At 74.0% G+C, this 56,859-nt stretch carries 50 protein-coding genes and 2 pseudogenes (2 of these 52 running past the window's edge); 30 read left to right on the top strand and 22 right to left on the bottom strand.

All coding sequences use genetic code 11. The annotated features are described in order from the left end of the window. The 10 genes from ACGFNF_RS22240 to ACGFNF_RS22285 all read left to right on the top strand — a co-directional run. A protein-coding gene (locus ACGFNF_RS22240) for a sugar ABC transporter permease (RefSeq protein WP_151454464.1) crosses the window boundary here: on the top strand, positions 1-243 show its final stretch. Its footprint begins 654 nt before the window's first position; only the last 243 of its 897 coding nucleotides appear in the window; the start codon falls outside the window, past its left edge; it ends in the stop codon at positions 241-243. 142 nt (positions 244-385) lie between these two features. Beyond that, positions 386-2,194: a glycoside hydrolase family 13 protein gene (locus ACGFNF_RS22245; RefSeq protein WP_393170337.1), complete on the top strand. Its 1,809-nt coding sequence runs from the start codon at positions 386-388 to the stop codon at positions 2,192-2,194. A gap of 53 nt (positions 2,195-2,247) precedes the next feature. Continuing rightward, entirely contained in the window at positions 2,248-2,589 is a 342-nt protein-coding gene (locus ACGFNF_RS22250) for a hypothetical protein (RefSeq protein ID WP_132231464.1), read from the top strand. A gap of 277 nt (positions 2,590-2,866) precedes the next feature. Next, on the top strand, positions 2,867-3,931 hold the full coding sequence (locus ACGFNF_RS22255; RefSeq protein WP_393170339.1) for a BMP family protein: 1,065 nt from the start codon (positions 2,867-2,869) through the stop codon (positions 3,929-3,931). A gap of 266 nt (positions 3,932-4,197) precedes the next feature. Further along, positions 4,198-5,736, top strand: coding sequence for an ABC transporter ATP-binding protein (locus tag ACGFNF_RS22260; RefSeq protein ID WP_393170406.1), 1,539 nt, complete (start codon positions 4,198-4,200; stop codon positions 5,734-5,736). After that, entirely contained in the window at positions 5,733-7,094 is a 1,362-nt protein-coding gene (locus ACGFNF_RS22265; RefSeq protein WP_393170341.1) for an ABC transporter permease, read from the top strand. Before ACGFNF_RS22260 ends, ACGFNF_RS22265 begins: the two co-directional genes overlap by 4 nt. Before the next feature lie 3 nt (positions 7,095-7,097). After that, positions 7,098-8,378, top strand: coding sequence for an ABC transporter permease (locus ACGFNF_RS22270; protein ID WP_393170343.1), 1,281 nt, complete (start codon positions 7,098-7,100; stop codon positions 8,376-8,378). 14 nt (positions 8,379-8,392) lie between these two features. Then, positions 8,393-9,094 (top strand): cytidine deaminase, encoded by a 702-nt coding sequence (locus ACGFNF_RS22275; protein ID WP_311413725.1) that lies wholly within the window; start codon positions 8,393-8,395, stop codon positions 9,092-9,094. A 136-nt stretch (positions 9,095-9,230) separates the two neighbouring features. Further along, positions 9,231-10,511 carry a thymidine phosphorylase gene (locus ACGFNF_RS22280; RefSeq protein WP_393170345.1) on the top strand — a complete coding sequence of 427 codons (1,281 nt, stop codon included), beginning with the start codon at positions 9,231-9,233 and terminating at the stop codon, positions 10,509-10,511. Positions 10,512-10,621: 110 nt separating this feature from the next. Beyond that, complete coding sequence (locus tag ACGFNF_RS22285) at positions 10,622-11,302, top strand: DUF4272 domain-containing protein (protein ID WP_132231450.1); 681 nt, start codon at positions 10,622-10,624, stop codon at positions 11,300-11,302. A gap of 12 nt (positions 11,303-11,314) precedes the next feature. On the opposite strand, the gene ACGFNF_RS22290 is transcribed toward ACGFNF_RS22285, so the two are convergent. After that, entirely contained in the window at positions 11,315-12,193 is an 879-nt protein-coding gene (locus ACGFNF_RS22290) for a putative RNA methyltransferase (RefSeq protein WP_393170348.1), read from the bottom strand. A gap of 4 nt (positions 12,194-12,197) precedes the next feature. Next, positions 12,198-12,662, bottom strand: coding sequence for a MarR family transcriptional regulator (locus tag ACGFNF_RS22295; RefSeq protein ID WP_357579972.1), 465 nt, complete (start codon positions 12,660-12,662; stop codon positions 12,198-12,200). Positions 12,663-12,721: 59 nt separating this feature from the next. On the opposite strand from ACGFNF_RS22295, the gene ACGFNF_RS22300 reads away from it, so the two are divergent. The 4 genes from ACGFNF_RS22300 to ACGFNF_RS22315 are packed head-to-tail and all read left to right on the top strand — an operon-like array spanning position 12,722 to position 15,454. After that, on the top strand, positions 12,722-13,351 hold the full coding sequence (locus tag ACGFNF_RS22300; RefSeq protein ID WP_393170350.1) for a YitT family protein: 630 nt from the start codon (positions 12,722-12,724) through the stop codon (positions 13,349-13,351). Further along, positions 13,339-13,908 carry an NADPH-dependent FMN reductase gene (locus tag ACGFNF_RS22305; RefSeq protein WP_393170352.1) on the top strand — a complete coding sequence of 190 codons (570 nt, stop codon included), beginning with the start codon at positions 13,339-13,341 and terminating at the stop codon, positions 13,906-13,908. Before ACGFNF_RS22300 ends, ACGFNF_RS22305 begins: the two co-directional genes overlap by 13 nt. Beyond that, a complete protein-coding gene (locus tag ACGFNF_RS22310; RefSeq protein ID WP_357579975.1) occupies positions 13,905-14,318 on the top strand; it encodes a PPOX class F420-dependent oxidoreductase in 414 nt (137 codons plus the stop codon). The genes ACGFNF_RS22305 and ACGFNF_RS22310 overlap by 4 nt, the downstream gene beginning before the upstream one ends. 56 nt (positions 14,319-14,374) lie before the next feature. After that, on the top strand, positions 14,375-15,454 hold the full coding sequence (locus tag ACGFNF_RS22315; RefSeq protein WP_132231438.1) for an adenosine deaminase: 1,080 nt from the start codon (positions 14,375-14,377) through the stop codon (positions 15,452-15,454). A gap of 32 nt (positions 15,455-15,486) precedes the next feature. Here ACGFNF_RS22315 and ACGFNF_RS22320 read toward each other — a convergent pair whose 3' ends face one another. After that, positions 15,487-15,825, bottom strand: coding sequence for a hypothetical protein (locus ACGFNF_RS22320; RefSeq protein WP_311413734.1), 339 nt, complete (start codon positions 15,823-15,825; stop codon positions 15,487-15,489). Positions 15,826-16,285: 460 nt separating this feature from the next. Here ACGFNF_RS22320 and ACGFNF_RS22325 point away from each other — a divergent pair, with 460 nt between their 5' ends. The 4 genes from ACGFNF_RS22325 to ACGFNF_RS22340 all read left to right on the top strand — a co-directional run bounded on the left by ACGFNF_RS22325 (position 16,286) and on the right by ACGFNF_RS22340 (position 21,279). Further along, the gene (locus tag ACGFNF_RS22325) at positions 16,286-19,810 is read left to right on the top strand and encodes a nitrate- and nitrite sensing domain-containing protein (RefSeq protein ID WP_393170355.1); all 3,525 of its coding nucleotides are present in this window, start codon (positions 16,286-16,288) and stop codon (positions 19,808-19,810) included. Beyond that, entirely contained in the window at positions 19,807-20,211 is a 405-nt protein-coding gene (locus ACGFNF_RS22330) for a roadblock/LC7 domain-containing protein (protein WP_007455462.1), read from the top strand. Before ACGFNF_RS22325 ends, ACGFNF_RS22330 begins: the two co-directional genes overlap by 4 nt. A gap of 95 nt (positions 20,212-20,306) precedes the next feature. Continuing rightward, complete coding sequence (locus tag ACGFNF_RS22335) at positions 20,307-20,684, top strand: DUF742 domain-containing protein (RefSeq protein ID WP_132232372.1); 378 nt, start codon at positions 20,307-20,309, stop codon at positions 20,682-20,684. A 1-nt stretch (position 20,685) separates the two neighbouring features. Beyond that, positions 20,686-21,279, top strand: a complete 594-nt coding sequence (locus tag ACGFNF_RS22340; protein WP_132231432.1) for an ATP/GTP-binding protein — start codon at positions 20,686-20,688, stop codon at positions 21,277-21,279. Positions 21,280-21,354: 75 nt separating this feature from the next. On the opposite strand, the gene ACGFNF_RS22345 is transcribed toward ACGFNF_RS22340, so the two are convergent. The 4 genes and pseudogenes from ACGFNF_RS22345 to ACGFNF_RS22360 all read right to left on the bottom strand — a co-directional run bounded on the left by ACGFNF_RS22345 (position 21,355) and on the right by ACGFNF_RS22360 (position 26,314). Continuing rightward, a complete protein-coding gene (locus ACGFNF_RS22345; RefSeq protein WP_357579977.1) occupies positions 21,355-22,578 on the bottom strand; it encodes an ABC transporter substrate-binding protein in 1,224 nt (407 codons plus the stop codon). Between the two features lie 129 nt (positions 22,579-22,707). Further along, positions 22,708-23,253, bottom strand: a pseudogene (locus tag ACGFNF_RS22350) (transposase); the annotation flags it as partial. A 144-nt stretch (positions 23,254-23,397) separates the two neighbouring features. After that, positions 23,398-25,290: pseudogene (locus ACGFNF_RS22355) on the bottom strand (transposase); the annotation flags it as partial. A 40-nt stretch (positions 25,291-25,330) separates the two neighbouring features. Continuing rightward, positions 25,331-26,314 carry a DNA primase gene (locus ACGFNF_RS22360; RefSeq protein ID WP_393170357.1) on the bottom strand — a complete coding sequence of 328 codons (984 nt, stop codon included), beginning with the start codon at positions 26,312-26,314 and terminating at the stop codon, positions 25,331-25,333. An 81-nt stretch (positions 26,315-26,395) separates the two neighbouring features. On the opposite strand from ACGFNF_RS22360, the gene ACGFNF_RS22365 reads away from it, so the two are divergent. Further along, positions 26,396-26,737 (top strand): PadR family transcriptional regulator, encoded by a 342-nt coding sequence (locus tag ACGFNF_RS22365; protein ID WP_393170359.1) that lies wholly within the window; start codon positions 26,396-26,398, stop codon positions 26,735-26,737. 107 nt (positions 26,738-26,844) lie between these two features. On the opposite strand, the gene ACGFNF_RS22370 is transcribed toward ACGFNF_RS22365, so the two are convergent. From ACGFNF_RS22370 to deoC, 10 genes are all read right to left on the bottom strand, one after another. Beyond that, positions 26,845-27,501 (bottom strand): permease prefix domain 1-containing protein, encoded by a 657-nt coding sequence (locus tag ACGFNF_RS22370; RefSeq protein WP_393170361.1) that lies wholly within the window; start codon positions 27,499-27,501, stop codon positions 26,845-26,847. 92 nt (positions 27,502-27,593) lie between these two features. Further along, positions 27,594-29,462 (bottom strand): thiol reductant ABC exporter subunit CydC, encoded by a 1,869-nt coding sequence (gene cydC / locus ACGFNF_RS22375; protein ID WP_393170363.1) that lies wholly within the window; start codon positions 29,460-29,462, stop codon positions 27,594-27,596. Then, on the bottom strand, positions 29,459-31,135 hold the full coding sequence (gene cydD, locus ACGFNF_RS22380; protein WP_357579982.1) for a thiol reductant ABC exporter subunit CydD: 1,677 nt from the start codon (positions 31,133-31,135) through the stop codon (positions 29,459-29,461). The genes cydC and cydD overlap by 4 nt, the downstream gene beginning before the upstream one ends. Beyond that, a complete protein-coding gene (locus ACGFNF_RS22385; RefSeq protein WP_393170366.1) occupies positions 31,132-32,139 on the bottom strand; it encodes a cytochrome d ubiquinol oxidase subunit II in 1,008 nt (335 codons plus the stop codon). Before ACGFNF_RS22385 ends, cydD begins: the two co-directional genes overlap by 4 nt. Before the next feature lie 10 nt (positions 32,140-32,149). Further along, on the bottom strand, positions 32,150-33,400 hold the full coding sequence (locus ACGFNF_RS22390; protein ID WP_393170368.1) for a cytochrome ubiquinol oxidase subunit I: 1,251 nt from the start codon (positions 33,398-33,400) through the stop codon (positions 32,150-32,152). 278 nt (positions 33,401-33,678) lie between these two features. Further along, the gene (locus ACGFNF_RS22395; protein WP_393170370.1) at positions 33,679-34,584 is read right to left on the bottom strand and encodes a M56 family metallopeptidase; all 906 of its coding nucleotides are present in this window, start codon (positions 34,582-34,584) and stop codon (positions 33,679-33,681) included. A 10-nt stretch (positions 34,585-34,594) separates the two neighbouring features. Further along, entirely contained in the window at positions 34,595-35,053 is a 459-nt protein-coding gene (locus ACGFNF_RS22400; protein ID WP_393170372.1) for a BlaI/MecI/CopY family transcriptional regulator, read from the bottom strand. A 225-nt stretch (positions 35,054-35,278) separates the two neighbouring features. Next, on the bottom strand, positions 35,279-36,103 hold the full coding sequence (locus tag ACGFNF_RS22405) for an aldehyde dehydrogenase family protein (protein ID WP_311413745.1): 825 nt from the start codon (positions 36,101-36,103) through the stop codon (positions 35,279-35,281). Further along, complete coding sequence (locus tag ACGFNF_RS22410) at positions 36,096-37,526, bottom strand: aldehyde dehydrogenase family protein (RefSeq protein ID WP_393170374.1); 1,431 nt, start codon at positions 37,524-37,526, stop codon at positions 36,096-36,098. Before ACGFNF_RS22410 ends, ACGFNF_RS22405 begins: the two co-directional genes overlap by 8 nt. A gap of 6 nt (positions 37,527-37,532) precedes the next feature. Further along, complete coding sequence (deoC, locus tag ACGFNF_RS22415; protein WP_311413747.1) at positions 37,533-38,492, bottom strand: deoxyribose-phosphate aldolase; 960 nt, start codon at positions 38,490-38,492, stop codon at positions 37,533-37,535. A 132-nt stretch (positions 38,493-38,624) separates the two neighbouring features. Here deoC and upp point away from each other — a divergent pair, with 132 nt between their 5' ends. From upp to ACGFNF_RS22435, 4 genes are all read left to right on the top strand, one after another. Further along, positions 38,625-39,257: a uracil phosphoribosyltransferase gene (gene upp / locus ACGFNF_RS22420; RefSeq protein WP_089002050.1), complete on the top strand. Its 633-nt coding sequence runs from the start codon at positions 38,625-38,627 to the stop codon at positions 39,255-39,257. A 189-nt stretch (positions 39,258-39,446) separates the two neighbouring features. Beyond that, positions 39,447-39,986 (top strand): sigma-70 family RNA polymerase sigma factor, encoded by a 540-nt coding sequence (locus tag ACGFNF_RS22425; protein WP_334605382.1) that lies wholly within the window; start codon positions 39,447-39,449, stop codon positions 39,984-39,986. A 10-nt stretch (positions 39,987-39,996) separates the two neighbouring features. Continuing rightward, positions 39,997-41,037: a CU044_5270 family protein gene (locus ACGFNF_RS22430; protein ID WP_357579989.1), complete on the top strand. Its 1,041-nt coding sequence runs from the start codon at positions 39,997-39,999 to the stop codon at positions 41,035-41,037. 148 nt (positions 41,038-41,185) lie between these two features. Further along, on the top strand, positions 41,186-41,863 hold the full coding sequence (locus tag ACGFNF_RS22435) for a GPP34 family phosphoprotein (protein WP_393170378.1): 678 nt from the start codon (positions 41,186-41,188) through the stop codon (positions 41,861-41,863). A 159-nt stretch (positions 41,864-42,022) separates the two neighbouring features. Here ACGFNF_RS22435 and ACGFNF_RS22440 read toward each other — a convergent pair whose 3' ends face one another. Together ACGFNF_RS22440 and ACGFNF_RS22445 are read right to left on the bottom strand one after the other, a co-directional pair. Continuing rightward, a complete protein-coding gene (locus ACGFNF_RS22440; RefSeq protein WP_393170380.1) occupies positions 42,023-43,747 on the bottom strand; it encodes a phospho-sugar mutase in 1,725 nt (574 codons plus the stop codon). Between the two features lie 47 nt (positions 43,748-43,794). Further along, a complete protein-coding gene (locus tag ACGFNF_RS22445; protein WP_393170382.1) occupies positions 43,795-45,963 on the bottom strand; it encodes a serine/threonine-protein kinase in 2,169 nt (722 codons plus the stop codon). Positions 45,964-46,176: 213 nt separating this feature from the next. On the opposite strand from ACGFNF_RS22445, the gene ACGFNF_RS22450 reads away from it, so the two are divergent. Then, positions 46,177-47,760 (top strand): methylmalonyl-CoA mutase family protein, encoded by a 1,584-nt coding sequence (locus ACGFNF_RS22450; protein WP_357577854.1) that lies wholly within the window; start codon positions 46,177-46,179, stop codon positions 47,758-47,760. Between the two features lie 708 nt (positions 47,761-48,468). Then, entirely contained in the window at positions 48,469-49,728 is a 1,260-nt protein-coding gene (locus ACGFNF_RS22455) for an amidohydrolase (protein WP_357577855.1), read from the top strand. Here the strand turns inward: ACGFNF_RS22455 and ACGFNF_RS22460 are convergent. Further along, positions 49,685-50,695: a DUF4349 domain-containing protein gene (locus ACGFNF_RS22460; protein WP_393170384.1), complete on the bottom strand. Its 1,011-nt coding sequence runs from the start codon at positions 50,693-50,695 to the stop codon at positions 49,685-49,687. The genes ACGFNF_RS22455 and ACGFNF_RS22460 overlap by 44 nt on opposite strands. A gap of 117 nt (positions 50,696-50,812) precedes the next feature. Here ACGFNF_RS22460 and ACGFNF_RS22465 point away from each other — a divergent pair, with 117 nt between their 5' ends. The 4 genes from ACGFNF_RS22465 to ACGFNF_RS22480 all read left to right on the top strand — a co-directional run bounded on the left by ACGFNF_RS22465 (position 50,813) and on the right by ACGFNF_RS22480 (position 54,266). After that, a complete protein-coding gene (locus tag ACGFNF_RS22465; protein WP_357577857.1) occupies positions 50,813-51,442 on the top strand; it encodes an MBL fold metallo-hydrolase in 630 nt (209 codons plus the stop codon). Between the two features lie 5 nt (positions 51,443-51,447). Beyond that, on the top strand, positions 51,448-52,398 hold the full coding sequence (locus tag ACGFNF_RS22470) for a hypothetical protein (protein ID WP_393170386.1): 951 nt from the start codon (positions 51,448-51,450) through the stop codon (positions 52,396-52,398). A 28-nt stretch (positions 52,399-52,426) separates the two neighbouring features. Then, complete coding sequence (locus ACGFNF_RS22475) at positions 52,427-53,170, top strand: hypothetical protein (RefSeq protein ID WP_132233287.1); 744 nt, start codon at positions 52,427-52,429, stop codon at positions 53,168-53,170. A gap of 133 nt (positions 53,171-53,303) precedes the next feature. After that, positions 53,304-54,266, top strand: a complete 963-nt coding sequence (locus ACGFNF_RS22480) for a GNAT family N-acetyltransferase (protein ID WP_393170390.1) — start codon at positions 53,304-53,306, stop codon at positions 54,264-54,266. Between the two features lie 91 nt (positions 54,267-54,357). On the opposite strand, the gene ACGFNF_RS22485 is transcribed toward ACGFNF_RS22480, so the two are convergent. After that, entirely contained in the window at positions 54,358-54,813 is a 456-nt protein-coding gene (locus ACGFNF_RS22485) for a gamma-glutamylcyclotransferase (protein ID WP_132233291.1), read from the bottom strand. Between the two features lie 165 nt (positions 54,814-54,978). Between ACGFNF_RS22485 and ACGFNF_RS22490 the strand changes: the two genes are divergently transcribed. Next, positions 54,979-56,382: an NAD(P)H-quinone dehydrogenase gene (locus ACGFNF_RS22490; protein WP_132233293.1), complete on the top strand. Its 1,404-nt coding sequence runs from the start codon at positions 54,979-54,981 to the stop codon at positions 56,380-56,382. On the opposite strand, the gene ACGFNF_RS22495 is transcribed toward ACGFNF_RS22490, so the two are convergent. Continuing rightward, positions 56,360-56,859, bottom strand: partial view of a DUF998 domain-containing protein gene (locus ACGFNF_RS22495; RefSeq protein ID WP_393170392.1) — the 3' portion only. Its footprint extends 121 nt past the window's final position; only the last 500 of its 621 coding nucleotides appear in the window; its start codon lies off the right edge, out of view; it ends in the stop codon at positions 56,360-56,362. The two genes, ACGFNF_RS22490 and ACGFNF_RS22495, sit on opposite strands and share 23 nt — an antisense overlap.

Below are 56,859 nucleotides of genomic sequence, written 5' to 3' on the forward strand. Positions count from 1 at the left end.
ACCGGCCTGCTCGCCTTCATCGGTTCGATCAACGAGTTCGTGATCGCCAACGTGTTCCTCACGAACACCAACTCGAAGACCCTCGCGGTCGGCATGTTCGGGCTGGTGGCCGGCGAACGCAACAACAACTTCGGGATCTTCGCGGCGGGCACCCTGCTCACCGCCATCCCGACGGTGCTGGTGTTCCAACTCCTCCAGCGCTACATCGTCAACGGCCTCACGGCCGGGGCGGTCAAAGGCTGAGCCTCCTCGGCTCACCGCTGCGGCAAGGGCGTCGGCGTCCGACGTACACCGGAGCAGTCACGGATCGACCGCCGCGGTCGGGGAACCGGCCGCGGCGGGAGACCCATTTCTCTCCCGTCCGACCGACGCGAAAGGCGCCACCATGTCCCTGTTGCCGCACCACGACGGCTCCGCCCTGTACGTCCCCGAGCAGGAGCCCGCCCTCGGCGACGTCGTCGACGTCTTCGTCCGGGTGCCGGCCGGCGCCGACGTCCGGCAGGTGCACGTGCGCACCACCGGCGACGGCGAGCCCCGGTTCACCGAGGCGGCCGTCGACCGCACCGACGGCGCCGACGTCTGGTGGCGGGTGCCCGTCGAGGCCCGCAACCCGGTCAGCAACTACCGGTTCATGCTCACCGGCAGCCGCGGCAGCCGCTGGCTGAACGCCGCCGGCGTGGTGGGCCACGACGTGCCCGACAACGGCGACTTCAAGCTGGTCACGCACGCCCCGCCGCCCGCCTGGGCCCGCGACGCGGTGATCTACCAGATCTTCCCGGACCGGTTCGCCCGCTCCGCCGCCGAGGGCCGCGAGGTGCCGGACTGGGCGATCCCCTGCGACTGGGACACCCCCGTCATCGGGCGCGGGCCCGAGACGCCCCGGCAGTTCTACGGCGGCGACCTGGACGGCGTCGCCGAGCGGCTGGACCACCTGGACCGCCTCGGGGTGAACACCGTCTACCTGACCCCGGTCTTCCCGGCCCGCTCCAACCACCGCTACGACGCGGCCAGCTTCGACACCGTCGACCCGCTGCTCGGCGGCGACGCCGCCCTGGCCCGCCTCGCCGACGCCGTACGCGCCCGGGGCTGGCGGCTGCTCGGCGACATCACCAGCAACCACACCGGCGACGCGCACGAGTGGTTCACCAGGGCCGCCTCCGACGTGTCCGCGCCCGAGCGGGAGCTGTACTACTTCGATGAGGTCTCCGGGGACTACGAGTCCTGGAACGGGGTCAAGTCGCTGCCGAAGCTGAACTGGGGCAGCGCCGAGCTGCGCCGGCGCTTCGCCACCGCCGACGACTCGCTGCTGCGCCGCTGGCTACGCCCCCCGTACGGGCTGGACGGCTGGCGGGTGGACGTGGCGAACATGACCGGGCGGCGGGGCGCCGACGCGTACACGCACGAGGTGGCGGCGCTGCTGCGTGAGGTGGTCGCCCGGACCCGGGCCGACGCCCTGCTGATGGCCGAGCACGGTCACGACCACACCGGCGACCTCGACCGCGACGGCTGGCACGGCACGATGAACTACGTCGGCTTCACCGACCCGGTCTGGTCCTGGCTGCGGCACGGCGACCAGCCCGTACCGAACTTCCTCGGCACGCCGGGCGGGGTGGTGCGCCGGGACGCGGACGCGGTGCTCGCCACCATGGACGCCTACCGCTCGCTGGTCTCCTGGCGGTCGTACACCCACTCGTGGCAGCTGCTCGGGTCGCACGACTCCGCCCGGATCCGCACCGTGGTCGGCGACGCCGCGCGGCAGGAGGTCGCCGCCGGCCTGCTCGCCACGATGCCCGGCACCCCGATGATCTTCGCGGGTGACGAGCTGGGCCTGACGGGCAGCAACGGCGAGGGCTCGCGTACGCCGATGCCGTGGCACCGGCCGGAGAGCTGGGACGCCGCGACGTTCGCCGCGTACCGCGCCCTGATCGCGCTGCGCCGCGCGGAGCCGGCGCTGCGCCATGGGGGCCTGCGCTGGCTGCGCGCCGACGCGGACACCCTGGTCTTCCTGCGCGAGGCCCCGACCGGCACGGTGCTGGTGCTGGCCCGCCGCGCCGCCGGGGAGCCGGTGCGCCTGACCGGGCTGGGTCCGGCCGAGAACCTGTACGGCGGCGCCCCCGCCCTGCGCCCCGACGCCGACGGCGCGGTCACCCTCCCGGCGGAGGGCCCCACCTTCCAGGCATGGCGGCTGCCCTGACCCCCTACCGCCCCGCTACTACAATCCGTCGTTGATGGGGGAGGATGGTGGGCGTGGAAGCTCTGAGACTGATACTTCGCTACGTCCATTTGATCGGTTTCGCCCTGCTGCTCGGCGGCGCGATCGTCCAGTACATCAGCGGGAAGCTGCGGATCAACCCGGCCATGCTCTGGGGGTCCGTGATCATGCTGGCGACCGGGATCGGCCTCTCGGCGCCGCTGCGTGACGGCGACGAGCCGGCCCCCGCGAAACTTGTTACCAAGTTGGTGCTCGCCATACTGATCTTTGTCATGGTCTTCTTTTCCCGGAAGCGCGACGTGGTCAACCGTGGGCACTTCCTGGCAATCGTCGGGTTGACCCTGGTCAACGCGGCGGTGGCCGTCTTCTGGCGGTAACGTCACCGGCAGGGGACGACGCGCAGAACCGGACGTTCCGCGACGCCCCGCCGCGCACCTACCAGCACTGAGAGTGATCTGCCCCACCTAAGGGTTACGTAGGGGTAACAGGCGCTCAACAGTCGTGCACGATTGTCGGCCGGTGGGTGGGCGCGGGCGTACGCTCCCGTCCGTAACGTGGGACGCCGGCGGCGCAGCGCAGGCCGGCTCAAAGGGCTGCCACCGTGCAGGACGCGGTGTGCAATGGGAAGGAGACGTCTTGCGCTCTGTGCGTGGGATGCGGATTGCCTCCGTCTTCGCGATGGGTGGGCTCGTGCTGAGTGCCGCCGCGTGTGGCGAGGCTCCCGAAGAGAACAACAACGCCGGCAGTGGCGACAAGAAGTACAGCGCCTGCATGGTGACCGACGTCGGCGGCATCGACGACAAGTCGTTCAACACCTCCGCCTGGAAGGGCCTGGAGGAGGCGAAGAAGGCCAACGACAAGATCGACATCAAGTACGTCGCGTCGAAGGCCGAGGCGGACTACGAGGTCAACCTGACCCAGTACGTCAACCAGAAGTGCGACTTCATCCTGGCCGTCGGCGGCCTGATGGGTGACGCCACCTCCAAGATCGCCAAGGCGAACCCGAACCAGCAGTTCGGCATCGTCGACGCGAAGGTCCCGGAGACCAACGTCTACCCGATGCAGTTCGACACCGCCCAGGCCGGCTTCCTCGCCGGTTACCTGGCCGCCGGCATGACCAAGAGCGGCACGGTGGGCACCTACGGCGGCCTGCCGATCCCGCCGGTCACCATCTTCATGGACGGCTACGCCGACGGCGTCGCGCACTACAACAAGACCAAGAGCAAGAGCGTGAAGGTCGTCGGCTGGGACAAGGCCACCCAGAAGGGCTCCTTCACCAACGACTTCGTCAAGCAGGACGAGGGCAAGAAGGTCAGCGACGCGCTGGTCGCCCAGGGCGCCGACATCGTCATGCCGGTCGCCGGCGGCGCGGGCCTCGGCACCACCGGCGCCGCGAAGGCGTCGGGCGGCAAGTACAACACCATCTGGGTGGACGTCGACGGCTGCGAGAGCACCCAGGACTGCGCGGCGATCATCACCACCGTCGAGAAGAACATCCCGGACGCCGTCAAGGAGGCCGTCGTCAAGGCCGCCGGCGGCGAGAAGCTGTCGGCCACCCCGGGCTACCTCGGCAACCTGTCCAACAACGGCGTCGGGCTCGCCCCGTACCACGAGTTCGACGGCAAGGTCCCGGCCGAGCTGAAGGCCGAGATCGACAAGCTGAAGGCGGACATCGCCGCCGGCACCGTCACCGTCACCTCCGCGGCCCAGCCGAAGTGAGGCTCGGCCGGCCGCCCGTGGTGAGACGATCACCCCGGTAGGCCGGCGGGCGGTACAGCACGACGATCCGGCCGCCCCGGCGTCGTGGGGGAATCCACCCCACGGCGCCGGGGCGGCCGATCCGCTCCACCCGACGACGGCCCCGCGCCGCGAGCGGTCCACCGGCAGCTACGCTGCACCATCGCTTCGCACTCCAGGAGGTTGCGCTGAGACTCGAACTGCGCGGCATCACCAAGCGGTTCGGTGATCTGGTCGCCAACGATCACATCGACCTGACGGTGGAGCCTGGAGAGATCCACGCCCTGCTCGGCGAGAACGGCGCCGGCAAGTCGACCCTGATGAACGTGCTCTACGGGCTCTACCAGCCCGACGAGGGCGAGATCCTGGTCGACGGCGCGCCGCTGAAGCTGCGGGGGCCGTCCGACGCCATCGGTGCCGGGATCGGCATGGTGCACCAGCACTTCATGCTGGTGCCCGTCTTCACCGTCACCGAGAACATCATGCTCGGCGCCGAGCAGGTCCGGGGCGGCATCGCCGGCTTCCTGGACCGGCGGCGGGCCCGGCGCGAGGTCGCCGAGGTCTCCGAGCGGTACAACCTGCGGGTCGACCCGGACGCGGTGATCGAGGACCTGCCGGTCGGCATCCAGCAGCGGGTGGAGATCGTCAAGGCGCTCACCCGCGACGTCGACCTGCTCATCCTCGACGAGCCGACGGCCGTGCTCACGCCGCAGGAGACCGAGGAACTGCTCACCGTGATGCGGTCGCTCAAGGCCGCCGGCAAGTCGATCGTCTTCATCACCCACAAGCTGGGCGAGGTCAAGGCCATCGCCGACCGGATCACCGTGATCCGGCGGGGGAGGACCGTCGGCACCGCCTCTCCCGAGGCGAGCCGCGACGAGCTTGCCGCGCTGATGGTCGGCCGCAGCGTCCGGCTCACCGTGGACAAGGAGACCGCCACCCCCGGCAAGCCGGTCCTGGAGGTCTCCGGCCTGGTCGTCGACGACGACCGGCAGATCCGGGCGGTCGACGGGGTCGACCTGACCGTACGCGCGGGCGAGGTGCTCGGGATCGCGGGCGTGCAGGGCAACGGCCAGACCGAGCTGATCGAGGCGATCATGGGGCTGCGCCCGACGCTCGCCGGCACGGTCACCCTCGACGGGCAGCGGGTCAACGGCTGGTCGACCAAGAAGGTGCTGCGCGCCGGCGTCGGCTACGTGCCGGAGGACCGCAGCGTCGACGGCGTCGTCAAGGAGTTCTCCGTCGCGGAGAACCTGGTGCTCGACATCTACGACCGGCCGCCCTTCGGCAAGGGCCTGGCGCTGAAGCCGGAGGCCATCGCCAAGTCGGCGAAGGAGCGGATCGCGCAGTTCGACGTGCGCACCTCCTCGGCCGACGCCCCCGTCGGCACCCTCTCCGGCGGCAACCAGCAGAAGGTGATCGTGGCGCGGGAGCTGTCCCGGCCGCTGAAGCTCTTCATCGCCGCCCAGCCGACCCGCGGCGTCGACGTCGGGTCGATCGAGTTCATCCACAGCCAGGTCATCCGGGAACGGGACGTCGGCACCGCCGTCATGGTGGTCTCCAGCGAGCTCGACGAGGTGATCGGCCTGGCCGACCGGATCGCGGTCATGTACCGCGGCCGGATCATCGGCATCGTCGGCCCGGACACCCCCCGCGAGGAGATCGGCCTGCTGATGGCCGGCATCACCCCCGACGCGGCGCCCGCCGCCGCGACCGGCACGACCCCGGCCGACGGCGGCGCGGCGGCCCCCGCCGCCGAGGGCCCTGGTAGCAAGGACGAGGCATGACGAACCCGAACCCCGAGTCGGGCTCCCCGGGCAACCCGAACCCCCCGTCGGGCTCCCCGGACAAGGAACCGGCGACCGAGGCGCAGGCCGCGCGGACCGCGCTCGGCAACACCGAGCGCGCCGGGACGGCCACCTCCCCGAAGGGCCCGGCCCCGGAGGCGAAGCCCTCGCTGGGCCGGCTGTTCCTGGACAACCTCTGGGCGGCGAACACCTTCACGGTGACCCTGCTGTCGCTGGTGCTGGCGATGATCGCCGGCGCGATCCTGATGATCGTGTCCGACCCCGAGGTGCTCGCCACCTACAGCTACATCACGGCCCGACCGGCCGACGCGCTCAACGCGAGCTGGACGCTGGTCAGCGAGGCGTACGGCAACCTGTTCAAGGGCGCGGTCTTCGACCCGGACGCGGTCGGCTTCCAGGCGGTGATGAGCCCGATCTCGGAGACGCTCACCTACACCGCGCCGCTGGTCTTCACCGGCCTGTCGGTGGCGCTGGCCTTCCGGGGCGGCCTGTTCAACATCGGCGCCCAGGGCCAGGCCACCATGGGCGTGATCCTGGCCGCGCTGGCGGGCTTCCTGCTGCCGCTGCCGCCCGGCCTGCACCTGCTCGTCGCGGTGCTCGCCGGCGCGCTCGGCGGGGCGATCTGGGGCTTCATCCCGGGCATCCTCAAGGCGCGCACCGGCGCCCACGAGGTGATCAACACGATCATGCTCAACTACGTCGCCACGTACTTCCTGACCTGGATCATCGTGCAGAACGGCGTCCAGGACCCGAACCGTACGGACGCGATCAGCAAGCCGGTCGACGGCTCGGCCCAACTGCCCCGGCTGCTCGGCGACGGGCTGCGGGTGCACGCCGGCATCATCCTGGCGGTGCTGGCCACCTGGGCGGTGTGGTGGCTGCTCAACCGCTCCACGCTCGGCTTCGAGCTGCGCGCCGTCGGCGCCAACCCCGACGCCGCGCGGACCGCCGGCATCAGCGTCACCCGGACGTACGTCCTGATCATGGTCTTCGCCGGGATCCTGGCCGGCCTCGGCGGCTCCAACATGGTGCTCGGCTCCACCGCCAGCGCGCTGACCCCGCTGGTGGTCGCCCAGATCGGCTTCGACGGCATCCTCGTGGCGCTGCTCGGCCGCGTGAAGCCGTGGGGCGTCGCGCTGGCCGCGCTGCTCTTCGGCGCGCTCCAGGCCGGCGGCAACCGGATGCAGTCCTACTCGGGGATCTCGCTGGAGCTGGTCACCGTGCTCCAGGCGCTGATCGTCATCTTCATCGCCGCGCCGGCCCTGGTGAAGGCGATCTTCCAGCTCCGGGCCGCCCGCGCCGCCCGGTTGCAGACGAGCCTGGCGAAGGGCTGGTAACTCATGTCCACCATGGCTGTCGAAGACGTCGCGGTCGCCCCCGTCGACCAGGGCTTCTGGACCCGTACCCGCAAGGTCGGCGCCGTGCTGCTCGCCCTCGGCCTGCTGGCGACGGTGCTGTTCGGGGCGCTCGCCACCGGCGAGCAGGCCCGCTTCACCCTCAGCGAGGACACCGCCGGCGCCGCGCTCGAGATCCACGGCACCCTCGGCGCGATCCTCTTCGGCCTCGTCGCGGTCGCCGCCGGCGTCGCGATGCTCGCCGGGCTGCCGAAGCGCTGGTTCACCCTCGTGCTCGGCGTCGGCCTGGTCGGCTTCGTGCTGTCGTTCCTCTGCTGGCAGGTCTCCGACGCGCCGCCCGGGCAGAACTTCATGCCGCTGGTCAACATCCTCCGGAACACCTTCATCCTGGCCCTGCCGCTGATCTTCGGCGCCCTCGCTGGCGTGCTCTGCGAGCGCTCCGGCGTGGTCAACGTGGCCATCGAGGGACAGCTGCTGATGGGCGCCTTCAGCGGCGCCCTCTTCGGCAGCCTCTCCGGCAACGTCTGGGTCGGCCTGGTCGCCGCGGCGATCGGCGGCGCGTTCATCTCGCTGCTGCTGGCCGTCTTCTCGATCCGCTACCTGGTCGACCAGGTCGTCATCGGCATCGTGCTCAACCTTCTCGCGGTCGGCGTCACCGGCTTCCTCTACGAGCGGCTGATGCAGACCAACGCGCAGAAGTACAACAGCGCCCCCCGGTTCAGCAACTGGGAGATCCCGCTGCTGTCGGACATCCCGCTGCTCGGCCCGGCCCTGTTCCGGGGCAACATCTTCCTCTACCTCGGCCTGCTGCTGGTGCTGGTCATCCACATCGCGCTCTTCCGTACCCGGTGGGGCCTGCGCACCCGCTCGGTCGGCGAACACCCCACCGCCGCCGACACCCTGGGCGTCAAGGTGCTCGGGCTGCGCTACCGCAACGTGCTGCTCGCCGGCGTGGTCGCCGGCATCGGCGGTGCCTCCTACACGCTGGCGCTCTACTCGTTCACCAAGAACATGATCGGCGGCAAGGGCTTCATCGCCCTGGCCGCGCTGATCTTCGGCCGGTGGAGCCCGACGGGGGCGCTGCTCGCGGCGCTCTTCTTCGGCTTCGCCGACCAGCTCGCCACGTACCTGGGCGCCATCAACAGCGTGATCCCGAACCAGTTCCTGGCCATGCTGCCCTACCTGGCAACGATCCTGGCGGTGGCCGGGCTCGTCGGTCGGGTCCGGGCGCCGGCCGCCGACGGCAAGCCGTACATCAAGGGCTGACGGGGGAGTACCACATGGAGATCGACTGGGAGCGGCTGCGGGCCGCCGCCACCGAGGTGATGCGGCACGCGTACGTGCCGTACTCGAAGTTCCCGGTCGGGGCCGCCGCCCTGGTGGACGACGGCCGGGTGGTGGTCGGCTGCAACGTGGAGAACGCCGCGTACGGCGTGGTGCTCTGCGCCGAGTGCGGCGTGGTCTCCTCGCTGCACGCCACCGGCGGCGGCCGGATCGTGGCCCTGTCCTGCGTCGACGCCACCGGCGAGCCGCTGATGCCGTGCGGCCGGTGCCGCCAGCTGCTCTGGGAGCAGGGCGGCCCGGAGTGCCTCATCGAGGCGAGGGGCGGCCCGCTGCGGATGGCCGAGCTGCTGCCGCACGCCTTCGACGTGACCGACCTGGAGGCCGTGACGGGGGAGGCCCCGGTGCCCGTGGTGCCGGAGCGGCTGGCCGCCTGGCGCGGGCGCGGCACGGTCTTCGTGCACCCCGACCTCTCCGCCGGCCAGCAGGTCTGGACCGCCTACTGGGAACGGTCCGCGGGCGACGACGACGGCGCCGAGACCGGCGTGCTGGAGGAGGGCCCGAGCTGGGACGAGCCGGCGGAGGCGATCACCTGGGGCCTCGCCCGTACGCCCCGGGTGGTGGTCGTGGACGCCTCGGGGGCGATCTTCTGGGCCGGCGAGGGTGAGCCGCCGATGGAGATCCCGGTTCGCTGGGGTTGAGCTTTGGGGATCGGGCCGACCGTGCCCGGCTCCGGGCGGTCAGGCTTGATCCCTCCGCCGGGCACGGTCGGCCCGATCCCTCGGTGGTCGCGGTCCGCGTGCCGGTATCTGCATACGACTAGGAAGATCTTTTGTGATGAGTGCTTTCACGGCGGTTGACGTCATTCGGGTCAAGCGGGACGGGGGGGTGCTCTCCGACGCGCAGATCGACTGGGTGGTGGACGCGTACACCCGGGGGGTGGTCGCCGACGAGCAGATGTCGGCGCTGGCCATGGCGATCCTGCTACGCGGCATGACCGGGCCGGAGATCGCCCGGTGGACCGCCGCGATGATCGCCAGCGGGGAGCGGCTCGACCTCTCCGCCGTCGACCGGCCGACCGTCGACAAGCACTCCACCGGCGGCGTCGGTGACAAGATCACCCTGCCGCTCACCCCGCTGGTCGCCGCGTGTGGCGCCGCCGTGCCGCAGCTCAGCGGCCGGGGCCTCGGGCACACCGGCGGCACGCTGGACAAGCTGGAGTCGATCCCGGGCTGGCGGGCCGCGCTGGGCAACGACGAGTTCACCGCCCAGCTCCGGGACGTCGGCGCGGTGATCTGCGCGGCCGGCGCGGGGCTCGCGCCCGCCGACCGCAAGCTGTACGCGCTGCGCGACGTGACCGGGACCGTCGAGGCCATCCCGCTGATCGCCAGCTCGATCATGAGCAAGAAGATCGCGGAGGGCACCGGCGCGCTGGTGCTCGACGTGAAGGTCGGCTCGGGCGCGTTCATGAAGTCCGTCGAGCAGGCCCGCGAGCTGGCCCGGACGATGGTCGAGCTGGGCGGCGCGCACGGCGTACGGACCGTCGCCCTGCTCACCGACATGTCCACCCCGCTGGGCCTGGCCATCGGCAATGCCGTCGAGGTGACCGAGTCCGTCGAGGTGCTCGCCGGGGGCGGTCCCGCCGACGTGGTCGAGCTGACCCTGGCGCTGGCCCGCGAGATGCTCGACGCGGCCGGGCTGCCGGACGTCGACCCGGCGGCGGCCCTGCGCGACGGCCGGGCGATGGATTCCTGGCGGGCGATGATCCGCGCCCAGGGCGGCGACCCGGACGCCCCGATGCCGACCGCGAACGAGGTCGAGGTGGTGCGCGCGGACACGGACGGCTTCGTCGCGGCGATCGACGCGTACGACATGGGGGTGGCGGCCTGGCGGCTCGGCGCCGGGCGGGCCCGCAAGGAGGACCCGGTCAGCGTGCCGGCGGGGGTCGTGCTGCACCGGCGTCCGGGCGACCCGGTGCGGGCGGGCGACGTCCTCTTCGAACTGCGGGCGGAGGACGCCGCCCGGATCCCGGCGGCCCGGGACGACGCCGCGCGGGCGGTACGGATCGCGCCGACCGCGCCCGCCGCGACGCCGCTGGTCATCGAGCGGATCGGCTGAGCGCGGCGGTCCCCGGGGCGGCATGGTGCCGGCCCGCTCGGACCGCTATCCTCCCTGGCCAGGGGGGACAACCGGCGCCGAGTCGTCGCGAGCAGACAGGAACTTTCGCCGTGACCGTACCTGCCCCCGATCCACGGGAGGTGCGTGAGGCGAGCCTGGACGAGCTGTCCCGGCTGGGCCTCCCGCTGCCGCCCGCCCAGTTCCCGCTCGTGTGGGAGCCCGGCGACCAGATCGAGCTCCGTCCCACCGTGGAGATCGAGGCCCGCATCGCGGTGCTGCACCTGATCCTGGCCCGCTGCTTCGGGATGCCGCCGCAGTCGGCGATGAGCTGGCTGCTCGCCTCGCACCTGGTCGAGATGGTCACGCCGCCGGAGTTCCAGTTCGTGACCGGTGGCAAGGGCGACCACCGGTCGTTCGTGCTGCACCACGACGCGCTCTTCGCGCTGGCCTGGGTGCTCGGCCTGACCAAGCAGCTCGACCCGACGCTGCCGGTCGACGAGCGGCTGGTCGAGCGGATGCCGCACATCCACGACGGGGAGACCTTCGGCCACTGGCGGGCCCGGATCCTCACCGCCCCGCAGCACCCCGCCGACGCGGCCGCCCTGCTGGACCTGCACTACTGCCTGGACTGGGCCTACCTGGAGACGGAACGGGCCGGCCGTACGCCGCCGGGGCTGGTGGACGCGAACGCCATCGGCCAGCGCCGGTGGGCCCTGGAGTGGGCGGTGATGCTGCGCGGGCCGTACCACGACGAGCCCCCCGGCTGGGAAGAGGTCGACCTCTCCACCTGACGCGGGCCTGCCTTACACCTGAGTCGGGTGCCAGGTGGTGAGGCGTACCGCGACGGTCACCCGGACCGGCTCGGTGAGGGCGGCGACCCGGGCGGCGAGCCCGGCCGGGTCGGTGTGCCAGGCGCTGGGGCCCATCCCGACCAGCGTCGCGACCTCCGGGCCGGTCAGCGCCAGCTCCCGCCGGTGCAGGGTGGACGCCCCCGGGGTGAAGTGCCCGCCCAGGCTCTCGGCGACCCGGTCGGCCTTGGCCGGGTCCACCCGCAGCAGGCCGAGGGCGCCGACCAGTTCGGTGAGGTGGTCCTCGGCCGGCGTGACCACCAGCAGCGCGCCGGCCGGGTCGAGGACCCGGTGGAACTCCGCGCCGTTGCGCGGCGCGAAGACGTTCAGCAGCACGGCCGTGCCGGCGTCGGCCAGGGGCAGTCGCTGCCAGGTGTCGGCGAGCGCCGCCGCCGCGCGCGGGTGCGCCCGGGCGGCCCGGCGCAGCGCCGGCTTCGACACGTCGAGGGCGAGACCCGCCGCGTCCGGCAGCGCCGCCAGCACCGCCGCGAGGTGCCGGCCCGTCCCCGCCCCGGCGTCCACCACCAGGGGGTACGCCACGTCGGCGCGCGCCTCGGCGACGTGCCGTACGGCCTGGGCCGCGGCGGCGGCGAGGGCGGCCGAGATGGGGTCGTAGTGGCCGGCGGCGAGGAAGTCGGCGCGGGCGGCCACCATCTCGGCGGTGTCCCCGGCGTGCGGGGCGCGGCCGGCGAGCAGGTTGACGTAGCCCTGGCGGGCCAGGTCGAAGCTGTGCCGGCGCGGGCAGCGCAGCGCGCGGGCGCCGCCGGTGGCGATTTCGGTCAGCGGCTCGGCGCAGACCGGGCAGCGGAGCCGGTCCACGATGCGGGGGTCCACCGGCTCATTCTCCGGGTCGGGTGAGGTGGTCGACCACCCGGTGGGTGAGCGCGTCCAGCGCGGCGACCTCGTCGGGGGTCAGCAGGTCGATGAGGTGCCGACGGACGGCCGCCACGTGGCCGGGGGCGGCTGCCTCGATGGCGCGCCGGCCCTCGGCGGTGAGTACGACGACCGCGCCGCGCCCGTCCGAGGCGCACTCCTCGCGGGCGACGAGGCCGCGCTGCTGCATGCGGGTGAGGTGGTGGGAGAGCCGGCTGCGCGACCAGAGCATCCGGTCGGCCAGCTCGCTGAGCCGCAGCCGCTGGTCGGGTGTCTCCGAGAGGTCGGAGAGCACGTCGTAGTCGGGCTCGGAGAGCCCGGCGTCGCGCATCAGCTCGCGGGCCAGCTCCAGGTCGAGCAGGCGGCGCATCCGCCGATAGCCCCGCCAGGCGCTCTGCTCGCGCTCGTCCAGCCAGCGTGGTTGTGCCATGCCGATCATCCTAGCCATCTGGTTGACATGTCATCAACTCGCCTCCTAGGGTGAGTGACATGTCAACCAGATTGCCGGGCCGGCTGGCCCGCCTGCTGGGCGGCCTCGTGCTGTTCGGCGTCAGCGTGGCCCTGCTGGTCCGCGCCGACCTGGGCCTCGCGTCCTGGGACGTGCTGCACCAGGGCCTCGCCGCGCGGACCGGGCTCCCCCTCGGACAGGTGGTGAACCTGGTCGCCCTCGCCGTGCTGCTGCTCTGGATCCCGCTCCGGCAGCGCCCCGGCGTCGGCACCATCGCGAACGCGGTGGTGGTCGGCGTCGCGGCCGACGTCGCGCTCGCCGTCCTGCCGCCCGTGGCCGCGGTCGCCGGCCGGGTCGGCCTGCTGGTCGTCGGCATCCTGCTCAACGGGCTCGCCACGGCCCTCTACCTCGGGGCCCGCCTCGGTCCCGGGCCGCGCGACGGCCTGATGACCGGGCTGGCCGCCCGCGGCCTGCCGATCGGGCGGGTACGCACGGCCATCGAGCTCGGCGTGCTCGCCCTCGGCTGGGCGCTCGGCGGCACCGTCGGCCCCGGGACCCTCCTCTTCGCCGTCAGCATCGGCCCGCTGGCGGAGCACCTCATCCCGAAGTTCACCGTGCCGGCCCCGGGCCGGCCCGTCACCACAGGAGCGACCTCGCCATGCCCCGCCTGACCGTCATCGTCGCCAGCACCCGGCCCGGCCGCGTGGGCCGCCGGATCGGCGACTGGTTCACCACCCTCGCCGCCGCGTACGACGCCTTCGACGACGTACGCCTCGTCGACCTCGCCGAGGTGGGCCTGCCCTTCCACGACGAGCCGCACCACCCCTCCGAGGGTCGCTACCTGCACGAGCACACCCGAAAGTGGAGCGCCACCGTCGCCGCCTCCGACGCCTTCGTCTTCGTCATGCCGGAGTACAACTACGGCTTCAGCGCGCCGTTGAAGAACGCGATCGACTACCTCTACACGGAGTGGCAGTACAAGCCGGTCGGCTTCGTCAGCTACGGCATGACCTCCGGCGGCCTGCGCGCGGTCCAGATGATCAAACAGGTGGTGACCACCCTCAAGATGATGCCGGCCAACGAGGCGGTGACCGTGTTCCTGCGGCAGGCGCTCGACGACACGGGGGAGCTCGTGCCGGACCCGGAGCGCGACGCCGCCGCCACGGTGCTGCTCGACGAGCTGGCCCGGCTCACCGCCGCCCTCGCCCCGCTGCGGGTGACGGCGTGACCGCCCGGCTGTGGGAGCTGTTCGGCGAGCGCGGCCGGGGCGTGCTGGTGACCCTGCGCCGCGACGGCCGGCCCCAGCTGTCCAACCTCGACTTCCTCGCCGAGCCCGGCCTGATCCGCTGCTCCACCACCGACGGCCGGGCCAAGGTACGCAACCTGCGCCGCGACCCGCGGGCCAGCCTGCACGTCACCACCGCCGACGGCGGGGCCTACGCGGTCGCGGAGGGCGTGGTCACGCTCACCCCGCCCGCGGCGGCGCCCGGTGACGCCACCGTCGAGGAGCTGGTCGAGGTCTACCGGCGCATCCGCGGCGAGCACCCCGACTGGGCGGACTACCGGGCGGCCATGGTCGCCGACGGCCGGCTGGTGCTCCGGCTCACCGTCGAGCGGCTGTACGGCTGGCGTCCCTGACCGGATCCCGGCCGGTCCCGTCGGCCGCTTCCCGTGCGGCCGACTAGGGTCTGAGCATGGTCGCGACAATCCGTTACGAGGACATCGTCAAGGTCCCGAAGGCGCTGCTGCACGATCACCTCGACGGCGGCCTGCGGCCGGCGACGATCGTCGAACTGGCCGCCGAGGTGGGGCACGAACTGCCCACCACCGACCCCGAGGCGCTCGGCCGCTGGTTCGTCGAGGCGGCCGACTCCGGCTCCCTGGAGCGCTACCTCGAGACGTTCGCGCACACCGTCGCCGTCATGCAGACCGCGTCGGCGCTGCGCCGGGTGGCCCGGGAGTGCGCCCAGGACCTGGCCGCCGACGGGGTGGTCTACGCCGAGGTGCGGTTCGCCCCCGAGCAGCACCTGGAGCGGGACCTCACCCTGGACGAGGTGGTCGAGGCGGTGCTGGCCGGCTTCGTCGAGGGCACCGCGCTGGCCGCCGAGGAGGGCCGGCAGATCCGGGTCGGCACGCTGCTCACCGCGATGCGGCACGCCGCCCGGTCGCAGGAGATCGCCGAGCTGGCCGTCCGGCACCGGGACGCCGGGGTGGTCGGCTTCGACATCGCCGGCGCCGAGGCGGGCTTCCCGCCCACCCGGCACCTGGACGCCTTCGAGTACCTCCAGCGGGAGAACTTCCACTTCACCATCCACGCCGGCGAGGCGTTCGGCCTGCCGTCGATCTGGCAGGCGATCCAGTGGTGCGGGGCGGACCGGCTCGGCCACGGGGTGCGGATCGTGGACGACATCACGCCCGGCCCGGAGCCCGTGCTCGGCCGGCTGGCCGCGTACGTGCGGGACAAGCGGATCCCGCTGGAGCTGTGCCCGTCCTCGAACGTGCAGACCGGCGCCGCTCCCTCGATCGCCGAGCACCCGATCGGGCTGCTGCGGGACCTGCGGTTCCGGGCGACGGTGAACACCGACAACCGGCTGATGAGCGGCACGTCGATGTCCCGGGAGATGGCCCTGCTGGTGGACGCCTTCGGCTACGGCTGGAAGGAGCTCCAGTGGTTCACCATCAACGCCATGAAGAGCGCCTTCATCCCGTTCGACGAGCGGCTGAAGATCATCGATGAGGTGATCAAGCCCGCGTACGGCAAGCTGCTGGGCTGACCACGGCGGGCCGCCGCGTTCCGGCGGCCCGGTCAGGTGCGGTGCGGGTGGCCGGCGAGCAGGCCGGCCACCGCGCGCAGCACCTCGCCCGCCCGGGCCGCTTCGGCGCCCAGGCCGGTCTGCCGCCGCAGCACCGCCGGCTCGGCGCGCAGCAGCGCCAGGCCGCGGCGCACCAGCACCCCGGGCGCCTTGCGCTGCTCGGCGAGGTCGCGCGCCAGCCGGCGGACGAAGGTCGCCCCCCGGGGGCGCCGCAGGGCGTAAGCCCCGGCCAGGACCCCTCTCCGGCGGCACTCCTCGACGATCTCGGCAGCGAAGATCCCTTCGGCCACGAAAAGTGGCGAACCGGCGACCTCGAATGGCCGGGTGGACACCCGACGGTCCGCACCGATCGCATAAACCGGCACATCGGCCTTGCCCTCCCTGGCCAGTCGGGCAATCGTCTCCACGGCCGCCGCAGCGTCCCAGGAGCGGGGGGACTCCCAATCCACCAGGCCGTTTCGTCGCGGCAACGTAGGGTCGTCACCGTTCTTGTAGAAGTCGTCCAGGCAGAGCACCGGAAGACCGGTTCGCTGCGCTATGTACGACTTTCCGGACCCGGAAGGACCGGCGAGCAGGACAACGCGATGAGGCTGCTTCATTACTTTCAGTGACTCCGGCCAGACGGATTGCTATCAAATTGCATCAACATCTCATCACACCGCTGGCTGCGGCCAACCTGGGCTTTCTCTTTGGCAGGTAGCGTGATGGAATCTCGGATGGTCCGGCCCGCAGGGTCGGCCGCTGGTCCTTGTCCAGGGGCAATGCGGATCCAGAAATCGCGAGGGCGGTGACGTGAGCAAACGGCCAAAGCCGGCGGGCTCCTTCCTGTCGCGTCTGCGCCGGCCGGCCGGTCGGTTCCGCGACATGCCGATCTGGTCCAAGCTCGGCCTCATCATGATCGTGCCGACCATCGCCACGGTGGTCGTGGGCACCAGCGGTCTGGTCGACCACCTGGAGACCCTCAACAACGCCAACCGGGCCGGCGACCTGGCCAACCTCGTCGGCTACTCGGGCGACCTGGTCGACGACCTCCAGAACGAGCGGACCAACGCGCTGCGCCTGCTGGGCGTCCCGCGCGGCCAGGACAACGCCCGCTACAAGCAGGCGTACGAGCAGGCCAACAAGCAGGTCGACGAGGCCAAGGGGCGGTACTCCCAGCAGCGGGCCGAGGTCGAGGACCTCCCGGCCAACCTCGACGGCCTGCTGGGCGAGATCGACCAGACCCTGACCGACCTGCCCGGCACCCGCAGCCAGGTCTTCAACGGCAAGCTCGGGCTCGTCCCGGCCATGCAGGCCTACGACGGCCTGATCGACGACCTGATCAGCATCCGCGACTCGGCCACCCAGCTCGCCGGCGACAACGAGCTCAGCGACAAGATGCGCGCATCGACCGCCACCGCCCGGAACAAGGAGTTCCTCTCCCGCCGCCGCGACGTGGTGCACCGGGCGTTCATCCAACAGCGGCTCACCCCGAACCTGCGCAACGAGTACATCGCCACCAGCACCGGCTCCAGCCAGTGGCTGCAGAGCTTCCAGGTGGTGGCCAGCCAGCCCGAGCAGGAGTACTACGCCCAGGTGGTCGCCGGCCCCGACCTGCGCGAGGCGAACACCTACAACAGTTGGCTCAACGGCATCACCACCGCCGACACCCTGACCGGCGCCCCGTTCGACGCCGACCAGTGGGACGCGGCGATGGTGGCCAACGCCAAGCTGATCCGTACGGTCGAGGCGAAGATCGACCGCGAGGTCGTCGCGGGCGCGGAGAACCTCCGCTCCGACGTGCAGCGCCAGGTGTTCCTGGAGACCGGCCTGCTGCTCAGCATGCTGCTCCTGGCGATCCTCTTCGCCTACCTGGTCGCCCGCTCGATGGCCCGCTCCCTGCGCGACCTGCGCCAGGGCGCACTCTCCATCGCCCAGTACGGCCTGCCCCAGGCCGTGGCCCGGCTGCGCGACCCCAAGGTGACCGGCCAGCTCTCCCCGGTGCAGCTCGCCAACCAGATCGCCGAGCCGCTGCCGGTGCGCAGCAAGGACGAGTTCGGCCAGGTGACCGAGGCGTTCAACGCGGTCCACCTGGAGGCCGTCCGCACCGCCGCCGAGCAGGCCGCGCTGCGCGCGTCCGTCGCGACGATGTTCGTCAACCTGGCCCGCCGCTCGCAGATCCTGGTCGACCGCCTGATCGGTCACCTCGACCGGCTGGAGCGCGGCGAGGAGGACCCGGACCGGCTGGCCGAGCTGTTCCAGCTCGACCACCTGGCGACCCGGATGCGCCGTAACGACGAGAACCTCCTGGTGCTCGCCGGCGCCGACTCCACCCGCGTGCAGCGGCAGCCGGCCGCGCTGATCGACGTGCTCCGGGCGGCCCAGTCCGAGGTCGAGCACTACACCCGGATCGAGTTCGGGGTGATCGACCGGGACATCGAGGTCGCGGCGCACGCCGTCAACGACCTGGTCCACCTGGTCGCCGAGCTGTTCGACAACGCCACCGCCTTCTCGCCGCCGGACTCGCACGTCATGGTGGAGGCCCGGCGCGTCGGCGACCGCGCGTCGCTCTACGTGGAGGACCGGGGCATCGGGATCAGCCCTGACCAGCTCCACGACCTCAACGAGCGGCTCGCCACGCCGCCGCAGGTCGATGTGGCCGTCTCGCGGATGATGGGCCTGGTCGTGGTCGCCCGGCTGGCGTCCCGGCACGGCGTCAAGGTCGAGCTGCGTCCGGGCACCGACCGGGGGACCGTCGCCGAGGTGGTCATGCCGACCTCGGTGCTCGTGCCCCGGGCGCTCTCCGGCCGCCCGCAGTCGTCGCCCGCGCTGCCGGCGCCCGGCCCGCAGTCGCACGGCCCGGCCCCCGCCTTCGGCGCGCTGCCGGCGCTCGGCAACGGCCCGGCCAACCCGATGCCCACGCAGCGCCCCGGCGAGTCCGGCAACCAGGTCACCCTGGGCGGCCGGCCGTTCGATCCGGCGCCGCGCAACGGGGCCGGCACGCCGGCCTCGGCCGGCTCGACGCGGTCCATGCCGGCCTGGTCGGACCTGACCGGCGCCAGCGGCTTCAACGGCGGCGAGGCATTCCGGCCGCGCACGTCGAACGGCGAGCCGATCGACGCGCTGCCGCAGCGCCGGTCGACCGACGACCAGGACGCCACGGGCCAGCAGCAGGCCGTCCCCCGGCAGCTGCCCAGCAGCCCCGAGGCCCGGCCGTACTCCGTCCCGCCGGTCTCCGCGCCGCCCGTGCCCTACGCGGGCCCGCCGGTGTCGACCCCGCCGGTTCCCTACTCCGCGCCGCCGGTGTCCGGCCCGCCGGTCTCCGGCATGCCGGTCTCGGCGTCACCCGTCTCCGGCCACCCGTACTCCGGCCCGCCGGTCTCGGCCGCGCCGTACTCCGGCCCGCCGTACTCGCCGCCGTCGACCGGCCCGCTGCCGCAGCGCCCGGCCCCCGGCACGCCGGCGCCGCCCGCCTGGCCGCCGGTCGCCGGTGCCGACCGGGACGTGGCGACCCCGCCGGTGCCCGAGCGGCTGGCCGCCGCGCTGGACATGACGACCGAACTGCCGCGGGTGCCGCGCTCCGGCGCGCCGGCCCAGGCTCCCGCGCCGGCGGAGCGGTCGGCACCGGCCGTCCCGCAGGCGCGGCCGACCACGCCGCCGGCCCAGACCCCGCAGCGGTACGCGGACGAGACGATGGAGCTGCCGATCTTCCGGGAGCTCGAGTCGGCCTGGTTCCGTACCCGCCGCCCGGGGCCGGATGAGGCGGCGCCGGCCGCCGAGAAGACGCCGACCAACGGTGCACCGACCCAGCAGTTCGCCCGGGTCGACGCCAGCGGTCGGGCCGTGCAGCCGACACCACCCGGGACGACAGGTAACGCACCGATGGCAGACACTCCGGCGGCCGGAGGAGCGCCGCGCGAGAACGGACCGACGGCCAACGGGGGTGCCCGCCCCGGCTTCGCCGACAGCTTCGGTCACCGCCGCTCCTCGCAACAGACCGGTGGTTGGCAGACCGCGGCCGACGACGGGTGGCGCGCCGCCTCGGCGGCGACCGAGGTGCCCGTCGCGGCGACCACCTCGACCGGTCTACCCAAGCGCACCCCGATGGCGCAACTGGTGCCCGGCGCGGTGGAGAAGCCCGCCCCCGCGGTGCAGCGGCGTACGCCGGAGGGTGTCCGAGGCCTGCTTTCGGCCTACCATCGGGGCGTGCAGCGGGGGCGTACGAACCCGTCGGACAGCAACCCGACCAGCCCGGAGGCGACTCCGGGAGGGCAGCAATCCTCGCAGTCTGGCTCAGGCCCGATGGCCGGGAGCGGGCAGAAGGAGCAAGAACGATGACAACTACGCAGGATCTCGGTTGGCTGCTGGCCAACTTCGCCGATCGGGTACCCGGTGTCGCGCACGCGGTCGCCGTCTCCGCGGACGGACTGCTCCTCGCGTCGTCACGGGACCTCCCGCGGGACCGGGCCGATCAGCTGGCCGCGATCGCGTCCGGCCTGGTCAGCCTCACCCAGGGCGCGGCCCGCTGCTTCGAGGGAGGCGCGGTGCTGCAGACAGTGGTGGAGATGGACAATGGCTTCCTGTTCCTGATGTCCATCTCGGACGGGTCGTCGTTCGCGGTGCTCGCCGCCCGCAGCAGCGACGTGGGACAGGTGGGCTACGAGATGGCCCTGCTGGTCGACCGGGTGGGCGACGCGTTGACCCCGCAGCCACGCGCGGCTGCGGGAATGCTGGGCTGACGACCCGTTGACCCGTGAGGTCGGCGGGGTGACAACGACAACGACGACGGCTCCATCCGGAGCCGGTGCCGGGTGCGAGGGAGGTGAGCGGCGACATGGCCGATCGTGACGAACCGACCGGAGCGTTGGTCCGTCCATACGCCGTTACCCGTGGTCGTACCCGCCCCCGCCTCGACATCGCGCTGGAGGCGCTCGTCGAGACGACGGTGCGCGGCCGCGCCGCTGCCAATGGCAACGGCGCTCAGGGCCGCGAGCACCAGTACATCGCTGCGCTGTGTGATGGACGTGTGCAGTCGCTCGCCGAGATCGCGGCGCGCATGCAGCTCCCGCTCGGTGTGGCCCGGGTGCTCATCGCCGACATGGCGACGGACGGCCTGGTCGCGGTCCACGAGCCGACCATCCTGGACGACTCGGACGACGCGGTGGGCACTGAACTGCTGGAGAGGGTGCTGAGTGGACTTCGCAGGCTCTGACATGTCGCACCGCCCGCCGACCCCGAGTGGGCGCGTGACGTCGGCGAAGATCGTTATCGCCGGTGGATTCGGCGTCGGCAAGACGACGCTGGTCGGCTCGGTCTCGGAGATCACGCCGCTGACGACCGAGGCCATCATGACCTCCGCCGGCGTGGGCGTCGACGACACCCGGCAGGTGCCGGGCAAGACGACGACCACGGTGGCGATGGACTTCGGCCGCATCTCGATCGACCGTGACCTGATCCTGTACCTGTTCGGTACGCCGGGGCAGACCCGGTTCTGGTTCATGTGGGACGAGTTGGTCCGCGGTGCGATCGGCGCGGTCGTGCTGGTGGACACCCGCCGGCTGGCCGACTGCTTCGCGGCGATCGACTTCTTCGAGCACCGGCGGCTGCCGTACCTGGTGGCCATCAACTGCTTCGACGGGATGCAGTACCACGACCCGCAGGACGTCCGGGACGCGCTCGCGATCCCCGGCGACGTGCCGGTGGTGGCCTGCGACGCCCGTAACCGGGAGTCGACGAAGCACGTGCTGATCTCGCTGGTCGAGTACGTGCTGACCATGCGGCGCTCGCGCGCCGTGGCGCCGGCCTGATCGCCGCGACGCGCCCGGTGACGGCCTCGGCCGCCACCGGGCGCTCGTCGCTGCCCGCGCCCCGGTGGGGCCAGGTCAGGAGACCCGCGTCCAGGCACCCGCGCTGACGGTGTAGACGCCCAGCGAGCCCTGGTCCATGCCGCCGTGCCGGATGGGGGTGAAGGAGTACATCCCCGCCATCCCCTCGGTGACCTGGTTCTGCAGGAACGCCCGGATCCGTCCACGGTCGACGCTGGTGGACAGCCGCGCCGCGTCGGCGATCAGCTGCACCGCGTCGGACGCGTACGGGGCGAAGCCGCTGAACCCGCCGTGCAGCTGAACGTAGCGGTAGACGAACTCCTTGCGGTCCAGCGCCGACATGGTGGTGTTGGCGAGCATCGCTCCGCCCAGCGAGGTCGGGTGGACGGCGTACGCGCCCTCCAGGAGGGCCGCGTTCCCGCCCTCCAGGGTCTGCTCGGCGACCCCGCCCGCGTCGAGGAACACCGGTCCGTCGTAGCCGGCCCGGCGCAGCGCCCCGACCGCGGCGGCCGAGTCCGGGGCGGTCGCCCAGACCACCACCCCGTCGGGGCGCGAGCCCGTCGCCGCGCGGGCCGCCCGGCGGAGGTCCGCGCCGGTGCGGGGCAGCCGGGTGGCGGTGCCCAGGGCCACCCCGGCCGTCCGCAGGGCCCCTGTCATGGCCCGTACGCCGGAGTCGCCGTGCAGGCCGTCCGCGGCCAGCAGCGCCACCCGGGAGAGCCGCTGCGAGGCGATGAGCCGGGCGAGCCGTCGGGCCATGTCGCCGGCGTCCGGGGTCATCTTGAAGACGTACGTCCGCTGCGCCAGCGGCAGCACGATCCCGTCGCCGAAGGCGAGTGAGAGGAACGGCACCCGCTCCTTCTGCGCCACCCCGGCCAGGGCCATCGAGGTCTCGGCCAGGGTGCCGCCGACCAGGGCGTGCACGCCGCCGTCGCGGGCCAGCGCGGTGGCCTGCCGGGCCGCCAGCGCGGGGTTGCCGGCGTTGTCCCGCACCTCCAGCCGTACGGCGCGGCGGAGGTTGCCGATCGGTACGCCCTTGGCGTTCAGCGATTCGAGGGTGATCTCCAGCGCCCGCTGCTGGAGGACGCCGAGCGCGGCGCCGGGACCGGTCAGCTCCAGGCTGACCCCGACCAGCAGTTCCTGACCGCCCGGCGCGACCGCCGTGGCGCGATCGCCCTCGCCCGCCTCGCCGCGCCCGCAGGCGCTGAGCAGGAGCGTGCCGGCCGTCGCGGCCAGCAGCCCCCGACGGGTGAACACGGAGGGGCCGTTCGCCGATGTCGCCATGAGTCGCCTTCCCACCCGGCGACCCCTGCCGCCGGCTGTTCCGCCGGTATGCTCCCGGCCGCCGCGACGTGGCGTCAAATTATCCGGGTGTGGGCAGGAACACGCAGGTGGGAGGCGGTTTCCCGGCGGTCAGGAACGGTAGCCGGCGGAGCGGTACTCGTATTCCCGGTCGTCGTCGCGGTCGCCCGTGTCGCGGGTGAAGTCCCAGCCGCCGGCGGCCTCCCGGCCGGGTCGGCCGCCGACCGCGAACCCGCCGATCTCCTGTCCACGGCGCCAGCCGCGGAAGTAGCCGGTGGTGTTCTCGGCGAGGCTCGCCGCGTCGCGGACGATCCGCAGGGGTCGCTCGTCCCGCAGCGGTGAGCCGGGGACGAGGTTGGCCTGGGGGACCCGCTTCGGCAGCCCCGCCGGGGTCTCGGCGCCGACCGCCGGGCGGGCGGCCTGCTCGGCCGCCTGCCAGCCGGTGTCGGCCGTGGTCGACCACTCCAGGTCGGCCTCGTCGTCGTGCCCCACGAACCAGGCGGACTTGGCCTGGGCGAAGATCAGCAGGTCGCCGTCGCCCTCGTCGGACACGGGCGGCGGGCGGCGCTCCATCGGGGGCGCCGGGCGGTACTCGGCCGCCGGCCGCTCGTCACGCGGTGCCGGCCGGTACTCGGCTGCCGGCCGCTCGTCGCGGGGCGCCGGTCGCTCGTCGCGGAGTGCGGGCCGCTCGTCGCGGAGTGCCGGTCGGTATTCGGCTGCCGGCCGCTCGTCGCGGGGCGCCGGCCGGTACTCGGTCGGCGGCCGCTCCTCGCGGGGGGCGGGCCGGCCGTTGCGGGCGGCCTCCTCGCGGTCGACAAGCCGCAGCGGGGGCGTCTCGGGCTGGGCGTCGGCGGCCGGGCCCGTTCCGTCGCGCAGCGCGCGGTCCGCCAGCGGCGGGGGCTCGACCAGCCGCAGCACCGGCGGCTCCTGGGGCAGGTCGTCGGCCAGCCAGGGCGGGGTGACCCGGCGCTCCGCCCCCGGATCGGTCGGGGCGTCGACGCCGCGCCCGCCGCGGTCGCCGTAGGAGCCGACGACAGGGTTCTTGGCGGAACTGTCGGCCGGGTCCTCCGGGTTGTTGACCAGCGGCCAGTTCGCCCGGGAGCCGGGGGGAGCGGACTCCGCCCGGGCGGCCGGGGAGGCGGGTTCCTGGCCGGGGCGTGGCGTGGGCACGGGAACGCTGAGGTCGGTGGCGCTGAAGCCGCCCGTGGGCGTGGCCGGCTCGCCGTTGGTCTTCGGGCGGGGCGGGATCACGGTGCGCTGGCGCTCCGCGCGGGCGCTCTGGATCGCCGCCGTGGTCAGGGTGGGGCGGAACGGCTCTCCCGCCTCGGCCGGTGGCACCGTGCCGCGCTGCGCCGGCGCGATCGGGGTGATGCCCGGCGGCGGAGGCGGCGGCGCGGAGACCGGGCGGTTGGTCGGGCCGTCGATCCGGCTGGGCAGCGACCCGGGGCGCGTCGGGGGCGCGGAGACCGGGGGACCGGCGACCGCGGCCGGCGTCATCGGCGTCGGCGCGACCGGCGGCGGGCTGACGGGGGCCGGCGCGACCGGCGGTGGGCCGAGCGGCCGGGGGGCCGGGGGTGGCGTCGGGCCGGAGGCGGGCTCGGGCCGGCTGCGGCGGCCGCCGCCCGGGGCGGGCTCGGGCTCGGCGGGCCGGAGGGCGCGCAGGCCGTTGCCGGCGGGGGTGAGGCCGGACAGGGCACCGCCGGTGGGGGCGAGGCCGGGTGCGTCGCCGAGCGGTTCGCCGTGCCGGATCGCGGTGCGGCGGCCGGGGGCCGGGGTGGCGGGCGTGCCGACCCGGTCGTTGAGCGCGCCCACCAGTGCCTGGCAGCCGGCGTCGCAGGCCCGGACGGAGGCGACCGCCTGTCGCACGGTCTCCGCCACGGCGGAGGTGAGGGCGCGGTTGACGGTGGCGCGTCGGGGCGTCTCGCTGATGGCCACCCGCAGGGCGGTCACCGCTGAGGTGAGCTCGTCGGCGTCGGCGACCCCGTTGGCGGCGAGCCGCGCCGTGACCGCCTCGGCGGGGGCCGGGGCGTCGTCGCCGAGGCCCGCGGTGCCGCTCAGCATGCCGGGCTCGGGCAGGGCGTCCAGCACGGCCAGCGAGACCGGCTCGGCCGGGTCCGGGTACGCCCGCAACGCGGCCGGGTAGAGCTCGCGGAGCACCTCCCGCAGCGCGACGGCGGCGGAGTGCCGGCCGCTGGCCAGGGCGGCGTGGGCGGCGAGGACCTGCTTGTAGCCGGCGAGGTCCCGGGGGGCCGGGAGGGTGACGGCGGAGAGGGCGCCGGCCTGCAGGGCGCGGGCCAGGCCGACGGCGCGCCGCTCGGCCGGGGGCGACTGCATCTCCTCCAGGGAGTCGTCGTCGGCGAAGCGCTCGGCGAAGTCGTCGACGGAGTCGTCGTCGGCGATCGCCAGTGGACGCCCGGCGGCGCTGAGCAGCGAGGTGACCGTGTGGTCGTCGCTGTCGGCGGCGATGGCCGCACCGCTCGGCCCGCCCGACCGCTCCACGAGCAGCGCGACCAGCTGGGCGTAGCCAGCGGGGTCGTCGCCGATCTCGCAGACATGCAGCAGACGGCCTGCGTCGTCGACCACAGCGGACGTCAGCGTCGAACCGGCCGAGACCGGTCGGTCGGCCGGATCCGCCGAGGCCAGACCGCAGTACACGCGCACGAGCGCCACGGCGTCGTCCTCCTCCCGGGACACAAGGCTTTCACTGCCAGAGACTGATGCTCCCCGTAAAGGGTCAGTCGCGCCAGTCCACGGTCGCAGAGATCTTCCCGACAATGGTGCGCCAACCCAGACTTGCGGTTTGTGCCCCGATTTTCCTCAGTCGGCGCCGACCGAAGAACCCGCCGACGCCGCCGTCGACCGAGGCGCGCAGCGCCTCGTCCAGGTCGTCGAGGCTGGAGCCGGCGGAGAGCATGTCCAGCACCGCGGGCAGCCGCAGCGCGTACGCCAGGTCACGGGCCACCTCGCCGGCCTCGATGAGCAGCGTCCAGTCCCAGGTGTCGTGCCCGCCGCGGAGGTTCTCCACCACCAGGTCGAGCTCGTAGACGTCCTCGTCGAGCGGCGCGATGTCGGCCGGCTCCACCCGTTCGGACAGTTCATTCCAGCTGTCCAGTTGAGACAGGTCGTTCGGCGCCCCGGAGCGGATGAAGCTGACAAGCGACTCGGGCGTCTTGAAGAGCAGCAGCTTCCCACGGTGGGTGAGGAAGACCGGCACCTCCTCGTCGCCCGCCTCGTCCTCGTCGTCCTCGGCGGCGGTCTCGGCGTCCTCGTCGTCGGTCGCGTCGCGGCGGCGGCCCTTGGCCTCCTCGTCGTCGCTCTCGGCGAACTCCTGGGCGACCTCCTCGTCGAGGATGACGACGGCCTCGTCGTCGTCATCGTCGTCCTCCTCCGTGACCTGGCGGCGGGCCAGGAACGGGTCGTCCTGGTCGCGCTCGGTGACGTCGGTCGGGGTCAGCTCCCGCGCCGGCCGGTAGGCCCGCAGGGTGTAGCCCGTGCCGGCGGGCAGCGCGATCTCCACCGGGTCGATGCGCAGCTCGTCCCAGAGGGCGCGGGCGGCCTCGGCCGAGACGGTTGCGGTGCCGGACTCGGCCGGGGCGTCGGCGTCGTCGAGCTCGGGCTCGTCGGCGTCGGGCCGTTGGGGCGACTGGCGGGCCACGCTGACCTCCGTGTGCTTCGGGTTGCCCGCCGGCGTCCGCCGCCGGCGAGTGACTCTGGGCACATACCCTAGTGGGCGTCTCCGGGAGACCGGTGCCCGCACCCCGGTGGCGGAGCGGGCGGCCGACAAGTAGCGTTGCTACACATGAAGGCCCAGGCGCTGCACGGACACCTCGACGCGCTGCTGCTCGCGGTGCTCGAGCAGGGTTCGCTGCACGGCTACGCGATCATCGAGGCGCTGCGCAACCGCAGCGACGGGCAGCTCGACCTGCCGACCGGCACCATCTATCCCGCGCTGCGCCGGCTGGAGCGGGCCGGCCACGTGGCCAGCACCTGGAGCACCGTCAACGGGCGGGAACGGCGGACGTACCAACTCACCGACGAGGGCCGGCGGGCGCTGGCCGGCGAGCGGTCCGGGTGGCGCGAGTTCCGCTCCACCGTCGGCCGGTTCCTCGACACCGACACCCCGCCGGTGGCGCCGGCCTGACGGGCACCGGCCAGCGCGACAGGCCGGTGTCCCTCGTCCGTCCTCCGTCCGTGCGGGACGGTCGGCGGCCCTCCGGCCCGGGCGGGGCGCCCGATCCGTGGCGGGGATCAGCGGGCGGCGAGCAGCCAGGTGCGGGCGGCCCGGCCGAGCCAGAGGTAGCCGGCGGCGGCCACCACCGCGCCGATGATCATGGGCGGCCAGGTGAGCGCGTCGTCCCAGAGGCCGATCGACCACGCGAAGAGTGCCGAGCCGGTCAGTACGCCGAGGGCGAGGACCCCGACGAGGGCCGCCCCCACCGCCCGGTCGGCGCCGCCGCGCAGCGCCGCCCGGCCGGCCGGCAGCAGCCCTGTCGCGGCCAGCGCGAACGCGGCCGCCCAGATCCAGCCCACCGACGCCGACAGCAGTTGGTAGGCGGCCGGCGGCGGGGAGCCGCCCCAGCCCGACCCCTGCCAGGTGAGGTCGCCGGCGACGAACGCGACAGTGGCGAGCGCGATGACCCGCAGCGACAGCCCGCGCAGCGCGCCCGCCGCCAGCTCCGCCTGGTAGGCGGGGGCGAGCTGCGCCGGCGAGCCGAACTCGGCCACCGCCCGGCGCTGCGCCTCCGTCGCCGGCAGCCCGTCGGCCCGGTACGCCTCGACGGCGTCCAGCAGCCCGTGCCGTGCCTCGGTCAGCAGGTCGGACTTGAGCCGGCGCGGCCCCCGCAGGTGCGCGCCCAGCTCCCGCAGCCGTTCCTCCACCGTCGTCGCGTCGTCCTCGCCCCGCATGGCCCCACCCTGTCACGGGTCGCCGCCGGACGTCGTCGGGGACAAACCCTGGCCCGACCCGGAGCCGGCGGGCGGGTCGGGCCGGCCGGAGGTCAGGGGCGCAGCGCCAGGTACCCGCGTTCGGCCGCCTCCTGGATCAGCCACTGGTCCCGGTACCAGCCGGGGGCGGCGACCAGTTCGGCGTGCCGGCCGCGCTGGGCCACCCGCCCGGCGTCCAGCACCACGATCTCGTCCAGCTCGGCGAGCCCGCTGAGCCGGTGACTGATCAGCAGCACGGAGTGCCCGGCCGGGGCGGCCGCCAGCGCGGAGGCGAGCACCGCGTCGGCGGCGGCGGGATCGAGCCCCTCGGTCGGCTCGTCGAGCACCAGCACTCCCGGCGCCGCGAGCAGCGCCCGGGCCAGCGCGAGCCGCTGCCGCTGGCCGCCGGAGAGCTGGCCGCCCTCCTCGCCGACCACGGTGTCCCAGCCGTCGGGCTGCTCGTGCACCCAGTCCAGCAGCCCGGCCGCCGCGGTCGCCGCCGCCAGCTCCTCCTCGTCGGCGGCGGGCCGCCCGAGCAGCAGGTTCTCCCGCACGGAGGCGTGGAAGACGTACGCCTCGGCGAGCAGTCCGCCGACGGCGCGGGGCAGCTCCTCGGCCCGGTACGCCGACAGCCCGCGCCCGTCGAGGGTGACCCGGCCGTGCGCGGGGCGCACCGCGCCGGTGAGGACGGCGGCCAGCGTGCTCTTGCCGGCGCCGCTGGGCCCGACCACCGCGACCCGGCGACCGGGCGGCAGGTCCAGGCTGAACCCGTCCAGGGCGGGCGGGGCGCCCTCCCGGTACCGGACGGTGACCTCCTCGAACCGGACGTCGTACGGCCCGGGGCCGACCTCGGCACCGTCGGAGGTGGCCGGACCGGCCGGGGCGTCCAGCAGGGCGGCGACCCGGGTCAGGCCGGTCCGCAGCTGGGTCCACTGCCGGGCGGCCCCGACCAGCGCCAGCGCGATCTCGACGGCGGCGAGCGTGCCGACCGCCAGGACGCCGACCAGCACCCCGTCCACGTCGTCGGCGAGCGCGGCGAGCACCACCGCACCGGCGGTCAGCCCGGCCACGAGCACCCCCGCCGCGTCGACCGCGAAGCCCGTGGCGGCGAGCCGCCGCTCCAACCGGGCCAGCCGCCGGGCCCGCGCCCCGGCCGCCTCCAGCGCGTGCCCCGTGGCGCCGAACGCGGCCAGGTCGGCGGCGCCGTGGGTGAGGTCGACCGCGTCGGTGGCGAGAGCGCCGCGCAGCGGCGCCAGCTCGGCGGCGGCGCGCCGGGTCAGCGCGGTGGCCAGGGCGGGCAGCGCCACCCCGGCGACCAGCAGCCCGACCGCGAGCACCCCGGCGGCGGCCGGCGACATCAGCGCCGCCCCGCCGACCGCGAGCACGCTGACCAGCGCCGCCGCCGAGGCCGGCACCAGCACCCGCAGCAGCAGGTCCTGGACGGCCTCCACGTCGGAGACGAGCCGGCTCAGCGCGTCGCCCGAGCGCTGCCGGGCCGTCGGGCGGGCGGCGAGGGTGCCGAAGACCCGGGCCCGGACGTCGGTGATCAGCCGCAGCACGGCGTCGTGCCCGGCGAGCCGTTCGGTGTAGCGGAGCACGCCCCGGCTGATCGCCAGCGCCCGGACCGCCACGATCGCCACGGTGAGGCGGTCCAGCGGGGGCTGGCCGGCGGCGCTCATCAGCAGCCAGGTCGCGGTGGCCATCAGGGCGAGGCCGGCGAACTCGGTGGCGGCGGCGAGCAGCCCCGCGCCGAGCAGCCGGTTCAGGTACGGCCGGGCCAGCCGCAGCACGGCCCGCTCGGCCGAGCCGGCGCGCCCCGGCGCGGTCGAGGCGTCGGCAGCGGCGCCGGCCGCGAGGGTGCTCTGCGCGCCGGTCCGGGCGTCGGCGGCGGCACCGGGCGCGTGGGTGGGTCGGGCGTCGTCGGCGGGGCGATCGTCGGTCATCGGGTGGCCTCCCCGGCCGCCGTGGGCGTCAGCTCGGTGACCCGGCCGTCCTCGATGCGCAGGATCCGGTCCGCGTCGGCGAGCAGCGCCGGCCGGTGCGCCACCAGCAGCGCCGTCCGCCCGGCCACCAGCCGGCGGGTGGCGTCGAGGACGACCGCCTCGGCGGCGGTGTCCAGCCGGGCCGTCGGCTCGTCGAGCAGCACCACGGGCGCGTCCCGCAGGAACGCGCGGGCCAGCGCGACCCGTTGCCGCTGCCCGCTGGAGAGGCCGTGCCCGCGTTCGCCGAGGACGGTGGCGAGCCCGTCGGGCAGCCCGGCGACCACGTCGTCCAGGGCGGCGTCGTGGACCGCCGTGGCGAGCGCGGCGTCCGGGGTGTCCGGCGCGCCGAGCCGGATGTTGTCGGCCAGCGGGGCGGCGAAGAGGTGGGCCCGCTGCGGTACCCAGGCCACCTGGCGGCGCCAGCCGTCGGCGTCGGCGTCGGCCAGGTCGACCCCGCCCACGGTGACCCGGCCGGCGGTCGGGGTGACGAAGCCGAGCAGCAGGCCGAGCAGGGTGCTCTTGCCGGCGCCGCTGGGGCCGATCACGGCGATGCGCTCGCCCGGGCGGATGGTCAGCGTGACGTCGCGCAGGGCGGTGGTCCGCTCGTACGCCACGGTCACCGCCTCGAACCGGATCTCGCCGCGGCCGTCGGGGACGGCCGCGCCCGCGCCGCGCGCCGGCGCGGGGGCGGCGGCCGACAGGGTCAGCGCCTCGTCCAGCGCGGTGAGCCCCTCCATGCTGGCGTGGAACCGGGCGCCGGCCGCCCGCAGCGGCAGGTACGCCTCCGGGGTGAGCAGCAGCACCAGCAGCGCGGTCTGGAGGGTCAGCCCGCCGCCGAGCAGCCGTACGCCGACCGGCACGGCGACCAGCGCCACCGAGAGGGTGGCCACCAGCTCCAGCACCAGGGCGGACAGGAACGCGATCCGCAGCGTCTTCATGGTCGCGACCCGGTGGCCGTCGGCCATCCGGCGGACCACGTCGGTCTGCGCCCGGGCCCGGCCGAACGCGCGCAGGGTGGGCAGCCCGGCGACCATGTCGAGGAAGTGCCCGCCGAGCAGGGAGAGCCGCCGCCACTGCCGCTCGGTGGCGGCCTGTGCCTGCCAGCCGAGCAGCGCGCCGAAGATCGGGATCAGCGGCAGCGTCACCGCGATGATCAGTGCCGAGCTCCAGTCGGCGAGGAGGATCCGGGCCAGTACGGCGAGCGGCACGGTGACGCTGAGCACCAGCTGCGGCAGGTAGCCGGTGAAGTACGCGTCGAGCGCGTCCAGCCCGCGCCCGGTCAGCGTGGCGAGCTGCCCGGCGCGCTGTCCCGCGACCCAGCCGGGGCCGTGCCGCCCGACCGCCCCGAGCAGGTCGGCCCGCAGCGCCGCCTTGACCGTCGCCGCGACCCGCGCCGACACCGTGCCCTGCGCCCAGACCAGCAGCGAGCGGGCGGCCACCGCGGTGGCGAAGCCGGCCAGCGCGGGCCGGTCGAGCCGCCCTTCGAACGCGGTCGCCAGCAGCGCGGCCAGCGCCGTGGCCTGCGCGACGACCAGCCCCGCGGCCAGCACGCCGAGCAGCGCGAGCACGGCGAGGTCGCGCCGGGCCCCCGGGACCCGGCGCAGCAGACGCGGGTCGAAGGGACGGCGGTTCACCAGTACACCGGTGCCCTGCCGTCGGTCCGTCCCCGGAACACCCACCAGCACATCGCCTGAAAGCCTAGTAGGGCCGGCAGGAGCGGCAGCGTCAGCCAGGTCAGCAGCCGCAGCGTGGGGGTGCTGGCCGCCGCGTCGGCCACGGTCAGTGACGCGCCCGGGTCGACCGTGGAGACGAGCGCGTAGGGCCAGATGGTCGCGCCGGCCAGCGCCACCGGCAGCGCCAGGGACGCGCAGGTGGCGGCGAAGGCCAGCCCCGGCCGCCGCCGGGCGAGCGCCGTCCGGGCCGTCAGCAGCGCCGCGACCAGCAACGACAGCAGCAGTACGCCCACCATCGGCTGCCGCGCGGCGGCGCGTACGTCGGCGGAGAGCAGGCCGAGGACGGTGGCCGCGCCGACCGTGGTGAGCGCCACCGGGACGAGCCGGGCAGCCAGTAGCCCGACCGGCGCGGCGTCGGCGGCGGGCAGCCGGAGCGTGAGGAAGGTCGCACCGTGCAGCGCGACCAGCGCGACGACGGCGAGCCCGGCGGCGGCCACGAACGGGGTGAAGAGGTGGGTCACCCCGGCGACGTGGCCGTCGGCGTGCAGCGGTACGCCCTGGAGCAGCCCGGCCAGCACGGCACCCCAGCCGAGCGCGGCGAGCACGCTGCCGACGACCACGATCCGGTCCCACCAGGTGCGGGCCCGCTGCCCGTCGGGGCGGCTGCGTAGCTGCACACCGGCGGTCACCAGGATCACCCCGGTCAACGCGGCGAGCACCGCCGGGTAGAAGCCGGAGAGCAGTTCCCCCTCCAGCACGGGGAAGGCGCCGAACAGGATGCCGACGGCGGCCACCAGCCAGACCTCGTTGCCGAGGAAGAACGGGCCGACCGCGTTGAGCGCGGCGCGGCGGCGGGCGGGGTCGGTGTCCCGGGCGAGCAGCAGGCCGACGCCGTAGTCGTAGCCGCCGAGCACCAGGTAGACGGCGAAGAAGAGCCCGAGCAGGGCGTACCAGGCGAGTTCCACTGTCGTCTCCTCAGGCGAAGGCGGGCTCGGGGTGGGGGTCGGCCGGCGGCTGGTCCGGTTGCCGGCCCAGGGCCGGGTCGTCCGCACCCCGGGCGGCGTGGCGCGCGAGCAGCACCCAGTTGGTGACGGCGAGGGTGCCGAGCAGCAGGCTGAACCCGATCAGCGAGGTGAGCATCAGCCAGGGGCTGACCGGCGACACCGCCTGGTCCACGGGCAGCAGCCCGTACGCGGCCCAGGGCTGGCGGCCGACCTCGCGGGCGATCCAACCGAGGATGACCGCGACGAACGGCAGCGGCAGGGCGAACTGGAGGATCCGCAGCGGTACGCGCAGCCGGATGATCCAGTCCCGCCACAGCAGCGGGAGCAGCAGCCAGAGCAGGCCGAGGGTGAAACCGATCAGGATCATGAAGCCGAGGCCGACGTCGGCGAGGGCCGGCGGCGTGTAGTCGCCGGGGCCGAACCGGGCCGTCCATTCGGCGATCAGCGGTGCGGCGGCGGGGTCGTCGCCGAACTTGGTGGGCTGCACGTCGCTGATCGCGAAGAACTGGGCGAAGCCGAAGCCCTGCACGAAGAAGATCGCCACCGCCGAGATGATCAGGCCGATCCGCAGCCCCTTGCGGTGCAGCGCGAAGTCGTCGGTGCGCCGGAGGAGGTGCCACGCGCTGACCGCCGCCATCAGCATCCCGCCGACCAGCAGCGCCGCCGTGACGACGTGCCCGAGGGCCATCCGGAAGGTGGGGTTGTCCAGCAGCGCGGAGAAGTCGGTGAGATGCGCGACCCCGTCGCGTACCTCGTAGCCGACCGGGTTCTGCAACCAGGAGTTGGCCACCATGATCCAGAACGCCGAGGCGTACGCGGTGATCGCGACGCCCCAGAGCAGGGCGAGGTGCACGCCCCGGCGCAGCCGGTGCCAGCCGAAGATCCACATGCCGAGGAACGTCGACTCCAGGAAGAAGGCGACAAGCGTCTCGATGGCCAGCGGCGCGCCGAAGACGTTGCCGACGTAGCGCGACAGCCCGCTCCAGTTCAGCCCGAACTGGAATTCCATCACGATGCCGGTGGCGATGCCGAGCACGTAGTTGATCACGTAGAGCTGGCCCCAGAAGCGGGTCAGCCGTTCGTAGACCGGCTTGTTGGTGATCACCGAGGCGGTCTGGAGACCGACCAGCAGGGTCACGAGGCCCAGGGTCACCGCCACGAAGAGGAAGTGGATCGAGGTGGTGGTGGCGAACTGCAGGCGGGCGAGGAGCAGGGTGTCCATGGCCGGCTCTCCGTACGGTTGGCTCACTTGTCGTAGCGAGCCTACACGTAGATTGCCTACGCATCACTACTATGGCCCGTCGTAGACGATGCTACGACGATTTGTAGTAGCCGTGGGGGAGGGTGGGGCGCCGGGCGGTTCGCGTACGCGGGCGGTCCGGTCCCAGCATGTCCGGCGGCGATCCACGCGGCGGTAACTCCACCGTGCGCGGGGGCACGCCGGCGGTCCCCGGGTGCCGCCGAGGGAAGCGGGCGGCGCAGGGCCGGGCCGGGGCCCGGTCAGCTCAGGAAGAGGGAGACCGGCAGGGCGGCCACGTTTGTCGCCACGGTCAGCGCGGCGGCCCCGAGCAGCCGGGGCGGCCGGTCGGCGACCAGGAGCCGCTGCACCCGGACGTCGAGGTCCCGGTCGCCCAGCCCGAGCGTGCCGGCCGGAGTCACCCGGTTGCCGGCCGCGGCGAACCGGCGCAGCGCGCCGGCCAGCGGGGCGTCGGCGTGCGCCTCCCGGGCCTTGTCGTCGGCCCGCATCTCGACCAGCAGGGCGACCCGGTCGTGCGCCTCGCGGACCCAGCCGAACCAGGGCAGCGCCCGGCTGAGCGCGGTGAACGGCAGTAGCACCAGGTCGTGCCGTTCCTGGGCGTGCGCCCGCTCGTGGGCGAGGACGGCCGCCAACTCGGCGCTGTCCAGCAGGTCGAGCGTGCCCGCGCTGACCACCACCCGGGGCTTCATCCCGGGCAGGCAGTACGCCGCCGCGCTCGGATGGTCCAGCACCAGCGCCCCGGGCACCGTCGGGTCCCGGCGGGCTACCAGGGCGAGCAGGTCCCGGTGCCGGCGCTGGGCGCGTACGGTGCCGTGGATGCTGCGTACGGTCGTGGTCAGCAGCACCGCGCCGATGCCGAAGCCCATCCCGACGGCGGCCAGGTGCGGCGCGCCCAGCCCGACGGGCAGGGTGCCGTGGGCGAGGTCGGTGGCGAGGGCGACCAGCGCGCTGCCGGTCGGGCGGTCGTAGGCGGACAGGCCCAGTGCCATCGGCACGCCCATGGCCGAGAGCCCGAGGGCCAGCCCGACCGCCTGCCAGCAGACGATCGCGACCCGGGGACTGCGCCACGTCCAGGTGGAGCGGGACAGCACCTGCGCGGTCAGCCAGCAGGCGAGCATCGACGCGGCGAAGTGCAGGGCGTACGCCACGACCGCCGCCCTACCTGTCCGCTGCCTTGCCGGTCCGGGGCGGCAGGCCGTCGACCGACGGCGCCTCGACCCGGTCGGTCAGCGCGCTCCCGTCGTGTCCGGCCCCGTCGGCCTCGGCCCCGAGGGCGGCGCGCAGCACCTCGGCCTCGGTGCCGGTCACCGATCGGGCGAAGCGCACCAGCGCGGCGTCCCGGCTGCCGCCGAGGTCGAGGGCGTCGAGCATGAGCTGGGCGATGTACGCCTCGCGGCTGGCGGCGGCCCGGTAACGCCAGGCCCGCCCCTCCCGCTCGCGCTGCACCATGCCCTTGCCGGCCAGCCGGTCCAGCACGGTCATCACCGTCGTGTACGCCAGCTCGCGGCCGTCCAGCGCGTCGGCCACCTCGCGCACGGTGATCCCGTCCGACGCGCCCGGGACCGAGTCCCACAAGACGTCCATCACCGCACGTTCGAGATCACCAAGCCGAGTCACGCCGCAATCCTACCCCCCGTAGTAGACCCACCCCGCCCCGCACACCACAGCACCGCCCGAGGCAGCACCCCGAACGCTCACCCCACCCGAGGCAGCACCCCAGAGCTGACCCCTCCCACGAACCTGTCCACGAACGGTTTTCCGGGGAGCCCCGCCCGCGCAGGGATCAAGCCTGACCGCCCGGAGCGGGCGGGGCTCCCCGGAAAACCCCAGGACAGCGACCAGTCACACCCCCTTGGGGTGCCAGACCGTCTTCGTCTCCAGCAGCGTGGTCATCCGGGTGATGCCGGGGTCGGCGGACCAGTCGTGGTCGGCCGGGGCCGGCCGGAGCACCCGCTTGAGGTTCTGCGCCGCCTTGACCTCCAGCTCCGTCGCCAGCTCGGCGTCGGCCACCCCGGTCAGGTCGATGGCGTTGACGTCCATGTGGGCGGCCAGCGCCGGCACGGTCTCGGCGATCCGGCCGGTGAGCAGGTTGACCACGCCGCCGGGCAGGTCGGAGGTGGCGAGCACCTCCGCCAGGGTCACGGCCGCCAGGGGCTGCGTCGGCGAGGTCGCCACGACCACCGTGTTGCCGGTGACGATCGCCGGGGCGATCACGCTGACCAGGCCGAGCAGCGCCGGGGACTCGGGGGCGACCACGGCCACCACGCCGGTCGGCTCGGGCGCCGACAGGTTGAAGTACGGCCCGGCGACCGGGTTGGCGCCGCCGTAGACCTGGGGCAGCTTGTCGGACCAGCCGGCGTACCAGACCCAGCGGTCCACGGCCGCGTCGACCTCGTCGCCGGGCACGCCGAGGGCGACGAACTGCTCGCGCCGGCCCTCCAGCATCTCGGCGACCCGGTAGAGGATCTGACCCCGGTTGTACGCCGTCGCCCCGGCCCAGCCCTTCACGGCGGCGCGGGCGGCGACCACGGCGTCCCGCGCGTCCTTGCGGGAGGCGAGCGACACGTTGGAGTCCTGCACGAGATACGACCGTCCCGACTCGCTGCGCGGGAACTTCCCGCCGATGAAGAGCTTGTACGTCTTGCGTACCGCGACCCGCTCAGACATTGAGGTAACCCTCCAGCCCGTGCCGGCCGCCCTCGCGACCGTAGCCCGACTCCTTGTAGCCGCCGAACGGCGAGGTGGGGTCGAACTTGTTGAACGTGTTGGCCCAGACGACGCCGGCGCGCAGCCGGTCGGCCATCCACAGGATCCGGGAGCCCTTGTCGGTCCAGATCCCGGCCGACAGCCCGTACGGCGTGTTGTTGGCCTTCTCGACGGCCTCGGCCGGGGTGCGGAACGTCAGCACGGACAGCACCGGGCCGAAGATCTCCTCGCGGGCGATCCGGTGCGCCTGGGTGACCCCGGTGAAGATCGTCGGCGCGAACCAGAAGCCGCGCTCCGGCAGCTCGCACGGCGGCGACCAGCGCTCGGCGCCCTCGGCGGACCCGGCGTCGGAGAGCTCCCGGATCCGCGCGAGCTGCGCGGCCGAGTTGATCGCGCCGATGTCGGTGTTCTTGTCCAGCGGGTCGCCGACGCGCAGCTGGGCCATCCGCCGCTTCAGCGACTCCAGCACCCGGTCGGCGGCGTTCTCCTGGATCAGCAGCCGGGAGCCGGCGCAGCAGACGTGCCCCTGGTTGAAGAAGATCCCGTTGACGATCCCCTCGACCGCCTGGTCGACGGGGGCGTCGTCGAAGACGATGTTTGCCGCCTTGCCGCCCAGCTCCAGTGTGAGCTTCTTGCGGGTGCCGGCGACCGAGCGGGCGATGGCCCGGCCCACCTCGGTCGAACCGGTGAAGGCGACCTTGTCCACGCCCTGGTGCTCGACCAGCGCCCGGCCGGTCTCGCCGGCGCCCGTGACGATGTTGACCACGCCGGCGGGCAGGTCGGCCTGCTGGCAGATCTCGGCGAAGAGCAGTGCCGTCAGCGGCGTCGTCTCGGCCGGCTTCAGCACCACCGTGTTGCCGGCGGCCAGCGCCGGGGCGATCTTCCACGCCAGCATCAGCAGCGGGAAGTTCCACGGGATGACCTGCGCGGCCACGCCGAGGGGGCGCGGGTTCGCGCCGAAGCCCGCGTGTTCCAGCTTGTCGGCCCAGCCGGCGTAGTAGAAGAAGTGCGCCGCGACCAGGGGCAGGTCGACGTCGCGCGACTCCTTGATCGGCTTGCCGTTGTCGAGCGACTCGAGCACGGCCAGCTCGCGGGAGCGCTCCTGGAGGATCCGGGCGATCCGGAAGAGGTACTTCGCCCGGTCCCGGCCCGGCATCGGGCCCCAGACCTTCTCGTACGCCTGGCGGGCGGCGCGGACGGCGCGGTCCACGTCCTGCGTGCCGGCCTCGGCGACCTCGGCGAGCACCTCCTCGGAGGCCGGGTTGACCGTCTTGAACGTGCCGCCGTCGGTGGGGTCCACGAACTCCCCGTCGACGAAGAGCCCGTAGGAGGCTTTCAGGTCCACCACCGAGCGGGACTCGGGGGCGGGTGCGTATTCGAACATCGGCTCTCAGTCCAGGGTGAAGTAGTCGGGACCGGAGTAGGTGCCGGTCGTCAGCTTGGTGCGCTGCATGAGCAGGTCGTTGAGCAGGCTGGAGGCGCCGAACCGGAACCAGTCCGGGTCCAGCCAGTCCGCGCCGACGGTCTCGTTGACCATCACCAGGTACTTGATGGCGTCCTTGGTGGTCTTGATGCCGCCGGCCGGCTTCACGCCGACCTGCCGGCCGGTGGCGGCCCGGAAGTCGCGGACGGCCTCCAGCATGACCAGGGTCACCGGCGGGGTGGCCGCCACCGGGACCTTGCCGGTGGAGGTCTTGATGAAGTCGCCGCCGGCCAGCATCGCCAGCCAGGAGGCGCGCCGCACGTTGTCGTACGTGGCCAGCTCGCCGGTCTCCAGGATGACCTTGAGGTGCGCGTCGCCGCAGGCCTCCTTGGTGGCCACGATCTCGTCGTAGACCTCCTGGTAGCGGCCGGCGAGGAAGGCACCCCGGTTGATCACCATGTCGATCTCGTCGGCGCCGGCCGCCACGGCGGCCCGGGTGTCGGCGAGCTTGACCTCCAGCGGGGCCTGGCCCGACGGGAAGGCGGTCGCCACGCTGGCCAGGTGCACGCCGGAGCCGCGCAGCACCTCGGCCACGTGCGGGACCATCGCCGGGTAGACGCAGACCGCGCCCACGTGCGGGCAGGACGGGTCGGCCGGGTCGGGGCGCAGTGCCTTGGCCGCGAGGGCCCGCACCTTGCCCGGGGTGTCCGCCCCTTCGAGGGTGGTCAGGTCGACCATCCGGATCGCCAGGTCGATGGCCTGGGCCTTGGCGGTGGTCTTGATGGAGCGGGTGCCGAGCTGTGCCGCCCGCTGCTCCGCGCCGACCTGGTCCACGCCGGGCAGGCCGTGCAGGAAGGTCCGCAGAGCGGTCTCGGATCGTCCCAACTCGGAGAGCTCCGACCGGGCCGACGTCGCTGTCGCCGTCATGCCCCGAAGTCTACGCACCCGGCCGGACAGTGATCTTGGTCACCGTGCTGTCGCGGGCGCGGTGGTGAGCGAGGTCGCCGGTCCGGCCGCACCCGCAGTGCCGGAACGGGGGGACCGGTAGGTTGAGCGATCGTGGACGTACACGTCATTGACCATCCGCTCGCCCAGTCGCGGCTGACCGCCATGCGGGACGCGCGCACCGACTCCTCCTCGTTCCGGGCGGCGCTGCACGAACTCACCACCATGCTGGTGTACGAGGCCGCGCGCTCCTTCCCCGTCGAGAAGTACCCGGTGCAGACCCCCGTCACCGGCACCGAGGGCACCCGGCTGGCCAACCCGCCGCTGCTCGTACCGGTGCTGCGGGCCGGCCTGGGCATGGCCGACGCCGCGCTCGGGCTGCTGCCGGAGTCCTCGATGGGCTTCGTCGGCCTGGCCCGGGACGAGGAGACGTACGAGCCGCGCGCCTACATGGAGTCGCTGCCGCGCGACCTGAGCGGCCTGCCGGTGCTGGTGCTCGACCCGATGCTCGCCACCGGCGGCTCGCTGGAGCACTGCTGCCGGCTGCTGGCCGACCGGGGCTGCACCGACATCACCGTGCTCTGCGTGCTCGCCGCGCCCGTCGGCATCGAGCGGCTGGAGCGCTCCGGCCTGCCGCTGCGCCTGGTCACCGCCTCGATCGACGAGGGGCTCAACGACCGCATGTTCATCGTGCCGGGGCTCGGCGACGCCGGCGACCGTCAGTTCGGTGGCATGCCCCGCTTCTGAGGTCGGCACCGGCACGTCACGGCCTCCCGCCGAGTTGCGGGAGGCCGTTCGCAACCGGGGCTCTTCCGCTCCGGCCGGCAGGCCGCCCGCACCGGCCGGAGATCCCGCGCCCGGTCGCCGGTAACGATCCGACCCGTCCGCGACACATACCTGGTGTCTCTGTCAGGAACTGCGGTCGGGAGATCCCTGATGAAACCCGTGGGTGAGCGGGGCGAGGACTGGTTCACCAGCCTCTACGCCGCGCACTACCCGGACATCGTCCGATACGGCCTGCGTCGGCTGCCCGACGCTGACGCGGCGGCCGAACTCGCCCAGGACGTCTTCGTCGTCGTCTGGCGACGGCGCGGCGAGGTGCCCGAACACGCCCTGCCCTGGCTCTACGCCGTGGCGCGGCACGTGGTGGCGAACCGGTGGCGGTCCCGGCAGGGCGGACCCAGCCTGCTCCCGCTCGCCGAGGCGGATCACGTGCCGGCACGGATCGTCGAGCCCGACGCCGTCGCGCCGGTGCTCGACCTGCACCGGGCGCTGCGCGCGCTCCCCGAGGCCGACCAGGAGATCCTCCGGCTGGTCGGCTGGGAGGACCTGAGCGTCGGCGACGCCGCCGTCGCCCTGGGCTGCACCCGGTCCGCCGCCGCCGTGCGGCTCTTCCGGGCCCGGCGTCGACTGCGCTCCGCACTGACCACGCCCACCCCCGCCCGCGGCACCCGCCCGGCGTCCGCCCACGTCTGAGAGGAGCACCATGCACACCACGCAGCGGGTCCGGGAGCTCCTGGGCCCGGCCGACCCGGCGCGCGACGTCGTCGTACCCCCGTCGCCCCGCACCGCCCACGACCTGATCCTCCGCGCGCAGGACGCGACCGCGACCCCGGCCGGGCCGGTACGCCGGGGCGCGTCCCGGCGCACCGTGTTCGTCGGCGCGGTCGCCACGCTGGCGGTGCTCGGCTCCGCCGGGGTGGCCCAGGTGCTGCGGGACGGGACGGCCATCCCGCCGGAGCCGGCGCAGCCGGTCGCCGGCACCGTGCTCAAGCCGGTGGCCTACGAGGTCGTCGCGGGCGAACCGGCCGATCGGCACCTGCGGGCGCTCGCCGCCCGCCTGGTGGACGCCCCGCCCGACAGCACCGCCGGCCGCTACGCCTACCGGCACGGCAAGTCCTGGGGCAGCCCGACGTCGATGTCGCCCGAGGGGCACATGATGAGCTTCGTGCACGAACGCCGCGAGTGGGCGGCGGACGACGGTCGCCGCTGGCAGGACGTCGAGCCCCTGGGTGCCGAGTACCCCGACGAGGCGTCCCGCGAGTACTGGTCGACCCGGCTACGGTCGACGGCGGCCGACCCCTCGGCCAGCAGGCCGCCGCGCGGGATCCGGGAGATCCCACCGGACCCGGTGAGCCGCCGGCTGCCGGCCGACCGGGCGGAACTCGAGCGCTGGCTCGGCACCAGAAAGCCGGCGGGCGAGCTGGCGATGCGCGTGTACCACCTGTACAGCAGCTACCTGGTGCCGCGGCGGACCCGGGCCGACCTGCTCACCATCCTGGCCGGGAAGCCCGGCTTCGAGTGGCGCGGCCGGGTCGTCGACCGGGCCGGCCGCCAGGGCGTGGCCGTCACCGCCGACCTCGTACCACCGGCCGGGCAGCCTCTGCAGCGGGCGCAGATGCTGCTGGTCTTCCACCCGGCGACCGGTGAAATGCTCGCGTTCGAATATCTGGAGACGGCCCCGAAGCGCCGCGTGCTGCACTACGAGCTCCTGCTCGACGCCCGGCGCACCGACACGCTGAGCTGACCACCGTCCGGCGCGCGCCGGAACGGTCGGGACACGGGGCCCGACCGCCCCGGCGCGCGCCGGACGGGTGCGGAGCCCGGGTGCGGCGGCACGCCATCGACGTCGAGTTGGTGCGCGGTGGTGCCCGCACCCGCTAGCGTGTCCGGCCATGACTGGTGTTGCTCTCGCCGAAGAGCTGCTTCTCCTCGCGTACGACGACGAGACCGGCAAGGCGACCATGCCGCGGATCAGCCTCGACCTGGGGATGGCCGCCGCGGTGCTGATCGAACTGGCCCTGGCCGGGCGGATCGCGTACTCCGAGGGGTCCCTGGCGGTGGTCGATCCGACGCCCACCGGCGAGCCGCTCGTCGACGGGGTCCTCGCCCGCATGGCCGCCGACACGCTGCACAGCCCCTCGTCCTGGGTGCAGCGGCTGCGGCACGGCCTGCGCGACAAGATCCTGGGCGACCTGTGCGCCCAGGGCGTGGTCCGCGACGTCGACGAGACCGAGCTGGGCTTCATCCACGTGCACCGCTACCCGACGGTGGACCCGGCCGTCGAGGCGGACACCCGACGCCGGCTCGCCGAGGCGCTGGCCAGCGGCGAGCTGCCTGACGAGCGGACGGCGGCCCTGGCCACCCTGGTGGCGGTGCTGCGGATGGAACCGGCGCTCGGCCTGAGCGGTGACGCGGCCCGGGAGGCCCGGCAGCGGCTGGAGGAGATCGCCGGCGGCTCCGGCTTCTCCGGCACCGTCAGCCTGGACGACTCCGTGGTCCGCCCCTCGGTCGGCCTCGTCGTGGCCGCCCTGGCCAGCGCCGTCAACGCCGCCCTGGGCCCCCGCCGCTAACCCCACCCCGGCTGGACCCACCCCACCCCACCCCGCCCCCCGCCCTACCCCGCCCGGCCCCGGCCCCCGCCACGTCGATCATGAGTTTGGCGGGCTGGGGAAGCGCTTTCCAGTACCGCTAACCTCATGATCAACGGGGCGGGGGAGGGGGAGGGTGGGTCAGAGGCCCAGGGTGGTGGCCATTTCCTTGCGGAGGGTGGTTGCCGCGGCGGTGGCGCGGGCGCGGGCTGCGGCGACGTCGCCGTCCGCCACCGGCTCCACCACCTCCAGGTACGCCTTGAGCTTCGGCTCGGTGCCCGAGGGGCGGATCACCACCCGGGCGGTGCCGGTACGCAGGATCACCACGTCCGCCTCCGGGAGCAGGTCCTGTGCCTCGGTGACCGGCTGCCCGAGCAGCGTCGTCGGGGTGGCGGCCCGGATCCGGGCCATCGCGTCGGCGATCAGCCGCAGGTCGTCCACCCGTACGGAGAGCTGGTCCGTGTGGTGCACGCCGAACTCGGCGGCCAGCTCGTCCAGCCGGTCGGTCAGGGTGCGCCCCTGCGCCTTGAGCCCGGCGGCCAGCTCCGCCACGGTCAGCGCGGCGGTGATGCCGTCCTTGTCGCGTACGTGCTCCGGGGCGACGCAGTAGCCGAGCGCCTCCTCGTAGCCGAAGACCAGCGGCTCGGCCCCGCCGCCGGCCCGGACGATCCACTTGAACCCGGTCAGCGTCTCGTCGTAGGGCAGGCCCCGGGCGGCACACATCGCCCGCAGCAGCGACGACGACACGATCGTGGTGGCGTACAGGCCGGTCACGCCGCGCCGCATGAGGTGGTCGGCCAGCAGCACGCCCACCTCGTCGCCGCGCAGCATCCGCCAGCCGGGCGGGTTCGCCGCCGGCTGATCCGGGCCGGCGACCGCTGCCTGCGTGCTCACCGCGGGACCGGTGTCCCGGACGGCCACCGCGCAGCGGTCCGCGTCGGGGTCGTTGGCGATGGCGATGTCCGCGCCGGTCGCCTCGGCCAGCGCGACCAGCCGGTCCACCGCCCCGGGCTCCTCCGGGTTGGGGAAGGAGACGGTCGGGAATGCCGGATCGGGCTCGGCCTGCTCGGGCACCACACCGGGCACGGGGAAGCCCGCGCGGGCGAACGCCGCGGTGAGCACCGCCGCGCCCACCCCGTGCAACGGCGTGTACGCCACCGCCAGGTCGCGCGACCCGTCCGGGTCGATGACGGCGGCGGCCCGCTCCACGTAGGAGGCCACCAGGTCGTCGCCGAGCACCTGACCGGCCGGCCCGAGGGGCACCTCGGCCAGCGACCCGACCGACCGGATCGCGGCCTCGATGCCGGCGTCGGCCGGGGGTACGATCTGGGCGCCGTCGCCGAGCGTCCCGCCCAGTTCCGCGCCGAGGTAGACCTTGTAGCCGTTGTCCTGCGGCGGGTTGTGGCTGGCGGTCACCATCACCCCGGCGACCGCCCCGAGGTGGCGCACCGCGTACGCGAGCACGGGGGTGGGCAGCGGGCGGGGCAGCAGCAGCGCCGGGCGTCCCACGCCGGTGGCGACCTGGGCGGTCCGCTCGGCGAACTCGCGGGAACCGTGTCGGGCGTCGTACCCGATCACCAGTGGGCCGGAGCCGCCCTGGGCGGCGAGCCAGCCGACCAGCCCGGCGGCGGCCCGGGTGACCACCGCGAGGTTCATCCCGTTGGGGCCGGCGCGCAGCGGGCCACGCAGCCCGGCGGTGCCGAAGGTCAGCGGGCCGGCGAAGCGGTCGGCCAGCTCCGGGGCGCTCGCCGGCAGGCGGTCGAGCACCGCCCGCAACTCCTCCCGGCTGGCCGGGTCGGGATCGTCGTCGAGCCAGCGCCGTGCTTGCTCGCGAATGTCGTCGATGTCAGTGGTTTCCGCCGGCATGTCTCTTGATAGCACGCCGGCGGATCACCACCGCGCTTCCCCCGGGCTCAGCCGGCCTCGGTGAGCTGGAACGTCTTCACCATCTCGTCGAAGATCGGCCGGCTGTCGGCGAACTTCGTGTCGGTCGAGGTGAGGTAGAACGAGTAGACCTTGCCCTCGTGGACCACGCCGCGCCACACGCCGTGCCGCTTGGCCTCGCCCTCGCCGCAGGTGTACTCGAACTCGGCCGCCGCCTTGCCGACCCACTGCACCTCGTTCATGGCGAGCTGGGCGTACGGCTTGGCGCAGGACTTGGAACGGTTCTTCAGACCGTCCTCGGCGACCTCGGCCCAGCGCATCGAGTTGGTGCGGAAGTCCTCCACCAGGATCCGGACCTTGCGGCCCTCGTCCTCCGGGTCGACGTAGTCCACCCAGTTGCCGGCGCTCTTGATCTCCCAGCCCTGCGGCACCATGACCCGTACGCCCTTGCCGGTGTGCTCCTTCATCTCGGGCACGCCGGCGGCCGGGGCCTGCGACGTCGGGGCGGCCTGCGGGACGGTCGGCGCCGGGTCGTCGCCGCCGGTGAAGAGGACGACCGCCCCGATCAGCAGCAGCGCGGCCAAGCCGCCGGCGGCGGCGAGCTGCACCTTGCGCGGCCAGCCCTTGACGGTGCCGACGAGCTGGTTGCCGACGGCGCCGACCCGGCCGCCGAAGCCGCCGCCCGAGCCGCTCGCGGCGGGCGCGGTGGCGGGGGTCGCCCACGGCTGCCCGGTGCCCGGCACCGACCACTGGCCGCCGCCGTAGGTGCCGCCGAGGTGCTGGGTGGCCTCCGGCGGCGGTGCGCCGAAGACGGGCGCTCCGGCGCCCACCCGCTGGGTGGCCTCGGGCGGGGTGCCGAAGGTGGGCGTGCCCGCCTTCACCCGCTGGGTCGCCTCGGTCGGGCCGCTGAAGCCGACCAGGCCGGCGGCGTTGGTGCGCAGCTGCTGGGTGGCGTCCGACCCGCCGGACGTCATCCGCTGGGTCGCCTCGGCGCCGCCGTAGGTGCGGCCGGTTGGCGTGGACCCGCTCGGCGCCGGCATCGCGCCGGTGGGGGTGTGCAGCGGTCCGGCCAGGGCGTCGGCGCTGGTGTCGTCCATCGCGGCGGGGCTCGCGGCGAGGGCGGCCTGCGCGGGGCGCTCGCCTCGGCGCAGCGCCGCCAGCCGGTCGGTGAGCGACTCGCCGGGGTTGAGCATGGCCCGGCCGCCGATCTGCCCGCTCGGCTTCGGCTGCTCCGGCGCGGCGGCCGGCGGGGTCGGCACGGGCCGCTGCACCGGGACCACCGAGTAGGGATCGGTCACCGAGTTCACGGCGGCGGCGTTGCTGGTCAGCGGGCCGGCGAGCAGCTCGCGCAGCATGGCCCGGGCGGTGTGCACGTCGAGGCGGCGGGCCGGGTCCTTCTCCAACAGGCCCATCAGCACCCGGGCCAGCGGCCCGCTGCGCTGCGGTGGGGCGGGCGGGTCCTCGACCACGGCGTGCATGGTCTCGATCGGGTCGCCCTTGTCGAACGGGGGCCGCCCCTCCACCGCCGTGTAGAGCGTGACGCCCAGCGAGAAGAGGTCGCTCGGCGGGCCGAACTCCTGGCCCATCGCCCGCTCGGGGGAGATGAAGTGCGGCGAGCCGAGCACCATCCCGGGGGTGGTGAGCTGCACGTCGGTGGGCATCCGGGCCACGCCGAAGTCGGTCAGCACGCAGCGCCCGTCGGCGCAGATCAGCACGTTGGCCGGCTTGACGTCGCGGTGCAGCACGCCGATCGCGTGCGCCACCTCCAGCGCGCCGAGCAGGGCGATTCCGATCTTGGCGACCACCCGCTGCGCGACCGGCCCGTCCTCGATCACCATGTCGGCGAGGCTGCGGGCGTCGAGCAGCTCCATCACGATCCACGGCCGGCCGCCCTCGGTGACCACGTCGTAGACCTGGACGACGGCCGGGTGCTGGATGGCCGCCGCGGCGCGGGCCTCGCGCAGGGTGCGCTCGTACATGGCGTCGCGGTCGCTGGGGGCCAGCCCCGGGGGCAGGACGACCTCCTTGACGGCCACGTCCCGCCGCAGGAGTGTGTCCGTGGCACGCCAGACCGTGCCCATGCCGCCGTTGCCCACCGCCGAACGCAGCGAGTAGCGCTCGCCGATGGTCGTGCCGGGCGTCGCGCGTCCGTTGGGGGAACTGACTGGTCCGCCGCTCCACGTCGGGATCTGAGTCACAGAAAAGCCACCGGGGGAATTCGAGGGGGGCTGGGACACAACCCCCCTATCTTGCTGGTTCCGACGCCCGATGCGAAACCCGACGCGGCGGACGTTTGTCGAACTGGACGGTACGTGTCCGAGCGTTCACCTCTCGTCGATGCCCGTCGACGCGTCGACCGGTGTGCGGTATCCCTCACCCGCCGACGCCGTCGCGCGTCCTACCATCCGCTAATGAGCGAACCGCGGTCAAGCGAGTCCGGTTTCCCGATCAAGGGCGTCTACACGGCGGCGGACCTTCCGGAGGATCTGGACTCCCGGCTCGGCGGCCCGGGCGAGTTCCCGTACGCGCGCGGGGTCTACCCCACCATGTACACCTCCCGCCCCTGGACCATGCGCCAGTACGCCGGCTTCGGCACCGCCACCGAGTCCAACGCGCGGTACCACCAGTTGTTGCGGGCCGGCACGATGGGTCTCTCCGTGGCCTTCGACCTGCCGACGCAGATGGGCTACGACTCCGACGACCCGATCGCGCACGGCGAGGTGGGCAAGGTCGGGGTGGCCATCGACTCGATCGACGACATGCGGCTGCTCTTCGACGGCATCCCGCTCGACAAGGTCTCGACCTCGATGACCATCAACGCGCCCGGCTCGGTGCTGCTCCTGCTCTACCAGCTCGTGGCCGAGGAGAACGGGGTCGCCGGCTCGGCCCTCAACGGCACGATCCAGAACGACATCCTGAAGGAGTACATCGCCCGCGGGACGTACATCTTCCCGCCGAAGCCCTCGCTGCGGCTGGTCGCCGACACCTTCGGCTACTGCCGCAAGGAGGTGCCGAAGTGGAACACCATCTCCATCTCCGGCTACCACATGGCCGAGGCCGGCGCGTCGCCCGCGCAGGAGATCGCGTTCACCCTGGCCAACGGCGTCGAGTACGTCCGGGCCGCGCTGGAGGCCGGCCTGGCCGTGGACGACTTCGCGCCCCGGCTGTCGTTCTTCTTCGTCGCCCGCACGACCCTGCTGGAGGAGGTGGCCAAGTTCCGGGCCGCCCGCCGGATCTGGGCCCGGCTGATGCGCGACGACTTCGGCGCCAAGAACCCGAAGTCGATGATGCTGCGCTTCCACACCCAGACCGCGGGCGTGCAGCTCACCGCCCAGCAGCCGGAGGTCAACCTGGTCCGGGTGGCGGTGCAGGGCCTCGGCGCGGTGCTCGGCGGCACCCAGTCGCTGCACACCAACAGCTTCGACGAGGCGATCGCGCTGCCCACCGAGAAGGCGGCCCGGCTGGCGCTGCGCACCCAGCAGGTGCTGGCGTACGAGACGGACCTGACCGCCACCGTCGACCCGTTCGCCGGCTCGTACGTGGTGGAGGCGATGACCGCCGAGATCGAGGCGGCGGCGACCGAGCTGATGGAGCGGGTGGCCGACCACGGTTCGGCGGTCGACGCCATCGAGGCGGGCTTCCAGAAGCGGGAGATCGAGCAGTCCGCGTACCGGATCGCGCAGGAGATCGACTCCGGCGAGCGGGTGGTGGTGGGCCTCAACCGGTTCACCGTCGACGAGGAGGAGCCGTACGAGCCGCTGCGGGTCGACCCGACGATCGAGGCGGCGCAGGCCGAGCGGCTGGCCCGGCTGCGTGCCGAGCGCGACGCCGGGGCGGTCGAGCGGGGACTGGCCGAGCTGCGGGCCGCCGCCGAGGGCACGGAGAACGTGCTCTACCCGATGCGGGAAGCGCTGCGGGCCCGCGCCACCGTGGGCGAGGTCTGCGGCACCCTGCGCCAGGTGTGGGGGCTGTACCGCCCGAGCGACCGGTTCTGATCACGTCGGCCGACGGCCGTCCGACCTCCCGCCGCGTCGGGGGCGGGCGGCCGTCGGCGTACGGTGCGGCGCCGCTTCACCCCCGCGCCGTAACCGGCCGGTGCACGTCCGGGTAACGACCCGCCCACGGCGCGTTCCCGCTGGTCGCGGGCGTGCGGGGCGGAGCGCTACAGTCGGAGCAGACGCTGGCCGCCCATCGGCGGCGCGGGCGCGTGGAGCAGTCCCGGCGACGCCGCCGGAGGGCCGCGCGCGGTGCGGGGCGACGTGGCCGACCGGCCACGGCGTGTGCCGGACGGGTTCGGGGGTAACCCGACCGGGTGGACGTGGACGCACACGGTGTGCGGTTGGTCGGCGACGGGGTGTGTGACCGTCTCGGGTGCCCTCGCTCGGGCGATGGTCGGGTAATTGTCGGAGTGTCCGTCGGTGTGACCGACTAATGCGACAATTCGGAAAAGCGGCCTCTGCGATCGGCATCGATTTCGCGACGGCCAGGCCGATTACGCGTTGTAGGAGGTGGGGGGGCGGATGACGGCGTTCGACCGCGATCTACCTGCTGTCCCGCAGATCTACGAGCGCTCCGAGCAGGGCATACGTGACGCTGTGCGGTCCGACGGCTACCGGAACGACGTTGCGCAGCGTCACCGTCGGAGGTCTAGGCTGTCTGCTGTTCCTGATGATCCATCCATCTCTAGCGAACGAGAATTCGACGTGACGAGTGCGTTGACGCTGCCCACCGGCAACCAGCTGGCGTCGTCCTGGCCGGAGGCGCCGGCCGGCTCCCAGCCTCTGCCGTTCGAGCTGGACCACCTGCTCGCCCTCCGGGTGCCCGGGCTGATCGCCACCCGTCGCCACCTCCACTCCCACCCGGAGCTCTCCGGCGAGGAGTTCGAGACGGCCGCCCTGATCGCCCGGGAGCTCACCCTGGCCGGGCTGAGGCCGCGGCTGCTGCCGAAGGGCAACGGGGTCATCTGCGACATCGACGGCCGCCCCGACGGCCCGGTGGTCGCGCTGCGCGCCGACATCGACGCCCTGCCGCTGACCGACTCGAAGGACGTGCCGTACCGCTCCACGGTGGACGGCGTCTGCCACGCCTGCGGCCACGACGTGCACACCACCGTGATGCTCGGCGTCGGCATGCTGCTGGCCCAGCTCGCCGACCTCGGCGAGCTGCCCGGCCGGGTCCGGCTGATCTTCCAGCCCGCCGAGGAGATCCTGCCCTGCGGCTCGCTGGAGGTCATCGAGGCCGGCGGCCTGGACGACGTGGTGCAGATCTTCGCGCTGCACTGCGACCCCAACCTGCCGGTCGGGCAGGTCGGCCTGCGGGTCGGCCCGATCACCGCCGCCGCCGACAACGTCACCGTCCGGCTCACCGGCCCGGGCGGGCACACCGCCCGCCCGCACCTGACCGTCGACCTGGTCGACGCGCTGGGCCGCCTGATCACCGAGGTGCCGGCCCTGGTCAGCCGCCGGGTGCCGGCCAACAGCGGGCTGCTGCTGGTCTTCGGCCACGCCTCGGCCGGCACCCGTTACAACGTCATCCCCTCCGAGGCGTGCGCCTCCGGCACCCTGCGGGTGATGGACCGCGACACCTGGGAGCTGGCCCCCAAGATCGTGGGTCAGGTGGTCCGCGACGTCGTCGCGCCGACCGGTGCCACCGTCGACCTGGAATACCTGCGGGGCCGCCCGCCCGTGTGCAACGACTCCCGGGCCATCCAGGTCCTGACCGGCGCCACCGTCGCCGCGCTCGGGCCGGAGGGCGTCGCCGAGACCCCGCAGAGCATGGGCGGCGAGGACTTCTCCTGGTACCTGGAGTACGTCCCCGGCGCGCTCGCCCGGCTGGGCGTCGGCCGCTCCGGCCCGAACGTGGACCTGCACCGGGCCTCGTTCGACGCGGACGAACGCGCCATCCCGGTCGGCGTACGACTCATGGTCCAGACCGCGCTGCGGGCACTGGCGGCGGCGCGGTAGGCGGCAGCGGCGCGGCCGGTCCGGTCGGCGTCATCGCCGGCGGGGCCGTACGCCGCCGCCGGCGCAGCACCACCAGCAGCACCGCCACCGGTACGCCGATCGCCAGCAGCCACGGCAGCACCGCGCCCAGCACCGTCAGCAGGATGGTCATGGAGGTCAGGAAGACCTTCCAGCCGCCCTTGAAGCCCGCCAGGAAGCCGATCTCGGTCTCCTCGTCTGCGGTGCTCGCGTCGGGGCCGACCAGCGACACGGTGATCGTCGACAGGCTGGTCAGGTCCGCCAGCCGCTCCTTCTTCGCCTCCAGCGAGGCGAGGTCGGCCTCCCGGCGCGACAGCTCGTTCTCCAGCGACACCAGGTCGCTGATCGAGGTGGCCCGGGCCAGCAGCTTGCGGGCGCTCTCCACCCGGGCGCGCTGGGTGGTGATCCGCGCGTCCAGGTCGACCATCTGCTCGGTGACGTCCTCCGTGCGGATCTCCCGCCGCTGCTGCCGGCCGAGCTTCGCCAGCTCGTCGACGACGCCGTGGAACTTCGCCGCCGGCACCCGCAGCTCCAGCTCGGCCCGCGCGTCCGCGTCGGCGCTGCGCCGCTGGTCGCCGCCGATGAAACCGCCGGCCGCCGTCACCGTGGCGATCGCGCTCCGTGCCGCCTCGTCCACATCGTCCACCTGCACGCGCATCGTGCCCGTGTAGATGATGGAGCGCTGGTCGACCCGCAGGTCCGGTGCGCCGGCGCCGCTGCCCTGCTCGGCCTTGCCGCCGCCCCGCTCCGCCGCGCCACCGGCCTGGTCCGCAGCGTCACCGGCCTGGTCCGCCGCGCCACCGGCCCGGTCCCGTTCCGCCGGGGCCGCCGCCGGCCCGCTGTCGGCGTTGTCCCGCGCGTCGCTGCCGCAACCCGCGAGCGCGAACAGCGCCACCAGCGCGGCGGCCGTCAGCCGTAAGCCTCGACGTCGCCGATCCCGTCCGTCCATCCCCGCCTCCATCGTCCTTGCCCCCGTGCGGGGCGATACCTCAGACGTGACGCGTCCCCACGTCGGTTCCGGCAGACTGCGCTCAGGACATCACGATTCGATAATCTTGGAGTCACGATGCAGCTCACCAAGTACGCCCACTCCTGCCTCCGGGTGGAACACGACGGGGGAGTGCTGGTCATCGACCCGGGCGTGTTCAGCGATCCGGCTGCGCTCGACGGGGCCGACGCGGTGCTGATCACCCACGAGCATCCCGACCACCTCGACGTCGAGGCGGTCACCCGGCAGCTCGACCGACGGCGCTTCGTCATCCACGGGCCGGCGTCGCTGGCCGACACCCTGGGCGACGCCGCCGAGGCGCTCGACGCGGTCCGACCCGGACAGTCGTTCACGGCCGCCGGCGTGCCGGTACGCGCCCACGGCGGCCGGCACGCCGTGATCCACCCCGACATCCCGGTGATCGACAACCTGGCGTACCTGCTGAACGACACGGTGTACCACCCCGGGGACAGCCTGGTCGTCCCCGAGGACGCGCAGGTCGACACGCTCTTCCTGCCGATCCACGCGCCGTGGACGAAGTTCTCCGAGTCGCTGGACTTCCTCCGGGCGGTCGCCCCGCGCCGGGCGTACGCGCTGCACGACGGGCTGCTCAACGACAACGGGCTCAACGTGCTCAACGGCAACTTCACCCGGCTGTCCGACGTGGAGTACCGCCGGCTCGAACCGGGCACCCGGATCGACGCCTGACGGCGATGCCCGGCCCGCCCCGAGAGCTGGTGCACCGGCTCTACACCACGCCGCCGGACCGGTTCGTCGCGATCCGCGACGAGGCCGTCGCCGAAACCCGCCGCGCAGGCGACCCGAAGGCCGCCCGGGAGATCGCCCGGCTGCGCCGGCCCACCGTGGCCGCCTGGCTGGTCAACCTGCTCGCCATCCGCCGCCCCGAGCTGGTCGCCGACCTGGCCCAGCTCGCCGAGGCCCTGCGCACCGCCCAACGCGAGCTGCGCGGGCCCCGGCTGCGGGAACTCTCCACCCAGCGGCGGGCGGTGGTCGGCGCGCTCGTCGCCGAGGTACGCAAGCTGGCGGCCGGGGTGGAGGAGGCCCCGCCGACCGGGAAGCTGCCGCTGGGCGAGGTGGAGGCCACCCTCAACGCCGCGCTCGCCGACACCGACGTCGCCGAACAGGTCCGCTCCGGCCGGCTGCTGCGGGCCGCCACGTACGCCGGCTTCGGCGAGGTGCCCCGCCCCCAGCTGCGGCTGGTGACCGGCGGGGAGGAGCCGGAGCCGGAGCCCCGGCCCGAGCCGGCCGGGAAGCAGCGGGGCGGCGTCGACCGGGCCGCGCTCCGCGCCGAGCAGGCGGAACGGGCCGCCCGGGCGGAGCGGGCGCGCCGCCGACGGGCGCTGGAGAAGGAGCTGGCCAGGGCGCGTACCGACCAGGAACGCGCCGAGGCGGAGCTGGCCGGCGCGACGGCGGCCGAGCGCGACGGCGTCGGCGCCCTGGACGCGATCGAGGCGGAACTGGCCGAGCTGGAGCGGCGCCGGGCCGTCGCCGAGCAGGACCTGAGCCGGGCGAGGCTGGCCCGGCGCGGGGCGGAACGCACGGTGACGGCCGCGCGCCGCCGCGCCGGCGAGGTCGAGGCGGCGGTGGAGGCCCTCGACGCCGAAGAGGGGGATGCCGAGTCGGGCGGCGGCGCGGCAGACTGACCCCTGTGGACGGACGGGGAGCGGGCGGATGACGCCGGAACAGGTCGCCGCGGCCAGCAAGCCGATCGTGCTGGACCTCGGCGACGTCTTCACCCGCTGCCCGACCACCCTGCGTCGGGCCCGGCTGCTCGGCATCCCCGGCTGGGCGTTCTACGTCACCGGGCGGGCCGGTGCCCTCGGGGACGTGCGCGCCGAGACGGTCGCCGCCGCCCTCGGCTTCCTGGCCCCCGAAGCGGTCGCCGACGGCTGGGACGCGGCCCGCCGGGTCGTCCCGCCGGTCGAGGTGGCCGCCGCCACCATGGTCGAGTGCTGCCGGTGGGGCGAGGAGCGGCTCGACGCCCTCGCCGGGGTGAGCCGGCTCGCCGCCCTGCTCAGCCGCGCGGTCGACGCCGCGGACGCCAGCGGCATGCCGCTCTTCGCGGCCTGGCGCGCCATGCCGGTGCCGGTCCGGACGGCCGGCGCCCGGGCGGCCGTCGGCCTGCGCCTGCTCCGGGAGCACTTCGCCGGAGCCCACCTGATCGCGGTCCGGGCCAGCGGGATGACCCCGCTGGAGGCCGTGCTCGCCGGCCCGGACGGGGAGGCGGGCGCGGTCGCCTGCGGCTGGCCGCCGCCGTACCCGCCGGTCGGGCCGTTGGTGCGCAGGCGGCTCTGGGCCGAGGCGGTGACCGACCGGCTGGCCTCGCCGGCCTTCGCGGCGCTCGGCCCGGCCGACGGCACCGAACTGGTGGAGCTGCTCACCGCGACCCGGGCCCACCTGACCGACCCGGGCTGAGCCGCCGCGCCGGACCCCGGTCCGCACCGGAACGGTGCCCGCGCAGGAACCCGGCCCACGCCGGAGCCCGGCCGCCGGGGCGGGCCGGAAAAATCGGCGGCGACCCGCCGGCCCGCCTGTCAGGATCGCCCCCGTGACTGTTCCCGCCGGCTGGCACACCCGCCGACCCACCCTGGACGACGTACCGGCGATCCTGGCGGTGGTGCACGCCGCCGACACCTTCGCCATCGGCTACCCGGACTTCGACGCCGACGACGTGCGCGAGGCGCTCACCGCGCCGAACGTCGACCCGGAGCGGGACTCCTGGGTGGTGGCCGATCCGGAGGGCGCGCTGGTGGCCTGGGCGATCCTGCAGAACGAGACCGGGACGGGGCGGGAGTTCGTCGACGTGTTCGTCGACCCGGACCGGGGCGCGGAGGTGCGGGCGCCGCTGCTGGCCCGGCAGCTGGACCGGGTGGCCGCGCGGGCCGCCGAGCGTGGCCTGCCGGACCTGACCGTGCGCTGCCCCGCCTGCGAGCCCGAGCGCCGGTGGGCGGCCGAGCTGACCGAGGCGGGGTTCGACTTCGTCAAGCGGTACCAGCTCCTGCGCCGGTCGTTGGCGGGGGTGCCCGGCGAGCCGCCGCCACCGCCGCCCGGGGTGACGGTCCGGCCGGTGCGTCCCGGCGACGAGTCGGAGCTGCGCGACTTCCACCGGATCTTCGACACCGCCTTCCGCGACACCCCCGACTACGAGCCGTCGGGCTACGACCGGTGGCGGGCCCTGATCAGGCCCGGGACGGCCTGGGACGAGTGGTTCGTCGCCGAGGTGGACGGGCAGCCCGCCGGCGTGCTCCGGTCGTCCGACCAGGCGCTCGACCGGAACGAGGGATGGGTCAGGAACCTCGCGGTGCTGCCCGGTCACCGGCGTCGCGGGGTGGGCGCGGCACTGCTGAACCACGCGTTCGCCCGGTACGCGGAGAAGGGCCGGGAGTCCGTCGGCCTCGGGGTCGACCTGGCCAACCCGACCGCGCCGCTCTCGCTCTACCGGTCGGTGGGGCTGCGCGAGGTGCGCTGGGTCGACATGTACGAGCTGGTCGTGCCGGCCGCCGGTGTGTGATTGACGACGCCGGGCGGGGCCGGATGGGGGCCCCGCCCGGTGCCGGAGCAGACTGGGGGCCGTGGGATACGCGCGGGGCCGACCGTACGGGCTAGGCCGACGCGGTGCCGGTGGGGCGGGACCGCAGCTCGGTGACGTAGTCGTCCGGCGCGCCCGCCTTCTCGGCGGCGTTCGCGATCTCCGAGAGGTACCACGCCGTGGGCAGCCCGCCCTCGTACCCGTCGAAGACGTAGATCCACGCGGTCACGTCGCCGTCGAGGGTGGAGATCCGCACGTGCAGCTTGCGGTACGTGCCGGCGGTCACCCCCTCCAGCTCGTCGAGCTGGGCGGCGTCGTAGGGGTGGATGTCGTAGATCGCCACGAAGACCCGGTCGCCGGGCGACTCGACGACGGTGCTGACCGCGCCCTCCCAGCCGATCACGTCCTCGCCCGCGAAGGTGAGCCGCCAGCCTTCCAGCCAGCCGGTGCCCACCATCGGCGAATGCGGGCAGTAGGCGCGCATGCGGGCGGGGTCGAGGTTAGAGCCGTAGGCGGCGTGATGACGCACGGCGATGACGATAGCCCGCCCGCGGGGTGGGGGAGAATACGACTGAGCGTGTCGGACGCGTTCGGGAGAAGAAAGTCACTGTGAGCACTGACGAAGGGCGGGCACGGTGAGCGCGAGGACCGCAGCGGAGCGGAGCCCCGCAGTCGCGGACGAGAGGATGGCGCTGTGAGCCGGATCGTGATCATCGGCGGTGGACCGGCCGGCTACGAGGCGGCCCTGGTCGCCGCGCAACTGGACGCTGATGTCACCGTCGTGGAGGCCGAGGGCGCCGGCGGGGCCTGCGTGCTGTCCGACTGCGTACCGTCGAAGACCTTCATCGCCAGCTCGGAGGTGGTGACCGGCTACCGGGACACCGAGGAGTTCGGGGTCGACTCCGACGGCCTGGAGGCGGTCACGGTCGACGCCGGCGCGGTGCACGAGCGGGTCAAGCGCCTCGCGCTCGCCCAGTCCGCCGACATCCACGCCAAGCTGGTCAAGGCGGGGGTGACCTTCGTGTCGGGCACCGCCCGGCTCGGCGAGGACACCCTCGGGCACACCCACCGGGTGCTCGTCACCCCGACCGACGGCGGCGGCGAGCAGTCCATCGCCGCGTCGACCGTGCTGGTCGCCACCGGCGCCACCCCGCGCCAGTTGCCCACCGCCGTACCGGACGGCGAGCGCATCCTGACCTGGCGCCAGGTGTACGACCTGCCGGAGCTGCCCGAGCACCTGATCGTGGTCGGCTCCGGCGTCACCGGCGCGGAGTTCGCCAGCGCCTACCTGGCGATGGGCGTGCCGGTGACGCTGGTGTCGAGCCGCGACCGGGTGATGCCGCACGAGGACGCCGACGCGGCCATGGCCATCGAGCGGGTCTTCCGCACCCGGGGCATGAGCATCCTCAACAACTCCCGGGCCGACGCGGTCCGGCGTACCGCCGACGGGGTGGAGGTCGAGCTCTCCGACGGCCGGAAGGTGGCCGGCTCGCACGCGCTGATCGCGGTCGGCTCCATCCCCAACACCGCCGACCTGGGCCTGGCCGAGTACGGCGTCGCGCTGGCCCGGGGCGGCTACGTCACCGTCGACCGGGTCTCCCGGACCAACGTGCCCGGCATCTACGCGGCCGGCGACTGCACCGGGGTGCTGCCGCTGGCCAGCGTCGCCGCCATGCAGGGCCGGATCGCGATGTGGCACGCGCTCGGCGAGGCGGTGCGGCCGCTGCGGCTGCGTACCGTCGCGGCGAACGTGTTCACCGACCCGGAGCTGGCCACCGTCGGCGTCTCGCAGGACGAGGTCGACTCGGGCAAGGTGCCGGCCCGGCAGGTCATGCTGCCGCTGGACGGCAACGCCCGCGCCAAGATGGACGGCCTCGCCGACGGCTTCGTCAAGCTCTTCTGCCGCCCGGCCAGCGGGCAGGTGATCGGCGGCGTGGTGGTGGCGCCGAAGGCCAGCGAGCTGATCCTGCCGATCACCATGGCGGTGGAGAACAACCTCACGGTCAACGAGCTGGCCCAGACGATCACGATCTACCCGAGCCTGTCCGGCTCCATCACCGAGGCCGCCCGCCAGCTCATGCTGCACGAGCTGGAGTGACCCGCCGGAGCAGGGTGACCGCGACGACGACGAGCACGGCGACCTCGGTGAGGATCAGCAGGCGCTCGACCAGGCCGAGCAGCAGCCGGTCGCCGGGGTAGGCGGACCAGACCATCGTCGCCGCCAGGACCACGCTGGCCGTGGCGAGACCGCGTACCCGGCGGCCGGCGGCTGCCGGCAGGCGTCGGGCGAGCAGCCAGCCGGCGGCCGGCAGCGCGAGGAAGGCGACCACCGAGGCGTACCGGTGGACGTAGGCGGCGGTGTCCATGGGCAGGCCGGGCTCGTTCGTCGGCACCACCGCGGCCAGCAGCAGCCCGCCGACCCAGGCGGCCAGGAGCGCCTCGGCCGCCCGCCCCGCTCCGGCGGTGGGCGGCCGGTGGCCGCGCCACAGGGCGGGCAGGAGCACGGCGGTGGCCGCCGCGAGCACCAGCATGGCGACGTCGATGACGCCGCCCCGGTCGGAGACGGCGTAGTCGC

Source organism: Micromonospora sp. NPDC048868, assembly GCF_043198195.1.
Taxonomy (GTDB): Bacteria; Actinomycetota; Actinomycetes; order Mycobacteriales; family Micromonosporaceae; genus Micromonospora; species Micromonospora reichwaldensis.

Excerpts from the sequence above, each read along its gene's own strand:
- ACGFNF_RS22265 (WP_393170341.1), top strand. The coding sequence starts at position 5,733 with ATGACGAACCCGAACCCCGAGTCGGGCTCCCCGGGCAACCCGAACCCC.
- ACGFNF_RS22245 (WP_393170337.1), top strand. The coding sequence starts at position 386 with ATGTCCCTGTTGCCGCACCACGACGGCTCCGCCCTGTACGTCCCCGAG.
- ACGFNF_RS22410 (WP_393170374.1), bottom strand. The coding sequence starts at position 37,526 with ATGTTCGAATACGCACCCGCCCCCGAGTCCCGCTCGGTGGTGGACCTG.
- ACGFNF_RS22465 (WP_357577857.1), top strand. The coding sequence starts at position 50,813 with ATGCAGCTCACCAAGTACGCCCACTCCTGCCTCCGGGTGGAACACGAC.
- ACGFNF_RS22340 (WP_132231432.1), top strand. The coding sequence starts at position 20,686 with ATGTCGCACCGCCCGCCGACCCCGAGTGGGCGCGTGACGTCGGCGAAG.
- deoC (WP_311413747.1), bottom strand. The coding sequence starts at position 38,492 with ATGACGGCGACAGCGACGTCGGCCCGGTCGGAGCTCTCCGAGTTGGGA.
- ACGFNF_RS22295 (WP_357579972.1), bottom strand. The coding sequence starts at position 12,662 with ATGGCACAACCACGCTGGCTGGACGAGCGCGAGCAGAGCGCCTGGCGG.
- ACGFNF_RS22275 (WP_311413725.1), top strand. The coding sequence starts at position 8,393 with ATGGAGATCGACTGGGAGCGGCTGCGGGCCGCCGCCACCGAGGTGATG.
- ACGFNF_RS22390 (WP_393170368.1), bottom strand. The coding sequence starts at position 33,400 with ATGGACACCCTGCTCCTCGCCCGCCTGCAGTTCGCCACCACCACCTCG.
- ACGFNF_RS22460 (WP_393170384.1), bottom strand. The coding sequence starts at position 50,695 with ATGGACGGACGGGATCGGCGACGTCGAGGCTTACGGCTGACGGCCGCC.
- ACGFNF_RS22405 (WP_311413745.1), bottom strand. The coding sequence starts at position 36,103 with ATGTCTGAGCGGGTCGCGGTACGCAAGACGTACAAGCTCTTCATCGGC.
- ACGFNF_RS22305 (WP_393170352.1), top strand. The coding sequence starts at position 13,339 with ATGCCCCGCCTGACCGTCATCGTCGCCAGCACCCGGCCCGGCCGCGTG.
- ACGFNF_RS22425 (WP_334605382.1), top strand. The coding sequence starts at position 39,447 with ATGAAACCCGTGGGTGAGCGGGGCGAGGACTGGTTCACCAGCCTCTAC.
- ACGFNF_RS22365 (WP_393170359.1), top strand. The coding sequence starts at position 26,396 with ATGAAGGCCCAGGCGCTGCACGGACACCTCGACGCGCTGCTGCTCGCG.
- ACGFNF_RS22270 (WP_393170343.1), top strand. The coding sequence starts at position 7,098 with ATGTCCACCATGGCTGTCGAAGACGTCGCGGTCGCCCCCGTCGACCAG.
- ACGFNF_RS22300 (WP_393170350.1), top strand. The coding sequence starts at position 12,722 with ATGTCAACCAGATTGCCGGGCCGGCTGGCCCGCCTGCTGGGCGGCCTC.
- ACGFNF_RS22440 (WP_393170380.1), bottom strand. The coding sequence starts at position 43,747 with ATGCCGGCGGAAACCACTGACATCGACGACATTCGCGAGCAAGCACGG.
- ACGFNF_RS22330 (WP_007455462.1), top strand. The coding sequence starts at position 19,807 with ATGACAACTACGCAGGATCTCGGTTGGCTGCTGGCCAACTTCGCCGAT.
- ACGFNF_RS22450 (WP_357577854.1), top strand. The coding sequence starts at position 46,177 with ATGAGCGAACCGCGGTCAAGCGAGTCCGGTTTCCCGATCAAGGGCGTC.
- ACGFNF_RS22470 (WP_393170386.1), top strand. The coding sequence starts at position 51,448 with ATGCCCGGCCCGCCCCGAGAGCTGGTGCACCGGCTCTACACCACGCCG.
- cydC (WP_393170363.1), bottom strand. The coding sequence starts at position 29,462 with ATGACCGACGATCGCCCCGCCGACGACGCCCGACCCACCCACGCGCCC.
- ACGFNF_RS22335 (WP_132232372.1), top strand. The coding sequence starts at position 20,307 with ATGGCCGATCGTGACGAACCGACCGGAGCGTTGGTCCGTCCATACGCC.
- ACGFNF_RS22345 (WP_357579977.1), bottom strand. The coding sequence starts at position 22,578 with ATGGCGACATCGGCGAACGGCCCCTCCGTGTTCACCCGTCGGGGGCTG.
- ACGFNF_RS22255 (WP_393170339.1), top strand. The coding sequence starts at position 2,867 with ATGCGGATTGCCTCCGTCTTCGCGATGGGTGGGCTCGTGCTGAGTGCC.
- ACGFNF_RS22315 (WP_132231438.1), top strand. The coding sequence starts at position 14,375 with ATGGTCGCGACAATCCGTTACGAGGACATCGTCAAGGTCCCGAAGGCG.
- ACGFNF_RS22370 (WP_393170361.1), bottom strand. The coding sequence starts at position 27,501 with ATGCGGGGCGAGGACGACGCGACGACGGTGGAGGAACGGCTGCGGGAG.
- ACGFNF_RS22430 (WP_357579989.1), top strand. The coding sequence starts at position 39,997 with ATGCACACCACGCAGCGGGTCCGGGAGCTCCTGGGCCCGGCCGACCCG.
- ACGFNF_RS22475 (WP_132233287.1), top strand. The coding sequence starts at position 52,427 with ATGACGCCGGAACAGGTCGCCGCGGCCAGCAAGCCGATCGTGCTGGAC.
- ACGFNF_RS22435 (WP_393170378.1), top strand. The coding sequence starts at position 41,186 with ATGACTGGTGTTGCTCTCGCCGAAGAGCTGCTTCTCCTCGCGTACGAC.
- ACGFNF_RS22280 (WP_393170345.1), top strand. The coding sequence starts at position 9,231 with ATGAGTGCTTTCACGGCGGTTGACGTCATTCGGGTCAAGCGGGACGGG.